The organism is Pseudomonas sp. 22072 (genome assembly GCF_052046095.1).
In the GTDB taxonomy this organism is placed as follows: Bacteria; Pseudomonadota; Gammaproteobacteria; order Pseudomonadales; family Pseudomonadaceae; genus Aquipseudomonas; species Aquipseudomonas paracarnis.
In genome coordinates, this window is record NZ_JBQEQE010000004.1 from 170,244 (window position 1) to 218,742 (window position 48,499).

The following is a 48,499-nucleotide window of genomic DNA, read 5'->3' on the forward strand; positions in this document are numbered from 1 at the left end:
CATCCTGTGTTCTGACTTGCAGGCCTTTATCTTGCCTGTATCCAGGCCTCACCGAAACACCGGAAGTGGAATGCTTTGATAGGTGGGAGCTGGCTTGCCTGCGATAGCGGTCNCCACATAATTGCTGGCTGGACCACCGCTATCGCAGGCAAGCCAGCTCCCACATTTGACTGTGTTTATTCAGAGGGATTGTGGGGTTGAGCGGGCGACAATAGCTTGCACATCCACCCCACGCGGCAAGGTGCCATATACCCGCCCCGACGACTCACCCAACCGACTGGCGATAAACCCGTCGCTCACCGCCGCATTACCCGCCTCCAACAACAACTTGGCCTGCAACGCCAGGGCAATGTCCTCGGTCAGCTGCCGTGCCCGATACTGGATATCCTGGGTGTCCATGAACGCCGCCTTCAACTGCTCGATATGCCGCGCCAGCTGTTTGTCGCCATGGCCATCCCCCAGCTCCACAAACAACACCTCCAGCACACCCGGCTCTTTGGACAACGCACGCAGCACGTCCAGGCATTGCACATTGCCAGAGCCTTCCCACGTGGAGTTAACCGGTGCCTCACGGTAAAGACGCGGCAGGATGCTGTCTTCCACGTACCCGGCGCCGCCCATGCATTCGGCGGCTTCGTTGATCATCGCCGGCGCTCGCTTGCAGATCCAATACTTGCCCACCGCCGTGACCAGCCGGGCGAACTTGGCTTCATGTTCATCATCAAGCTGATCCAGGGCGCGCCCCATGCGCAGGCTCAAGGCCAGGGCCGCTTCGCTTTCCAGGGCCAGGTCGGCCAGCACGTTCTGCATCAGCGGCTGCTCGCTGAGCACGCGGCCACCCACTTGGCGATGGGCGCAGTGATGGCTGGCCTGGGTCAGCGCCTGGCGCATCAAGGCGCTGGAGCCGACCATGCAATCGAAGCGCGTCATGGCAACCATTTCGATAATGGTTGGAACGCCGCGGCCTTCTTCACCGACCATCCAGGCCAGGGCGCCGCGAAACTCCACTTCGCTGGACGCGTTGGAGCAGTTGCCGAGTTTGTTCTTCAAGCGCTGGATGTAGAACTCGTTGCGCGTGTCGTCCGGTCGGTGCCGGGGCAGCAGGAAACAGGTCAGGCCCTTGTCGGTCTGGGCCAGGGTCAGGAAGCCATCGCACATCGGTGCCGAGCAGAACCATTTATGCCCCACCAGTTCGTAGGCTTGGCCGGGGCCACCCGCGCCTACGGGGTAAGCGCGAGTGGTGTTGGCGCGTACGTCGGTGCCGCCCTGCTTCTCGGTCATGGCCATCCCGATAGTGGCGCCGGCCTTGTGGGCTATGCCGACATTGCGTGGGTCGTAGTGGGTATTGAGTACTTTAGGCAGCCAGAGGTCCGCCAGCTCCGGTTGCAGGCGTAGGGCCGGGACGCAGGCGAAGGTCATGGTCAGCGGGCAGCCGCTGCCGGCTTCGGCCTGGCTATGCAGGTAGGTCATCGCCGCACGCGCCACATGGGCGCCAGGCTGCGGATGGGCCCACGGCAACGACGGCAGGCCATGCTCGACGGCGGTGCGCATCAACTCGTGATAAGCCGGGTGAAACTCCACCAGGTCGATACGATGGCCGTAACGGTCATGGCTACTGAACACCGGTTTGTTCTGGTTGGCCAGGAACCCGGCTGCCATCAACGGCCCACCGGCCAGCGCACCGTAGGCATCAATGCGCGCTTGTGCCCAACCGGCGCCGAAGCGGCGTGACCATTCCTGCAAAGGCAAGTCGATGCGATACAGGTTAGTGCCGTCCAGGGACGGTGGCTGGTTGGTGACGTCGTGGGTTTCGGCAAACTGATGCAGGTTCATGACGGGCCTCCTGGAAAAAGGCCGCATCGATCTCAGGCTGCCTGTAGGAGCGAGCTTGCTCGCGAAAAACCTGAGAGCAACGCGCTAACCCAGGCGGGGCGCGTTATCGTTGACGTTCTTCGCGAGCAAGCTCGCTTCTACAAAAAACACGGATCGATTGAGGCCGGTTTTTTCAGTTAAGCATCGCCACCGCGCTTAAAAAAGTGGCATACGTGCCGAATGCTCGGCGCTTTCACCCTCATCCGCACACAGCACGCTGCGCTCAAGCGCCGCCTGCAAGGCGTCGAAACGCACCGGTTTGGCCAGTCGGTCCGTCATGCCAATACCATGGCAGCGCTCACGCTCCGGCCCATTGGGCGAAGTGCTCAGGGCGATCACCGGCAATTCACCGCAGCCGGGCAATGCGCGAATCTGGCAGCACAACGAAAAGCAACCCTCTGGCACATCCAGCAGCACGGCGTCGAAACTGTGCCCCTGCAATGCAGCGAGCGCCGCCGGGCCGCTGTCCACGGTTTTGACCCGGTAACCGAGCTTGAGCAACATGCCACGCACCGCCAACTGGCCCACGCTGTTGTCGTCCACCAACAGCACCGTGCATTCCTGAGGCGCACGCTGTGCAGGCAAAGCCTGCGCGGCCGGCGTCACCTGCTGCGGCACGGCGCTGACGTCCATTTCCAACTGGAAGCGGCTGCCTTTACGGGGCTCCGAATGATGGGTCAGGCGCCCGCCCAGCAGTTCGATCAACTGCCGGCAAATCGCCAGGCCAATGCCCAGGCCGCCGTATTCACGCGTCATCGAGCCGTCCAACTGAAAGAAACGCTGATACAACGTGGCCTCATCGAGAAAGGCAAAGCCGATACCGGTGTCGGTGACGATAAAGCTCAAGTGCAAGGCGCCATCCCCTTGCGGCACGCCCACCACACGCAAACGCACCGCGCCGACGTGGGTGAATTTGAACGCATTGTCGAGCAGGCAATCCAGGCACTGACGCAACTTTTGGGCATCGCCGATGAGCCGGTCTGGCAGCTCATCCGCGACGTCAATGGAGAACGCCAGACCCTTGGCCTGGGCGCTGCCGGTGAACTGCTGGCGCAAGGTATCGAGCTCGCCGCGCAGGCTGAACACTTGCGGCTGGGCCACCAGGCGACCGGCCTGCAACTCGGTGAGGGTGAGGATGCCGTTGACCATGCGCATCATGTCCCGCGCCGAGCCGGCGGCGGTTTGCTGGTACTGCGTCAGGTCATCGTCCAAAGGCACGGTTTGCATCAGTTCCAAAGAGCCGATCACACCGTTCATCGGCGTGCGCAATTCGTGGGTCAGGGTGGCGAGAAATTCGTCTTTGAGGCGATTGCTGCGGGCCAGTTGCTGGTTGAGCGCTTCCAGCTTCTGGCTGGCATCGAGGAGAATCTGCGCCTGCTGTTCGCGCATGCCATTGATGCGGTCAGCCAGGGCCAGGGACAACAGCGCCACTTCAATGGCTGAGCCGAGCTGGCTGGCGTACATGGTCAGGAACACGTTAGGCAGATAACCCAGCACCATCAGGGTATTGATCACCCCGCCGAGCAGGAAGGCCGACCAGGCGATGATGAAATAACGCGCCATGCGCTGCCCGCAATACCAGGCCTTGATGGCCGCCACGAAGATGGTCACGGTAAACACCAGCGCCAGCGCAGTGGCCAGGCGCAGAGCCACGGCGTAACTGGTCAACAGCGCCAGTGCCATCACCAACCCGCCACAGGCCGCCAGCGCCAGCAGGATGCGGTTGAGCCAGCGGCTGTGCTGCGCGGTGTGCAGGAAACTGCGCGCGAAAAGGCTGCCGAACAAGGCCGCCGAGCCGATCAGGAAGGGAACCGCCGCATTCGCCCACCAGGGGTTGTTCGGCCAGAAATACTCCACCGCAACGCCGTTGACCGACAGCTGATACAAACCGAACGAAGCGATATAGAAAATGTAATAGAGGTAGCTGGTGTCGCGTACACTCAGGTAGATGAACAGGTTGTAGATCAGCATGCCCAGCAACACACCGTAGATGGCGCCGAGCACGTACAAACGCAGCGGTTGCTCTTCCATATAGGCAGTGCCCGCCCACAACGTCAGCGGTGCCTGGATCGAGCCTTGGCTTTGCAAGCGCAGGTAGACGGTTTGTTGCTGGTCGGGCAAGAAGCTGAGCTTGAACAGGTAGTTGCTCTGGCTCACCTCACGGCTGGAAAACGGCAATGCGCTGCCGGTGCGGGCGGTGAGGCGGTAGTGGCCGGTGCCGTCGTTCTGGTAGAGGTCCAGGCGATTGAGCGGCGGGTAGGCCAGTTCCAGAAACCAGGTGCGTGGTGCGCGGGGATCTTTGGCGGTGTAGTGCAGGTTGACCTTCAGCCAGAACACCGAGCGTGAATAGCCGGCATTGAGCGTGTCTTTGTCGTGGGTCTTGAATTGGGCGGCATAGGCGGGGGAACTGACATCGGCGATGGTGAGGGCATCGGTTGGGTCTTCGAGCACTTGCATGACCCGGCCCAACGGGAGGCTGCGCGTGTCCTGGTTGAACTCGACAGCGCCGGCGAGCATCGGTAGCCCGCACAATATAAACATCAGCAAATAGCGCATAGAGCCCCAGCGTAGCCTGGTCCGGTTGTGTCAAAAGCCCCCCATTCCTTTTGAGAAGACGTACACCGGCGATACAGTAAGTTATTGGGATGCACTTTAGCATAGCCAGTAAAAGCCATTAGCCACTGCCGGAACTTTTTTTAGAACAGCTCTAGCGCAATGCTTTCAGACCGCTGCGTTGCAGCGTTCGGCCACGCAAAGCGACGCTGCAGCAGCAAACTTCTGCCATCGCCAGGCAGCCACGCAAAAAGCGTTTGGTGGTAAGCTCGCGCACCATGAATATCTACAGTTCTCGCCCCGTTGTCCTCTGTCTCTCCGGCCACGACCCCAGTGGTGGCGCCGGCCTGCAGGCAGATATCGAAGCCCTGCTCGCCCAGGGTTGCCACGCGGCCCCGGCCGTCACCGCGCTGACCGTGCAGAACACCGTCAATGTCAGTGATTTCCGCGTGCTTGACCGTGAGTGGGTACTGGCCCAGGCCAATGCCGTGCTCGGCGACTCTGAAGTCGCGGCGGTCAAGCTGGGCATGCTCGGCTCCACTGCGATGGTCGACACCGTGGTCGAACTGCTGCAGGCGCACCCGCATTTGCCGGTGGTCTGCGACCCGGTGCTGCGCGCCGGCGGCGGCGGTAGCCTGGGCAAGGACGAGGTCGGTTATGCGATGCGCGAGCGGCTGCTGCCCCTGTCATTGATCGCCACCCCCAACCTGCCAGAAGCGCGCATCCTCGCGGAACTGCCCGACGGCAGCGCCGAAGACTGCGCCGAGAAGCTGCTGCCGTACATCAAGCACCTGCTCATCACCGGCGGCCATGGCGATGAGCACGAAGTGCACAATCGCCTGTACAGCCGCGACGGCACGCGCCAGACCTTTACCTGCCAGCGCTTGCCCGGCAGTTATCACGGCTCGGGTTGCACCTTGGCCAGTGCGCTGGCCGGGCGCATTGCCCAGGGTGAAGGCCTGGCCAGCGCCGTGCAATCGGCCCTCAACTACACGTGGCGTACCCTGCGTGATGCCGAACAACTCGGCCAGGGCCAGTTCGTGCCGCGCCGATTGCCGCTGGATTTCTGCTCGTAACTTATCGCTCGTCAGCAAGGGGTTTGCCCGATGAAACTACGCGGCCTTTACGCCATTACCGACAGCCAGCTGTTGGCCGGCAAATTCCTCGCCTACGTCGAGGCGGCGCTGGACGGTGGCGTCACCCTGTTGCAGTACCGCGACAAAAGCAGCGACGAGGCACGGCGCCTGCGTGAAGCCGAAAAGCTGTACGAACTGTGCTCACGCTACAAGACCCAATTGATCATCAACGACGATGCCGAACTGGCCGCGCGCCTGGGCGTCGGCGTGCACCTGGGCCAGACCGACGGCCCGCTGACCTCGGCCCGGGCATTGCTCGGCGCCAAGGCGATCATCGGCGCCACCTGTCACAGCCAGATCGAACTGGCCGAACAGGCCGCCAAAGAAGGCGCCAGCTACGTCGCCTTCGGCCGCTTCTTCAATTCCACGACCAAACCCGGCGCACCCGCCGCCACCGTTGACATGCTGGCCCAGGCCCGCAAGCGCCTGCACCTGCCGATCTGCGTGATCGGCGGCGTCACCCTGGAAAACGCCGAGCCGCTGGTGGCCCACGGGGCCGACCTGCTCGCCGTGGTCCATGGCCTGTTCGGTGCCGACAGCACCCAGGAAGTCACTCGCCGCGCCCGTGCGTTCAACCATCTTCTTAAATCTTCAGTTTAGAGAGCCCGATCATGTCCCGTTCCGAAACCCTGTTTGCCAACGCCCAGAAACACATCCCCGGCGGTGTGAACTCCCCCGTGCGTGCGTTCAAGAGCGTGGGCGGCACGCCGTTGTTCTTCAAGCATGCCGAAGGCGCCTACGTCACCGATGAAGACGACAAGCGCTATGTCGACTATGTCGGCTCCTGGGGCCCGATGATCCTCGGCCACAGCCATCCGGACGTGCTGGACGCGGTGCGCCAGCAACTGCAGCACGGCTTGTCCTACGGCGCCCCGACCGCGATGGAAACCGAGATGGCCGACCTGGTCTGCTCGATCGTGCCGTCGATGGAAATGGTGCGCATGGTCAGCTCCGGCACCGAAGCCACCATGAGCGCGATCCGCCTGGCCCGTGGTTTCACCGGCCGCGACAACATCATCAAGTTCGAAGGCTGCTACCACGGTCACTCCGACAGCCTGCTGGTAAAAGCCGGCTCCGGCGCGCTGACCCAAGGCGTACCCAATTCCGCTGGCGTACCTGCGGCGTTCGCCAAGCACACCCTGACCTTGCCGTTCAACGACATCGCGGCCGTCGAGCAGATGCTCAGCGAAGTCGGCCAGGACGTTGCCTGCATCATCGTAGAGCCGGTTGCCGGTAACATGAACTGCGTTCCACCGGCCCCGGGTTTTCTTGAGGGCCTGCGCGAGCAGTGCGACAAGCATGGCGTGGTGCTGATTTTTGACGAAGTGATGACCGGTTTCCGGGTCGCCCTCGGTGGCGCCCAGGCTTACTACGGCGTCACGCCAGACCTGAGCACCTTCGGCAAGATCATCGGCGGCGGCATGCCGGTAGGCTGCTTCGGCGGCAAGCGCGAGATCATGCAACACATCGCCCCGCTCGGCCCGGTCTACCAGGCAGGCACCTTGTCGGGTAACCCGCTGGCAATGGCCGCCGGCCTGACCACCCTGCGCCTGATCAGCCGCCCGGGCTTCCACGCCGAGCTGACCGACTACACCACACGCCTGCTCGACGGCCTGCAACAGCGCGCCGATGCCGCCGGCATCCCGTTTGTGACCACCCAGGCCGGTGGCATGTTCGGCCTGTACTTCAGCGGCGCCGACGATATCGTCACCTTCGATGACGTGATGGGCAGCGATGCCGAGCTGTTCAAGCGCTTCTTCCACCTGATGCTCGAAGGCGGCGTGTACCTGGCACCGAGCGCCTTTGAAGCTGGCTTCACTTCGATCGCCCATGGCGAAGCCGAACTGAAATTGACCCTGGATGCTGCCGAGCGCGCGTTCGCGGCCCTGAAATAAGTGACGGCAACCTCTGACGTTGCCCCTGGCAGCGTCAGATTTGCTACTTTGCTTACAGAGAATTCCTGGTTTTTTCGAGAATTGCCCTGCAATCCGGCAGATAACTTGCCCAAGCAGCAGAAAAACGAGTAAAGACTTTGTAAGCAGAGGCCTGCTTATTTCATAATGCGCGCTTATTGGACTCCCTCGAGGGTCCGCGCGCCCCGTCAGAGGTAAGTCGATTCCCATGAAACGCACCGGCCGCACCCTGGTTCTGGGCTGCCTGTTGCTCCTTCAACCGCTACTGGCACATGCCCAGGCCGGCGGCAACTCGTTGTTAATCCCAGCGATGGGTCGTTGCACCCTCAATACCCAGCCAGAGAGCCAGGCCGAAGCTCTGAGCGCGTGCCAGAAACAGGCCGAGGAAGGGGATGCGCAAGCACAATACGAGTTGGGCGAGTACTACCACGACAGCAAGAACCCGGCCGTTGACCTCAACAAAGCGTTGAGCTACTTCGAGAAAGCCTCGTTGCAGGGCCACGCCCAGGCGCAATACCAGTTGGGCAACATGTTCTTCAAAGGCGAAGGCGTGCCGGCCAACAACGTTCAGGCGTACATCGTGCTGAAAATGGCCGCGGTCAATGGCGCCGAAGACGCACTGGACACCGCCGACGAAGTCGCCGAGCACATGCAGCGCGATGAACTGGAAGTGGCGACCCAGGTGCTAGGGCAGATTTTCCGCAACTACCTGCAGGAATTGCAGAGTGCTGATGGGCGTTCGCCGTTCTCACCCCTTCCCTGATTTTTTGTAGACCTTACATCGCTATCGCAGGCAAGCCAGCTCCCACAGTGACTGCATTCCAGCATTGAAACGCGGTCGAGTGTGGGAGCTGGCTTGCCTGCGATAGACCCCCCCTCGGTCTAAAGCCCTACTTCTCAGGCATCGGCATCGGAAACGGCATCACATTGCTCATGCCCCGAGCCTCACTGATCTTCGGCGTCCCCAGGCGCTCGACTTCATCGATGCGCACAATCGAATGCATCGGCACAAAGCTGCGTACCACACCTTCGAACTGGGCCTTGAGCTTTTCTTCGCCCGGATCGACCACCAACTGGGTGCGCTCGCCAAAGACGAACTCTTCCACCTCCAGGAAGCCCCACAGATCACTTTGATAGATCTGCTTGGCGTACATTTCGAACACCTGGCCCTGGTTGAGGAAAATCACCTTATAGATTGGAGCTTCACGTTTGGTCATGGTGGGCGAACAACACATGGGGATATAAAAGAGGGCGCGAACTATAGCATGGCACCCGATGCACAGCGCTAGGAACCAATGGGCATGCCCCCTATAATGCGCGGTTCTTTACCACCAGTTGACGATTCCCATGGCCAAGAAGCTTTACATCGAAACCCACGGTTGCCAGATGAACGAGTACGACAGCTCGCGCATGGTCGACTTGCTGGGCGAACACCAGGCCCTGGAAGTCACTGCCCGCGCCGAAGATGCCGACGTGATCCTGCTCAATACCTGCTCGATCCGCGAGCGGGCCCAGGACCGTGTGTATTCGCAGCTGGGCCGCTGGCGCGAATTGAAACTGGCCAACCCGGACATGGTGATCGCCGTCGGCGGGTGCGTGGCCAGCCAGGAAGGCGCTGCGATCCGCGACCGCGCGCCCTATGTCGATGTGGTGTTTGGCCCGCAAACCCTGCACCGTCTGCCAGAGATGATCGACGCCGCACGCATCACCAAGCTGCCGCAGGTCGACGTGTCGTTCCCCGAAATCGAAAAATTCGACCATCTGCCCGAACCGCGCATCGACGGGCCGAGCGCCTATGTGTCGGTGATGGAAGGCTGCAGCAAGTACTGCACCTTCTGCGTGGTGCCTTACACCCGTGGCGAAGAAGTCAGCCGGCCGTTTGACGATGTGCTGTCGGAAATCATCCACCTGGCTGAAAACGGCGTGCGCGAAGTGACCCTGCTGGGCCAGAACGTCAACGGCTACCGTGGCCAGACCGATGACGGCCGACTGGCCGACCTGGCGGAATTGATCCGCGTGGTCGCCGCCGTCGATGGCATTGAGCGCATCCGCTACACCACCTCGCACCCGCTGGAGTTTTCCGACAGCCTGATCCAGGCCCACGCCGAAGTACCAGAGCTGGTCAAGCACCTGCACTTGCCGGTGCAATCGGGTTCGGACCGCATTTTGTCGGCGATGAAGCGCAACCACACCGCGCTGGAATACAAATCCAAACTGCGCAAACTGCGCGCTGCCGTGCCGGGCATCTGCATCAGTTCGGACTTTATCGTCGGCTTCCCGGGCGAAACCGAGAAAGACTTCCAGCAGACCATGAAGCTGATTGAAGACGTCGGTTTCGACTTCTCCTACTCGTTCGTCTACAGCCAGCGCCCTGGCACCCCGGCTGCCGACCTGCTGGATGAAACCCCGGAGGCGTTGAAAAAAGAGCGTTTGAACGCGCTGCAACATCGCCTCAATCAGCAGGGCTTCGAAATCAGCCGACAAATGGTCGGTTCGATCCAGCGCATTCTGGTGACCGATTATTCGAAGAAAGACCCGGGTGAATTGCAGGGTCGTACCGAGAACAACCGAATCGTCAACTTCCGCTGCGACAATCCCACGCTGATCGGCCAGTTTGCCGATGTGCACATTGATGCGGCGCAGCCACACTCGTTGCGTGGCTCGTTGATCAACTGATCTCGCTGACCGGATGAAGATCAAAATGTGGGAGCTTGCTTGCCTGCGATAGCGATGTATCAGTGTCCAATGTGCCAACTGACCCACCGCTATCGCAGGCAAGCCAGCTCCCACAGGGGTTCTTCAGGGTTATCGAGAGTGGGGCCAGGCTATTTAAGTGCTTTCGCACACCAGCGCCTGGCGTTATTCTCTCTCTCACCTCATCAGCCAAAGGGCGGCTAAAAGCAACCTTGAACGCACCCATAGCAGAACCCCATCGTTTTATCCTCGAGCCTTTTGAGGCTCGCCGTTTCGCCAACCTGTGCGGACAGTTCGACGAGCACCTGCGCCTGATCGAACAACGCCTGAGCATCGAGATCCGCAACCGCGGCAATCAGTTCGAGCTCATTGGTGAACCCCAACACACCACGTCTGCAGAAAACCTGCTGCGCCGTCTTTACCGCGAAACCAAGGGTAGCGAGCTGTCGCCGGAGACCGTGCACCTGTACCTGCAGGAGTCGGCTGTGGAAGACCTGGCCAATAACCCGGTGGCCGAAGCCAGCGTGGCCTTGCGTACCAAAAAAGGCATGATTCGCCCACGCGGCTTGAATCAGCAGAAGTACGTCAAGGAAATCCTGGGCAACGACATCAACTTCGGCATCGGCCCGGCCGGTACCGGCAAGACCTACCTGGCGGTGGCCTGCGCCGTCGACGCCCTGGAGCGCGAGCAAGTGCGGCGCATCCTGCTGGTGCGTCCAGCGGTCGAGGCCGGCGAAAAGCTCGGTTTCCTGCCCGGCGACCTGGCCCAGAAGATCGACCCGTACCTGCGCCCGCTCTACGATGCGCTGTACGAGATGCTCGGTTTTGAATACGTGGCCAAGCTGATCGAGCGCCAGGTGATCGAGATCGCCCCGCTGGCCTACATGCGTGGCCGTACGCTCAACAACAGCTTCATCATTCTCGACGAAAGCCAGAACACCACCGTCGAGCAGATGAAGATGTTCCTCACCCGTATCGGTTTCGGCTCCACTGCCGTGATCACGGGCGACATCACCCAGGTCGACCTGCCCAAGGGCACCAAGTCGGGCCTGGGCCAGGTGATCGAGGTGCTCAAGGACGTGCCGGGTATCAGCTTCACGCACTTCATGCCCAAGGACGTGGTGCGCCACCCGCTGGTGCAGCGCATTGTCGAAGCTTATGAGCGTTTCGAACACCGCGACGACGCGCCCGCCAAGGACGCTCGCCACGATGCTTGAGCTAGACCTGCAGCTGGCCACCGACGCGCCCGCCCCCAGCGAAGCCCAGTTCCGCCAATGGTGTGAACTGGCTTTGCGCCAGCGCACCGCTGACTCGGAGCTGACCATTCGTCTGGTGGACGAGGCCGAAGGCCGTGAGCTGAACCACACCTGGCGCCAGAAAGACTACGCGACCAACGTGCTGTCCTTCCCCGCCGACGTGCCCGACGAATTGCTGGATATCCCGCTGCTGGGCGACCTGGTGATCTGCGTCGCGGTGGTCGAGCGAGAAGCGGCGGAACAAGGCAAGGAACTTGAGGCCCATTGGGCCCATCTAGTCATCCACGGCTGCTTGCATCTCTTGGGTTACGACCATATAGACGATGACGAAGCCGAGGAAATGGAAGCACTGGAACGAACGTTGCTTGCAGAACTGGGTCACCGCGACCCATATGCAGACGACGAAAGCTGATCAACACTCAACTGTCATATCAAAGGATTTAGAGTAATCGCTATGAGCGAAGACCGATCGAGCAACGGGCAGAAGTCATGGCTGGGTAAACTGACCCAGGCTTTTGCCCACGAGCCGAAAAACCGCCAGGAGCTCTTGGAGCTGCTGCGCGATGCACACCAGAACAAGTTGCTGGACAGCGAAGCGCTGGCCATCGTCGAGGGCGCCATCCAGGTGGCTGACCTGCAAGTACGTGACATCATGGTCCCGCGCTCGCAGATGATCAGCATCAAGGCGACCCAGACCCCACGGGAATTCCTCCCGGCCGTGATCGACTCGGCGCATTCGCGCTACCCGGTGATCGGTGAAAGCCATGACGACGTCATGGGTGTCCTGCTGGCCAAGGACCTGCTGCCGTTGATCCTCAAGGAGAATGGCGACAGCTTCAACATCAAGGACCTGCTGCGCCCGGCCACCTTCGTGCCCGAGTCCAAGCGCCTGAATGTGCTGCTGCGCGAGTTCCGCGCCAACCACAATCACATGGCCATTGTGATTGACGAATACGGCGGCGTGGCCGGCCTGGTCACCATCGAGGACGTGCTGGAGCAGATCGTCGGCGACATCGAAGACGAGCACGACGTCGAAGAAGACAGCTACATCAAGCCGCTGCCCAGCGGTGACTTCCTGATCAAGGCACTGACGCCCATCGAAAACTTCAACGAGTTCTTCGACAGCGAGTTTTCGGACGATGAGTTCGACACCGTCGGCGGCCTGGTGATGAGTGCGTTCGGGCACCTGCCCAAGCGTAATGAAACCACCGAGATCGGCGCCTATCGCTTCCGCATCCTCAATGCTGATAGCCGTCGTATCCATCTGATCCGTTTGACACCCATCGCCCGCTAAGGACTGACATGCGCCGTCTCACCTCACCCGGCTGGCCCGGTAACTTGCTGGCCGTGGTGGCCGGCGCCATCACAACCCTGGCGCTGGCGCCGTTCGATATCTGGCCGTTGGCGCTGGTAGCGGTCGGCCTGTTCTATATCGGCCTGCGGGAGCTGACACCCCGCCAGGCCCTGGGCCGTGGCTGGTGTTTCGGCTTCGGCCTGTTTGGTGCCGGCACCAGTTGGATCTACTACAGCATCCACCACTTCGGCGGCGCTTCGGTGCTGCTGGCGGGGTTCCTGATGCTGCTGTTCACCGCCGCCATCGCCTGGTTCTTTGCCCTGCCCGCCTGGCTATGGGCGCGCTGGTTGCGCCGTAACGAAGCACCACTGGCGGATGCATTGACGTTCGCCGCGTTGTGGGTCGGCCAGGAAGCCTTTCGTGGCTGGTTCCTTACCGGTTTCCCGTGGTTGTACTCCGGTTACAGTCAACTCGATGGGCCGTTGACCGGCCTCGCGCCATTGGGTGGGATGTGGCTGATTTCCTTCGCCCTCGCGCTCACTGCCGCATTGCTGTGCAACCTGCCGCGCCTGCTGGCCAGCAAGCGCAATGCCTCCATCGGCGCGGGCCTGTTATTGCTGGTTGCGCCCTGGGCGATTGGCCTGGCACTCAAGCATCACGCCTGGACATCGCCGTCTGGCGCGCCCCTGAGCGTGGCTGCGATTCAGGGCAACGTCGAGCAAAGCATGAAGTGGGACCCGGACCAGCTCAATGCACAGTTGGCGCTGTACCGCGACATGAGCCTGAGTTCCAAGCGCGTCGACCTGCTGGTCTGGCCGGAAACTGCCGTGCCGGTGCTCAAGGAGTCCGTGGAGGGCTACCTGGGCATGATGGGCAAGTTTGCCGCCGACCGGGACAGCGCGTTGATCACCGGGGTACCGATTCGCCAGGAAGTGCACCACCAGAAGCGCTACTTCAACGGCATCACCGTGGTCGGCGAAGGCGACGGCACCTACCTCAAGCAAAAACTGGTGCCGTTTGGCGAGTACGTTCCGCTGCAGGACATGCTGCGCGGGCTGATTGCCTTCTTCGACCTGCCCATGTCGGACTTCGCCCGCGGCCCTTCTGACCAGGCCATGCTGCAGGCCAAGGGTTATCAGATTGCGCCGTTCATTTGCTATGAAGTGGTGTACCCCGAATTCGCCGCCGGCCTGTCGGCCCAGAGCGACCTGCTGCTGACTATCAGCAACGACACCTGGTTCGGCCGCTCCATCGGCCCGCTGCAGCACCTGCAAATGGCGCAAATGCGTGCGCTGGAGGCTGGCCGCTGGATGATCCGCGCCACCAACAACGGCGTGACCGGGCTGATCAACCCGTTTGGGCAGATCACCGCGCAGATCCCGCAGTTCGAGCGCGGCATTCTCTATGGGGAGGTGGTGCCGATGCATAACCTCACGCCGTACCTGCAATGGCGTTCGTGGCCGTTGATCATTGTGTGTGTGCTGCTCTTTGGCTGGGCGCTGTTGGCGGCTCGGATGGCCAAAACGGTCTGACCTGTGGGAGCTGGCTTGCCTGCGATGGCGGTGTATCAGTGCCCTGAGTGCTCACTGACCCACCGCCATCGCAGGCAAGCCAGCTGCTACATTTGATCTCCTGTGTTGCACCTATCGGTAGAACAACCGATACCCCACCTGCCCCACCGCTTCATTTATCAACTGCCCGCTTTGCCACACCGCCTTGACCTCCGGCATCCAGCCACCCAGCGGTCGGCCATGGTCGACACCCAAAAAGCCCACCGGCCCCGGCACCACGGTGAAGCCGGCCTTTTCAAAACTCCATACCGAACGCGGCATGTGCCAGGCCTGGGTCACTACCACTACACGCTTGATGCCTTCCGGCAACAAAATCTCGGCGCTCATCTGGGCGTTTTCCCAGGTAGTGCGGCTGCGCTCTTCTTTCCAGCGCACGGTGACACCGAAGTCATCCTGCATCGACACGGCCATCAGCTCGGCCTCACTGGGCGGCGTGCCGTAGTGCAAGCCGCCGCTGGTCAGCACTGGCAAACCGGATGCCTTGGCCAGCCGCGCGGCAAAACGCTCACGTTCCAGGCCAATACCGGTGGGCTGGTCGCTGCCCCACGCAATGTCTCCACGCTCGCGCCCCGAGCCCAGCACCACAATCGCATCGGCACGCTGGGCCAGGGTAGCCCAGTCTTCCCGGGCCAAAGGCGGCTCTGTCTCCAGGGCACGGGCGCCCCATTGCACCATCACTGGCAGGCTGATCAACCACATTCCGCCCAGCCCGAGGGCAAAGCACAAGCCCGACAGGCGCGGACGGCTGCGGCGAAACCACCAGGCACACGCCAACAACAGCAGAAAAATACCGGGCGGCAACAACAGTTGTTTAATGAAATAACGAAAAGGCATCGGGCATCTCCAAAGATGCCCGAAGCCTAGATGCATCGGGGTTTTGCAACAATCCTTACCGACAACATTTTGATAACGCTAACGGATAACGCGGGGCTCACTTGCACCGCACGGAGCGGAAGTTCTCTGGCCCGCGGCCGGTCGCCAGGTCTTTGAGCCAGATGACCTTGGCCGAATGAGCGGGCGGGGAAGCCTGCCCATGGGAGGCGCGGTCGTGATTCAACGCCAGATAGTTCTTGATCAATTCAAGCTCCGCCAGGCTCAAGCCTCGCAACTCCAGCTCCAGAGGCCGTTCATCACGCAATCGGCCTGCGGTTCTTGCGGCGTCCAATGCCCGACCCAAACGGTCGATCAATCCTTCATACAACTGCGGTTTCGTTAAAGTTCGCTGCGATTCAACCATCCCCTCACCTCATTGAAGAAATACTTGCTCCCCACTAAACAGCGTAGCCCCCGTTGCTGCGCCTGCCCGGTGCCGCGACAGACGGCCCTTGGCGCGCAATCAGGGTTTCCCTCGATAGAGTGGGGTCATGTATGCTACGGCGCTTCCTGTAACTCCACTTCCCGCAGGGTTTGGGCACGGACGCGCCGCTTCTTGGTGTCGAACAACCCGGACAGTGCACCGAAGAGGATTAGGCCACCCTTATCCAGTTCAAAAGTAGCCATGCACGAACAATATCAGCCCCGTGAAATAGAAAATGCCGCCCAAACCTTCTGGGACGAGCAAAAGTCCTTTGAAGTCAGTGAACAGCCGGGCAAGGAGACTTACTACTGCCTATCGATGTTCCCTTACCCCAGCGGCAAGCTACACATGGGGCACGTGCGCAACTACACCATCGGCGACGTGATTTCGCGCTACCAGCGCATGCTCGGCAAGAACGTGTTGCAACCCATGGGTTGGGACGCCTTCGGCATGCCGGCAGAAAACGCCGCGATGAAAAACAACGTGGCGCCCGCCAAGTGGACCTACGAAAACATCGCCTACATGAAGACCCAGCTGCGCAGCCTGGGCCTGGCGGTGGACTGGTCCCGCGAGGTCACCACCTGCAAGCCGGATTACTACCGCTGGGAACAATGGCTGTTCACGCGCCTGTTCGAAAAAGGTGTGATCTACAAAAAAAGCGGCACCGTGAACTGGGACCCGATCGACCAGACCGTACTGGCCAACGAACAGGTCATCGACGGTCGCGGCTGGCGTTCCGGCGCGCTGATCGAAAAGCGCGAAATCCCGATGTACTACTTCAAGATCACCGCCTACGCGGATGAACTGTTGTCGAGCCTTGACGATCTGCCGGGCTGGCCTGAACAGGTCAAGACCATGCAGCGCAACTGGATCGGCAAATCCAAGGGCATGGAAGTGCAGTTCCCGTACAACGTCGACTCCATCGGCGAAGCCGGCGCACTCAAGGTGTTCACCACCCGCCCCGACACCCTGATGGGCGCGACCTACGTCGCCGTGGCCGCCGAACACCCGCTGGCCACCCAGGCCGCACAGAACAACCCTGAGCTGCAGGCGTTCATCGCTGAATGCAAAGGCGGCAGCGTGGCCGAAGCCGATGTCGCCACCCAGGAGAAAAAAGGCCTGCCGACCGGCCTGTTCGTCGAGCACCCGTTGACCGGCGAAAAACTGCCGGTTTGGGTCGCCAACTACGTATTGATGCACTACGGCGATGGCGCCGTCATGGCCGTGCCGGCCCACGACGAGCGCGATTTCGAATTCGCCACCAAGTACAGCCTGCCTATCAAGTCGGTCGTGCGCACCAGCTCGGGTGATACCAACCCCGCTCCGTGGCAAGACGCCTACGGCGAGCACGGCACGCTGATCAACTCCGGCGAATTCGACGGCCTGGACTTCCAGGGCGCGTTCGACGCCATGGAAGTAGCCCTGATCAAGAAAAACCTCGGTGCCTCGCGCACCCAGTTCCGTCTGCGTGACTGGGGCATCAGCCGCCAGCGCTACTGGGGTTGCCCGATCCCGATCATCCACTGCCAAGCCTGCGGTGACGTGCCGGTACCGGAAGACCAACTGCCGGTCGTGCTGCCAGAAGACGTGGTGCCGGATGGTGCTGGCTCGCCGTTGGCGCGCATGCCCGAGTTCTACGAGTGCAGCTGCCCTAAATGCGGCGCGCCGGCCAAGCGTGAAACCGACACCATGGACACCTTCGTCGAGTCCTCGTGGTATTACGCTCGTTATGCCTCGCCGCACTATGAAGGCGGCCTGGTGGAGAAATCCGCAGCCGACCATTGGTTGCCAGTGGATCAGTACATCGGTGGCATCGAACACGCCATCCTCCACCTGCTGTACGCGCGCTTCTTCCACAAGCTGATGCGTGACGAAGGCCTGGTGAGCTCCGATGAGCCATTCAAGAACCTGCTGACCCAGGGCATGGTAATCGCCGACACTTACTATCGCCGCGAAGCCAATGGCGCCTACACCTGGTTCAACCCGGCGGATGTCGAGCTTGAGCGTGACAGCAAGGCCAAGGTCATCAGCGCCAAGTTGAAAGCCGACGGCCTGCCGGTGGAAATCGGTGGCACCGAGAAGATGGCCAAGTCCAAGAACAACGGCGTCGACCCACAGTCGATGATCGATCAGTTCGGCGCCGACACCTGCCGCCTGTTCATGATGTTCGCCTCGCCGCCTGACATGAGCGCCGAATGGTCCGACTCGGGCGTCGAAGGCTCGCACCGTTTCCTCAAGCGTGTCTGGCGCCTGGCCCACGCTCATGTCAGCCAGGGTCTGCCGGGCAAGCTGGATATCGGCGCCTTGAACGACGAGCAGAAAGCCGTCCGCCGCAGCATCCACCTGGCTATCCGCCAGGCCAGCCAGGACGTTGGGCAGAACCACAAATTCAACACCGCCATCGCCCAGGTGATGACGCTGATGAACGTGTTGGAAAAAGCCTCGCAGGCGACCGAACAAGACCGTGCGCTGATCCAGGAAGGCCTGGAAACAGTTACCCTGTTGCTCGCGCCGATCACGCCGCACATCAGCCATGAACTGTGGAGCCGTCTGGGCCACAGCGGTGCCGTCATCGATGCCGCCTGGCCGGTGCAGGATGACAGCGCCCTGGTACAGGACACGCTGCAACTGGTCATCCAGGTTAACGGTAAACTGCGTGGCCAGATCGACATGCCGGCCAGCGCCAGCCGTGAAGAGGTTGAAGCAGCTGCACGTATCAATGAGAACGTGCTGCGCTTTACCGAAGGCCTGACCATCCGCAAGGTGATCGTGGTGCCTGGCAAACTGGTCAATATCGTCGCCAGCTAAATCGGATCAGGCGCGGGGCTTGGGCCCCACGCCGAACTAAACCTTTAGGGCCCGAGAAGGCCCACCTGGTTTCAAGGGGAGCAACAAAATGATCAAACGCAATCTGCTGGTTATGGGCCTTGCCGTGCTGTTGAGCGCTTGCGGCTTCCAGCTGCGCGGCACCGGCACCAATGAGCTGTCGCTCAAGGAACTCGACGTCAGCGCCCGCAACGCCTACGGCGAAACCGTCACCCAGCTGCGCCAGACCCTGGAAAACAGCGGTGTGCACGTGTACAACGGCGCGACCTACAAACTGATCCTGACGGATGAGCGAGAAACCCAGCGCAATATCAGCTACGCCAGCGCTGGCCGTGCGTCCGACGTCGAGCTGAACACAGCGCTGATGTTCGAAATACAAGGCCGTGATCAGTTGCCGTTGATGGGTGACAAGATCCAGGTGCAGAAAGTGGTGAGCCACGATGGCAACAACCTGGTGGGTTCAGACTCCGAGACCATCCAGGTGCGCAAGGAAATGCGTCGTGAGCTGATCCAGCGCATGATGACTCGCCTGCAAATGCTCACCCCGGAAAAACTGGCTGAGCTGCAGCAAGTGGCCGACAACAAGGCCAAGGCTGACGCCGACGCCCTGAAAGCCGCGCAGGAATATGAAGACAACACACCGAAACAGTCGCCTGTTGAAGTCCCTGTCGAGTAAGCCAGACGGGGCGCCCCTGGCGCCCCGTTCGCCCCGCCTATGAAACTTGCCCCCGCCCAACTCGCCAAGCACCTGCAAGGTGGCCTTGCGCCTGTGTACATCGTCAGCGGCGACGACCCGCTGCTGTGCCAGGAAGCGGCCGACGCTATCCGCACTGCCGCGCGCCAGCAAGGGTTCGATGAACGCCAGGTGTTCAGCGCCGACGCCAGTTTCGACTGGGGCACCCTGCTGCAAGCCGGCGCGAGCATGTCGCTGTTTGCCGAGAAACGCCTGCTGGAACTGCGCCTGCCCTCGGGCAAGCCGGGCGATAAAGGCGCGGCGGCCTTGATGGAATACTGCTCGCGCCCTGCCGAAGACACCGTGCTGTTGATCAGCCTGCCCAAGCTCGACGGCAGCGCGCAGAAAACCAAGTGGGGCAAGGCCCTGGTTGAAGGTCCACAGACTCAGTTCATTCAGATCTGGCCAGTGGACAGCAACCAGTTGCCGCAGTGGATTCGTCAGCGCCTGTCGCAATCAGGGCTCGCAGCGACACAGGATGCCGTGGAGCTGATCGCCGCTCGGGTCGAGGGCAACCTGCTTGCCGCCGCCCAGGAGATCGAAAAGCTCAAGCTGATGGCCGAAGACGGGCAGATCACCGTCGAAACCGTGCAAGGCGCAGTGGCCGATAGCGCGCGCTTTGATGTGTTCGGCCTGGTGGACGCCATCCTCAACGGCGAGCCCGCCCACGCCCTGCGCATGCTTGAAGGCCTGCGCGGCGAAGGGGTGGAACCCCCGGTGATTCTCTGGGCCCTGGCCCGTGAGCTGCGCGTGTTGGCGAACATTGCGCTGCAATACAGCCAGGGCACACCGCTGGACAAATGCTTCAGCCAGGCCCGGCCACCGGTGTGGGACAAGCGCAAACCCCTGATGAGCAAAGCCCTGCAACGGCACTCGGCGCAACGCTGGGCGCAACTGTTGCTGGAAGCGCAGCGCATCGATGCACAGATCAAAGGCCAGGCGGCCGGCTCGCCGTGGATGAGCCTGAGCCGTCTGTCGCTGTTGATGGCCGGCCAGCGCCTGGCGTTGCCTGCCGAATAAACCCTTCTGTACAACAGCACAAAACCCTGTGGGAGCTGGCTTGCCTGCGATGGCGGTGTATCAGTGCCCNCTGACCCACCGCCATCGCAGGCAAGCCAGCTCCCACATTGACTCTGCCCACTGCTTATTTGCGACATTTCCCACCTATCGACGGGCTTTACAGCCGGCCCACTTCGGCAGATGATTTGCACCGCTGCATTCCACCCCCAAGCGAGAGAATCCATCATGAGCAAAAAGCCATCCAAGCATGGCCCCAACAAAGCCAAATCCATCATCGCCCAGCCACTGTTCCGCAGCCGTCAGGAACGCGCCGGCAAGGGCAAAGGCAGCTACCGCCGCGAAGCCTTCCAGTCTAATAGCTGGGAGGCTTCTTACTTTCTGGCTGCCTGAAGGCAAGCGCCCCTCTGGCATGATAAGGTCTGTACCTGATTTGTAACCCCTGGACCTGTGCATGCCCTCTCGTCTTTCTCGTCATTGGCACCTGCGCCAATTGATCGCTGCCTCCAGCCTCATTCTGCTCGTCGCCTGCGCCGAAAAACCTACCGCTGCGGACGCTCAACCCCTGCCCAAGCTCCAGACGGCCCCGGCTATCGCGCCTGCCGTGGTGGCCCCGTTGGCGGTGGACAATCTCGATATCCAGCCGACCCAGACCTTTGCCGAATGGCAAGCTGGCTTCCGTGCGCAAGCGCTGCAGGCCGGGATCACTGCGGCCGTGTTCGATAACGCTTTTGCCGGCGTCACACCTGATATGGCGGTGATTCGCGCCGACCGCAGCCAACCGGAATTTTCCCGCCCGGTGTGGGAATACCTCGACGGAGCACTGTCGCCGGTGCGCGTGCGCAATGGCCAGGCACTGCTGGTCAAGTACGCCGATATTCTGCAAAGCATCGAGCAACGCTATGGCGTCGACCGCCAGGCGCTGGTCTCGGTGTGGGGCATGGAGAGTAACTTCGGCGCTTTCCAGGGCAATAACTCGGTGATCCGCTCCTTGGCCACCCTCGCCTATGAAGGACGTCGTCCGGCCTTTGCGCAAGCGCAGTTGCTGGCAGCGCTGCAGATCATCCAGCATGGCGATATTCAGGCCGACCAGATGAAAGGTTCCTGGGCCGGGGCGATGGGCCAGACCCAGTTCATCCCGACCACCTACAACACCCATGCCGTGGACTTCGACGGTGACGGTCGCCGCGATATCTGGAACAGCCCGTCCGACGCCCTCGCCTCCACCGCGCATTACCTGCAAAGCTCGGGGTGGCAGAAAGGCCAGCCGTGGGGCGTTGAGGTACAGCCGCTGCCGTCGGGCTTCGACTACAGCCTGGCCGATGGCGGCGTGCGCAAGACCGTGGCGCAATGGCTGCAACTGGGCATCCAACTGCCGCCTGGCGTGAGCCTGCCGGCCAATGTCGACCAGCTGTCCGCCGCCCTGCTGCTGCCGGCCGGCTACCGTGGCCCGGCGTTCCTGGTGCTGGATAACTTCCGCGCGATCCTCAAGTACAACAATTCGTCGTCTTATGCACTGGCGGTTGGCTTGCTGTCCGAGCGGTTTGGCGGTGGCGGTGTGATTCGGGGCAGTTGGCCAAAGGATGAGCTGCCGCTGAGCCGTTCGCAACGCATTGACCTGCAGACGGCGCTCAGCGCCAAAGGGTATGACGCGGGTAATGCCGACGGGATTATTGGCGCCAACACGCGCAAGGCGATTCGGGCTGCACAGCAGGCGTTGGGCTGGCCGGCGGATGGGTATCCGACGGTGAAGTTGCTGGAGTCGCTGCAGAACCGCTGAAGTGATCGCTCCCACGCTCTGCGTGGGAGCGCTGCCTTGGACGCTCCGCGTCGGCGACTGAAGAGGGTGACGCAGAGCGTCACTGGAGGAATTCCCACGCAGAGCGTGGGAACGATCAGGCCTTGAACACTACATCCTGCTCCAACACCACCCGCTGCTCCCCCGCATCCAGGCGCACCAAGGCGCCCATCGGCAATGTCAGGTTCGGGTCGCAATGCCCACTGCGCCAGCCTGCCAGCACTGGAATGCACAGCGGCTCAAAGGTCTGCTTCAGCAGATGCGCCAACGCCGCGCTATCCACACCGGCCACATCCCCTACCAGCACACCGGCGACCTGGGCCAGCTTGCCAGCCAATCGCAGGTGAGTCAGCAATCGGTCGATGCGATAGAGCGGTTCGTTGACGTCTTCGATAAACAGGATGATGCCGTCAGCGTCTATTTCGTACGGCGTGCCCATGACTGCGGCGATCATCGACAAGTTACCGCCCAGCAAGCGCCCACAAGCCACACCGGGCTCGATTGTGATCAACGGGTAGGCCATCGGGTGCGGCAGCACACTGCCGGCGCCCCGTTGGCCACGCAGCAGGCTGAACAAAGAGGATTCGGTGGGCGGCTGTTTGCCACCGAGCAGGTCGGCATTGAGCATCGGGCCATGGAACGTCACAAAGCCCGCATAGCGGTTGATGGCCAGGTGCAAGGCGGTGATATCGCTGTAGCCCACAAACGGCTTGGGGTTGGCGCGCAGCAGGTCAAAGTCCAGCGCATCGAGCAAACGGGGCGTGCCATAGCCGCCACGCAGGCAGAGGATGGCATCGATGTCGGGGTTGGCGAAGGCGGCATGCAAATCGCGCAGGCGCACTTCATCGCTACCGGCCAGGTAGCCGTCGCGCTCGTGCACACCAGGGAAAATGTGCAGGTCGTAGCCACGGGCACGCATCCATTGCCGGGCTTTTTCAACATCCAGCGCGGCGGGGCCGGCGGGGGCGATCAGGCCGAGGGTGCCTTCGGGGCGCAGTGCAGGTACGGCGGCGGTCATCCATGGTTCTCCCTATATGACGCAGAACGAAATGTGGGAGCTGGCTTGNCTCGGTGTATCAGTGACACCGAGGTGATGCTATCGCAGGCAAGCCAGCTCCCACACAAGCCCGCATTTCACATTGATTCTGGAGCGGCTTACGAAACCAGGCTCGCCTTGACCAGCTTGGCCTGCTCATCGGCGTGGTACGAAGACCGCACCAACGGGCCCGAGGCCACGTTCTTGAAGCCCATCTTGTAGCCTTCCTCGGCGAACCAGGCGAAGGTGTCCGGGTGCACGAAACGCTGCACCGGCAAGTGGCTGCGGGACGGTTGCAGGTACTGGCCCAGGGTCAGCATGTCGATGTCGTGTTCGCGCATGCGCTTCATGACTTCGATGACTTCTTCGTCGGTTTCACCCAGGCCCAGCATCAAGCCGGACTTGGTCGGGATGTGCGGCATCATCTGCTTGAATTTCTGCAGCAGGGTCAGCGACCACTGGTAGTCCGAACCCGGGCGCGCCGCCTTGTACAGGCGCGGCACGGTTTCCAGGTTGTGGTTGAACACATCCGGCGGCTCGGCAGCGGTGATGTCCAGGGCGACGTCCATCCGGCCACGGTAGTCCGGCACCAGGGTTTCGAGCATCACGTTCGGCGACAGCTTGCGGATCTCGCGGATGCAGTCGGCAAAGTGCTGGGCACCACCGTCACGCAGGTCGTCGCGGTCTACCGAGGTGATCACCACATACTTGAGCTTCAGGTCGGCGATGGCGATGGCCAGGCTTTCTGGCTCATTGACGTCCAACGGCTTCGGACGGCCGTGGCCGACGTCGCAGAACGGGCAGCGACGGGTGCAGATGTCACCCATGATCATGAACGTGGCGGTGCCGCCAGAGAAGCACTCGCCCAGGTTCGGGCAGGAGGCTTCTTCGCATACGCTGTGCAACTTGTGTTTGCGCAGCAGCGACTTGATACGGTCGACTTCCGGCGAAACCGGGATGCGCACGCGAATCCAGTCAGGTTTCTTCGGCAGTTCGGTGGTCGGGATGATCTTGACCGGGATGCGTGCAACCTTCTCGGCGCCGCGCAGCTTGACGCCGGCTTCCACCTTGGCACGCGGGGCCGGGGCTGGACGCTCAGTGATGTCCAGCGTCGGGATCATGGTTTGCACAACATCAGTAGTCATATCAATCGATTCCGCCCGTCAGGGTCGTCTGCTCTGCATAGTCGAGGTGTTTGACGAGCTGCGCGCGCAGCCGGGCACTTACCTCGGCAAATTCTATGGATGTTGCATGGTCACTCAACTGGGTCATCGCAAGCCCGGCGTAACCGCACGGGTTGATCCGTCGGAACGGCGCCAGGTCCATGTCCACATTCAAGGCCAGGCCATGAAAGGAACAACCGTGGCGAATGCGCAGCCCCAGGGAGGCGATTTTCGCGCCATCCACGTATACACCCGGTGCATCGGGCTTGGCCACGGCGGTCACGCCGTAACTGGCCAACAGCTCGATCAGGCACGTCTCCATGCGGCTGACCAGGTCGCGCACGCCAAACCCCAGCTTGCGCACGTCCAGCAGCAGGTAAGCCACCAGTTGACCGGGCCCATGGTAAGTCACTTGACCCCCTCGGTCGACCTGCACCACCGGAATATCACCCGGCAGCAGCAAGTGTTCGGCCTTGCCGGCCTGGCCCTGGGTGAATACCGGCGGGTGTTCTACCAGCCAGATTTCATCCGGGGCCAAAGTGCCGCGCTCATTGGTAAAGCGCTGCATGGCATGCCAGACCGGCTCGTATGCCATCCGGCCGAGCTCGCGAAAGCCCAGGACTTGCGACATCACAGCACCATATGCACGAAGCCGGTGGCTCGCAGTTCGCTGTTGATGTTGTAGAGCTGGTCTTGATCGGTCGCAACGATGTGCAACTGGATCGTGGTGTACTTGCCGGTGGAGCTTTGGCGCTCGTCCACGCGGTTGTCGTTGATCGTCGCGTGCTTCCTGACGATCTCGAGAATCTTGTCCTTGCGGCCGACACCGGTATCGCTGATCACCTTGACGGGATAATCCGTCACAGGAAATTCGATCTTTGGCGCCTTTACTTCTACGTCTTTATCGGTCATGGCAGAACAGCCTCGTAAGCGCTAAGCCGTGGCGACGGGCAAAGCCCCGCGTTGGATCAACGCGGGGCTTTGCAGGTGCACACAATCAGTTGAACAAGCCGTAGAAGAATAGACGGATGCTATCCCATACGCGGCGGAAGATACCACCTTCCTCGACAGCATCCAGCGCGATCAGGTCGGCGCTGTGCACCACCTTGTCGTCCAGCTTGACTTCGACCTTGCCGATCACATCACCCTTGGCGATTGGCGCAACCAATTGCGGGTTCAGGGTCATGCTGGCGGCGAGCTTTTTCAGCTGGCCTTTAGGCATGGTCAGGGTCAGGTCGTCGGCCAGGCCGGCCTTGACTTGCGACGTCGCGCCCTTCCACACCGGCGCGGTCGCCAGCTCAGCACCCTTCTGGTAGAAGGTCTGGGTTTCGAAGAAGCGGAAGCCGTAAGTCAGCAGTTTTTGCGTCTCGGCCGCACGGGCCTGCTCGCTGTTGGTGCCGAATACCACGGCGATCAGGCGCTGGCCATCACGTACGGCGGACGACACCATGCAGTAGCCGGCTTCGTCGGTGTGGCCGGTCTTCAGGCCATCGACGGTCTTGTCACGCCACAGCAACAGGTTGCGGTTAGGCTGCTTGATGTTGTTCCAGAAGAATTCCTTCTGGGAGTAGATCGCATAGTGCACCGGGTCAACGCGGATGATGGCGCGCGCCAGGATCGCCATGTCATGAGCCGACGAATAGTGCTCTGGGTTCGGCAGGCCGGTCGGGTTCATGAAGTGGCTGTTGGTCATGCCCAGCTCACCGGCGGTTTTGTTCATCATGTCGGCGAAGGCGTCTTCGCTGCCGGCGATGTGCTCGGCCAGGGCGACGCTGGCGTCGTTACCGGACTGGATGATAATGCCGTGCAGCAGGTCGCTCACGGTGACTTGCGAACCCACCTTGATGAACATCCGCGAACCACCGGTACGCCAGGCGTTTTCGCTGACGGTAACCGGGTCGTTTTCGCCGATCTGGCCGCGACGGATTTCCAGGGTCGCGATGTAGGCAGTCATCAGCTTGGTCAGGCTGGCAGGCGGCAGGCGTACATCACCGCCGTTTTCGACCAGCACGTTGCCACTGGCGGCGTCCATGAGGACCCACGACTTGGCGGCCAGTTGCGGGGAGGCCGGCACCATTTCAACCGCCCAGGCGGCTGGGGTGATGATCAGCGAGATAAGCAGGCACGTACGTTTGGCTAAGGTGGTGATGTTCATCCGTCTCTCGAAATTGCTTATGGAAACTTGCCCTCGCGGGCAAAACTATTCAGACAGCCCGCTTCCAGACTGTCACGTGTTCGGTTGCCCGCTCACCCCTTGCCCCTGGGTTTTTATTGTTCAACGAGCCAACAACCAGGGTTCAAGCGCGCATGCGCGTCTGAGCCATCAATCCGTTACTGCTTATTCTGCGGTGACCACGCTGGGTTGCCCCAGATTGGCCAGACGCACGCTGTTCTGCACTTGTGCCACTTCGCTCGGCGAGCCGATAGGGCCCATGCGTACACGGTGCAAGGTTTGCTGGTTACGCACGATGGAACTGATGAAGACCGGCGCGCTGACCATGCCGCTGAGCTTGGACCTTAACAGTTCTGCCGCATCCGGGTTGGCGAAAGCGCCGACCTGCAGGTATTGCCCACCGGCCATGGAGGCGCCCGCTGCCACGTGAGGTACCACCACGGTATCAGGCGCATGCTGGGCAGGTGGCGGGGTCCATTGCTCGATCTTGCCGGTGGAGGCCGTCACTTGCGGTTGCGGGGTTGGCGGTTCGTTGAGCATCAACGGCGCGGGTTTGCCACGCTGGGCCCAATACTGCGCCGGATCGATGCCTTCGACCTTGACCCGTGCGGTGCCGGTTTCGGCATAACCGAGTTTCTTGGCGGCCGCGTAGGACAAGTCGATGATCCGGTCCGAATAGAACGGCCCACGATCATTGACCCGCAGGATCACGGTGCGATTGTTGTCCAGGTTGGTCACGCGCACATAGCTGGGCAGCGGCAGGGTCTTGTGGGCCGCGCTCATGCCATACAGGTCATACACTTCGCCGTTGGCGGTGTTCTGGCCATGGAACTTGGTGCCGTACCAGGACGCGGTGCCTGACTGCACGTAAGTCTTGGATTCCTGCAGCGGGAAGTAATTCTTGCCCAGCACGGTATAGGGGTTGGCCTTGTACGGGCCGGTGTGCAGGGTCGGCGTGGCGTCCGGGATTTTCGACACATCCACATCCCACCACGGCGCGCCGTCTTTGTGCGCGCGGTTGATGTCCAGGCCCGGCTGGGCACGTACCACCGCACCGCCCGCCTTCTTGGCCGGCGCACGGTTAGGGGTGGTGGAGCAACTGGCTACCAACAAGGACAACGCGGCGAACGCCACCAGCTTGAGCGGTTTTTTGAACGGCGATACCCGCATTACTTGTTGCCCCGTGCTTGAACCAGCTCATCTGACAGCTGATGCACGGCCATGGCGTACATCACACTGCGGTTATAACGCGTGATTGCGTAGAAATTCTTCAGGCCCATCCAGTATTCAGGGCCATTTGCGCCTTCCAGGCGGAATGCCGTCACCGGCATGTCGTCGCGTGGCGCATTCTGACTCGACCAGCCCAGCGCTCGCAACTCCCCGACGGTCTTGACCGGTTCGATACCTTGGGTCAGGCCCTCGTCGGCGCGCTCGCCCGTGACATCGGCGCGGATAACCACCGGCTCGCCGGCGACCCAGCCGTGGCGCTTGAAGTAGCTGGCTACGCTGCCGATGGCATCGTCGGGGTTGCTCCAGATATTGATGTGCCCGTCACCGTCGAAATCCACCGCATAGGCGCGAAAGCTGCTCGGCATGAACTGCGGCAAGCCCATCGCCCCGGCGTAGGAGCCCTTGAGGCTCAGCGGGTCGACCTGCTCTTCGCGGGCCAGCAACAGGAATTCGCGCAGTTCCTTGCGGAAGAACTCGGCGCGGGGCGGGTAATCGAAGCCCAGTGTCGACAAGGCATCGATCACCCGGTAGCTGCCGGTGTTGCGCCCGTAGAAGGTTTCGATGCCGATGATCGAGACGATCACCTGCGCCGGCACGCCGTACTCCTGCTCGGCGCGGGCCAGTACCGCCTCGTGCTGGCGCCAGAAATCCACGCCGCGGGCGATGCGCGCATCAGTGAGGAACATCGGGCGATAGTCCTTCCACTGCTTGACGCGTTCGGCGGGCCGGGAGATGGCGTCGAGGATCGCCTGCTTTTTCTGGGCTTCGCGAAACACGCCCATCAGTTGCTCACCGGCAAAACCGTAGTCGCGGGTCAGCTCACCGACAAATTCGGCAACCTGGGGAGAGCCATCGTAGTCACCGGCCTGCGCCTCTTGCGTTGCACCCAGCAGCCCGATCAGGCCCATCCAGGTCGCATGCCGAGTCGCCCAGCCGCGCATTACTTGCATTGACATCTTCACCTTATTCAAACCTGTGCGATCCACTTGCGATGCGTATGAATCGACATCAAAACCCCAAACGCTGACAGCAATGTCACCAGCGAAGTTCCGCCGTAGCTAATGAATGGCAACGGCACCCCAACCACCGGCAGCAGGCCACTGACCATACCGATGTTGACGAAAACATAAACAAAAAAAGTCATGGTCAGGCTGCCGGCGAGCAATTTGCCGAACAGCGTCTGCGCCTGGGCAGTGATCACCAGGCCGCGACCAATCAACAGCAGATAAATCAGCAACAACGCGCAAATGCCCACCAGGCCGAACTCTTCGCCCATCACCGCGATGATGAAGTCGGTGTGGCTCTCGGGCAAGAAGTCCAGGTGAGACTGGGTGCCCAGCAACCATCCCTTGCCAAATACCCCGCCGGAACCGATGGCCGCCTTGGATTGGATGATGTTCCAGCCAGTACCCAGCGGGTCGCTCTCCGGGTCGAGGAACGTCAGGATCCGTTGCTTCTGGTAGTCGTGCATGAAGAAGAACCACATGGCCACGGCCACGGGCACGGCGGCTGCCAGCACGCTGAGGATCCAGCGCCAGCGCAGGCCGCCCATGAACAATACGAACGCGCCACCGGCGAGGATCAATAACGAGGTGCCAAGGTCCGGCTGGCGCACGATCAACACAAAGGGCACACCGATCAGGATCAGGCTGATCGCCACGTGCTTGAGCTGCGGCGGCAAGGTGCGCTTGGACAGGTACCAGGCAATGGTGGCGGGCATCAGGATCTTCATGAATTCCGACGGCTGGAAGCGAATCACCCCGGGGATGTTGATCCAGCGTGTGGCCCCCATGGCGTTGTGGCCCATGACGTCCACCACCACCAGCAACAACACGCCGGCGACATACCCCAAGGGCACCCAGCGCGCCATGAAACGCGGCTCCAACTGGGCGATCACCACCATCGACAGCAGGCCCAGGCCAAACGAGGACGCCTGCTTGATCAGCAGGTCCCAGTTCTTGCCGCTGGCCGAATACAGTACAAAAAGGCTGCCGGCCGCCAGGGTCAGCAGCAGGATCAGAAGGGGGCCATCAATGTGCATGCGTTGCAGCAACGTCGCACGGCGACGCATCACATCTTCGCTGGAGAGGATGCGGTCAAAATTACTCTTCACGGGCCGTAACCTCGGGGCTTGAAGGGGGGCCGCCATACTCGGGCTTGAGCCGGCCATCGTCGGCCAGCAGCCAGGCGTCCATCACCTGGCGTACCACTGGGGCCGCGACGCCGGAGCCGGACTCGCCGTTCTCGACCATCACTGCCACCACGATTTTTGGGTCTTCCGCCGGGGCAAAGCCGACAAACAAGGCGTGGTCGCGGTGGCGCTCCTGCACCTTGGAGCGGTCATACTTTTCGCCTTGTTTGATCGCGACCACTTGGGCGGTACCACTTTTGCCGGCAATGCGGTATTGAGCGCCAATTGCCGCTTTGCGCGCAGTGCCGCGAGCGCCGTGCATCACCTGCTGCATGCCGTGGTTGACCTTGGCCCAATCGGACGGGTCACGCAGCACAATGTCAGGAATCGGATTGTCGTCCACCGGCTTTTCGCCTTCGATGGTCCTGGCCAGATGCGGTCGGTTCCACACGCCTTTGTTCGCCACCAGCGCCGTGGCCTGGGCCAGTTGCAGCGGAGTGGCCTGCATATAGCCCTGGCCGATACCCAGGATCAGGGTTTCGCCGGGGAACCACGCCTGGCGGCGGGTCGCACGCTTCCACTCCCGCGACGGCATCAGGCCGGGGGATTCTTCGAACATGTCCAGGGAGACTTTCTGACCGAGGCCGAACTTGCCCATGTAGGCAGACAGCCGATCAATTCCCAGTTTATGGGCCAGGTCGTAAAAATAGGTGTCGTTGGAGCGCATGATCGCGGTGTCCAGGTCGACATAGCCGTCACCGGAGCGGTTCCAGTTACGGTACTTGTGGTCGTAGTTGGGCAGCATGTAGTAGCCAGGGTCGTACACCCGGCTTGAGGCCGTGACCACGCCAGCATCCAGGCCGGCAATCGCCACCGCCGGCTTGATGGTCGAGCCCGGCGGGTACAGGCCGCGCAACACACGGTTGAACAGTGGCCGGTCGATGGAATCACGCAGCTCGGCGTAGGCCTTGAAGCTGATGCCAGTCACAAAGGGGTTGGGGTCGAAGCTGGGCTGGCTGACCATCGCCAGCACTTCGCCAGTCTTCGGGTCCAGCGCCACTACGGCACCCCGCCGACCGCCCAGAGCCATCTCGGCAGCTTCCTGCAACTTAATGTCCAGGCTCAGGACAATGTCCTTGCCCGGCACCGGATCGGTGCGCTTGAGCACGCGCAATACGCGACCACGCGCATTGGTCTCGACTTCCTCGTTACCTACCTGGCCATGCAACTCGGCCTCGTAGAAGCGCTCGATACCGGTTTTGCCGATGTGATGGGTGCCGCTGTAGTTGATCGGGTCGAGGGTTTTCAGCTCTTTCTCGTTGATCCGCCCCATGTAGCCAACGGAGTGGGCAAAGTGCGGCCCTTGCGGGTAATGCCGCACCAACTGCGCCACCACTTCCACACCCGGCAGGCGGAACTGGTTCACCGCAATACGGGCGATCTGCTCTTCGGTCAGCTCGAACAGGATCGGCACCGGCTCGAACGGCCGGCGCCCCTGCCGCATGCGCTTCTCGAAGACGGCCCGGTCTTCCGGCGTCAGTTGCAGCACCTCGACGATGACATCCAGGACCTGCTTCCAGTCGCCGGAGCGTTCACGGGTCATGCTCAGGCTGAAGCTGGGCCGGTTATCGGCAACCACTACGCCATTGCGGTCGAAAATCAGCCCACGGGTCGGGGGAATCGGCTGCACATGCACCCGGTTGTTTTCCGACAGCGTGGAGTGATAGTCGTACTGGATCACCTGGAGGAAATACAGCCGCGCAATCAGCACGCACATCAGCACCACCACCAAGACAGCACCGAACACCACCCGCGCGCGTACCAGACGTGCGTCTTTCTCGTGGTCCTTGATGCGGATCGGCTGGGTCATCGGGGGCGGCGCAGACTATTTGTGGTAAGGGTGCCCGGACAGGACTGTCCAGGCGCGATACAGCTGTTCACCGATCAGAATCCTTACCAACGGGTGTGGCAATGTCAGCGCCGACAGCGACCAACGCTGATCGGCCCGCGCACAGACTTCCGGCGCCAGCCCTTCCGGGCCGCCGACCATGAAATTGACCGTGCGCGAATCCAGGCGCCAGCGATCCAGTTCCACCGCCAGTTGCTCGGTGCTCCAGGGCTTGCCGTGCACTTCAAGGGTGACGATGCGCTCATTGGGGCCGACTTTGGCCAGCATGGCTTCGCCTTCCTGACGGATAAAGCGCGCCACGTCGGCGTTCTTGCCCCGGGTATTGAGCGGTATTTCCACCAGCTCAAGCGACAGCTCAGCGGGCAGACGCTTGGCATATTCGTGCCAGCCTTCTTCCACCCACTTGGGCATGCGTGAACCGACAGCGATCAGACGCAGGCGCACAGCCGTTCCTTATTCCTGGTCTTTGTTGAGCTTGTCGAAGTGCGCGTGGCCCACTTCCGGGCTGTGGTGCTTGCCATCGGCGGCACGGCTCTGCTCGGCGCCTTTCCACAGACGTTCCAGGTCGTAGAACTGGCGAGCATTGGAGGTCATCATGTGAACGATCACATCGTCCATGTCCAGTAGCACCCAGTCGCTGTCGCCCTTGCCTTCTTCACCCAGTGGCTTGACGCCCTGGGCTTTGACGGCTTCGCGAACCTTGTCCAGCATCGCGCCGATCTGGCGGTTGGAGGTACCGGTGGCGATGATCATGAAGTCGGTGATGCTCTGCTTGTCGCGCACGTCCAGCACCTGGATGTCCTGGGCTTTAACGTCTTCCAGGGCAGCCACGGCGACTTTCACCAGCTCTTCGCCAGCCAATTCCGGGCCGACATGGGCTTCAACCGGCAGCGGCGCGCTTTTGAAGGTGCCTTTGCGCTTAACTTTGCTTACGTCTTTGTTCGTCATATAAAACTCGTTTTGCTCGTATGTTCGGGCGCTTGCTGCACGATTCGTGCGTTCAAGCGCGCCTTTTCAGTTCGACGCACGGTAAAGCCCGTGCGCATCGATGTAGGCCAGGACCGCGTCAGGCACCAGGAAACGTACCGACTTCCCGCTGGCCAGCAGTTGACGGATCTGGGTGGCGGACACCGCAAGCGGGGTCTGCCAGACGAATGCAATATTCCCGTTCGGCCCGGTCAGGGCCAAGGGGTCACTTACCGACCGCGCGGCCAGCAGGTTGCGCAAGGCATCCGGCGGTTCGCTGTCGGCATCCGGGCGTTGCAAAACCAGGATGTGGCAATGCTGGAGGAGTTCCTCCCAGCGGTGCCAAGAGGGCAGGCCGCAAAATGCGTCCCAGCCCAAAAGCAGAAACAGTGGGTCATCCGCGGCCAATTCGGCGCGCATCAGCTCCAGGGTGTCGATAGTGTAGGACGGTTTATCGCGCTTGAGTTCGCGATCGTCCACCACCAGCGGCGATATACCTTCCACGGCAACACGCACCATTTCCAGGCGTTGCTCGGCGGCCACCTGCGGCGTGTCGCGATGGGGCGGCCGGAAATTGGGCAGCAGGCGCAGCTCATCCAGCGCAAGGGCATCCGCGACTTCGAGGGCACTGCGCAAATGGCCGATGTGCACGGGGTCGAAAGTACCGCCGAGCAGCCCGATGCGTTTAGTCATCAAGTGCGCACATGACCGTCGCCAAACACCACGTACTTCTCACTGGTCAGCCCTTCGAGGCCCACCGGGCCGCGTGCGTGGAGCTTGTCGGTGGAAATACCGATCTCAGCCCCCAGGCCGTACTCGAAGCCGTCGGCAAAACGCGTCGAGGCGTTGACCATCACCGAAGCGGAATCCACTTCGTTGAGGAAACGCCGGGCATCGCTGAAATGCTCGGAAACGATGGCGTCGGTGTGCTTGGAGCCATAGGTATTGATGTGTTCGATGGCCTGGTCCAGATCGTCGACGATGCGGATCGACAGGATCGGGGCCGTGTACTCGGTGTACCAGTCCTGCTCGGTCGCCTCGATGACGTCCGCACCCAGCAGCGCACGGGTGCGCTCGCAACCGCGCAGCTCTACCGATTTGTCACGGTAGATGGCGGCCAGCGGCGGCAGCACGCGCTCGGCAATGCCAGCGTGCACCAGCAGGGTTTCCATGGTGTTGCACGGCGCGTAGCGGTGGGTCTTGGCGTTGTCGGCAATGCGAATCGCCTTGTCGAGGTCGGCGGCGATGTCGATGAACACATGGCAGACGCCGTCCAGGTGCTTGATAACTGGCACCTTGGCATCGCGGCTGACGCGCTCGATCAGGCTCTTGCCACCCCGCGGCACGATCACGTCGACGAATTCCGGCATGGTGATCAGCGCGCCCACGGCAGCACGGTCGGTGGTTTCCACTACTTGCACCACTTCAGCCGGCAACTCGGCCACGGCCAGGCCCTGCTGGATGCAGGCGGCGATGGCGCGGTTGGAATTGATCGCTTCGGAACCGCCACGCAGGATAGTGGCGTTGCCAGACTTGAGGCACAGGCTCGCGGCGTCGATGGTCACGTTCGGACGCGACTCATAGATGATGCCGATCACGCCCAGGGGCACGCGCATCTTGCCCACCTGGATGCCGGACGGCAGGTAGCGCATGTCGCGAATTTCACCGATGGGGTCAGGCAGCTTGGCCACCTGACGCAGGCCTTCGATCATGTCGTCGATACGTGCCGGGGTCAGCGCCAGGCGGTCCAGCAGGGCTGGCTCCAGGCCGTTAGCGCGCCCATTGGCCAGGTCCAGCTCGTTGGCGGCGGTCAACTCGGAGCGCGAAGCATCCAGAGCATCCGCAGCCGCCAGCAGCGCACGGTTCTTCTGCGCGGTGCTCGCACGGGCGATCAACCGCGAGGCCTGCCGGGCAGCGCGACCCAGGCGGGTCATGTAGTCAAGAACGGACTCAGTCATGGTCAGGGAGTCTTGGCAAAGAGGAAAGCGGCAGATTATAGCTGTGACGCCGCCCGACTGACAGCGGTGAGGGGCGGATGGTCGAAATGAACTGTAAAAACCCCAGGTTCAGCCGTAATTAAGGTGAGAGTTGTTATGATTCGGTCACATTTAGCCGTATCAACCCTTGACCGCCATGCCCGACTTTCCCCCGCTGCTCCCCGCCAGCCCGCTGCCCGATAGCTTCTTCGACCGCGATGCCCAACTGCTTGCGCGTGAATTACTCGGAAAAGTCATTCGTCATCGTGTGGGCGATCTCTGGCTTTCGGCGCGAATTATTGAAACCGAAGCCTATTACGTGGCCGAAAAAGGCAGCCACGCCTCACTCGGCTACACAGAAAAGCGTAAGGCTTTGTTTCTGGATGGTGGCCATATCTACATGTACTACGCCCGTGGCGGTGATTCGTTGAACTTCAGCGCCCACGGCCCGGGCAATGCCGTGCTGATCAAATCGGCCTATCCCTGGGTCGACGAAATTTCCGGGGCGGCGAGCCTGGCGCAGATGCTGTTGAACAACCCCAATCCCGACGGCAGCCCACGCCCCTCGCAGAAGCTGTGTGCAGGCCAGACGCTGCTGTGCAAGGCACTGGGCCTGAAAGTGCCGATGTGGGATGCCAAGCGCTTCGATCAGGAACTGCTGTATGTCGAAGACGTGGGCCAGGTGCCCACGCAGATTATCCAGACCACGCGCCTGGGCATTCCCAGCGGGCGCGATGAGCACTTGATGTACCGTTTCGTCGATGCTGGCTATGCGCCTTATTGCACGCGGAACCCGCTGCGTCGGGGGCAGGTCGAAGGCCGGGATTATTTTTTGATTTAACGCGCGACACATCCCATGTGGCAGCTGGCTTGCCTGCGATAGCGGTGTGTCAGGCAACTTCAATGCTGGCCATGCCGCAGCCATCGCCGGCAAGCCAGCTCCCACAGTTGAATTTCACCGTCTCAAATTCTGTTTTGTATGCATGGAGTGGATTGTATGGGCCAATGGCTCGATAGCATCACCGGCTGGTTGACCCTCAACCCACAATGGCTGGCAGCGGCGGTGTTTATTGTCGCGTGTGTGGAATGCCTGGCGATTGCCGGGTTGATCGTGCCAGGCACGGTATTGCTGTTTGCAATCGCCGCGTTGGCTGGCAGCGGTGCGCTGCCTTTGAGTGAAACCCTGCTGCTGGGCTTCCTCGGCGGCTTATTGGGCGACGGCGTTTCCTATTACCTGGGCCGCCATTTCCATCAGAACATCCGGCGCCTGCCCGGCCTGCGCCAGCATCCTGAATGGATGAACGGCGCAGAAACCTACTTCCACAAGTACGGAATCGCCAGCTTGTTGGTCGGGCGCTTCATCGGCCCATTGCGTCCCATGCTGCCCATGGTCGCCGGCATGTGCGACATGCCCTTCCCGCGCTTTGCCGCTGTGAGCATCATTGCCGCAGCGGGTTGGACCGTGGCCTATCTGCTGCCGGGCTGGGCTGCCGGCGCCGCGTTCCGTCTGCCCTTGCCGGAAGGCTTCTGGCCGGAAGCGGCGATTATCGCGGCGTGCCTGGCGGTACTGCTGGGGATGAGTTTGAACAGCAGTTGGCGCGGGCATCGGCGCACCACCTTGTGGATTGGTTGCGCCAGCCTGGTGTTGTTGATCGCGCTGTTTATCGGCTACCCCCATCTCAATGACTTCGACCAGGGCCTGAGCGCACTGGTGCAGGAACATCGCAGCCCGTGGCTGGACGAGGTGATGGTGCGGGTCACCCAACTGGGTGAGTTCAAGAAGATGTTTTTCGCCAGCGCCGTGTTCACTGGCCTGTTGCTGTTGGCACGGCAGTGGCGCCACGCCGTATTTGTCGGCGCCACCCTCGCTGGCGCGGCAGTGATTAACACCGGCACCAAGCTGTTTTTCGCCCGTGGCCGCCCGGAAATCCTAACGGACCCGCTGACCAGCTTCAGCATGCCCAGCGGCCATGCCTCCGGGGCCTTTGCCTTCTTCCTGGCGCTCGCGGTATTGGCCGGTCGCGGCCAACCTACGCGGCTGCGCCTGACCTGGATGCTGCTGGGCTGCATTCCCGCGGCGTTCATTGCCTTGTCGCGGGTGTACCTGGGCGCCCATTGGCCCACGGACATCCTGGCCGGCACCTTGCTGGCAATGACCGTGTGTGCGTTCAGCCTGACGGCAATCGAGCACCGCAGCCCATTGCCAGCCATGTCGCAAAAAGCCTGGTGGCTGGTGCTGCCCGCCGTGGTCGCCGTGCTCGGTTTCATCGCCTTTACCGGCACGCCCCACGCCCTGCTCAGGTACGCCTATTGACCCTTGGCCGGGCCGATCCAGTCCACGGAGGCGCTGCGCCGTTCAACGCAACGTTCGCGGCGCTCCAGCAGCATCTCATCGGCCACTTCGGCGGCGCGCTCGGCGATGTACTCCGCGCCCCGCGTGGCTTCCTGCTGGAGTAATTGCGTGGTCACGCTGACAAAATAAGCGTCCCACGCGACTTGTTCCGAGGGGGTCAGCCGAATCATGGTTATCTCCGATCATTGTTGCGCGATCGGAAAATAGTGCAGGCGGCGCAGTGGAGGCGACCGAGCAAAGTCTGAAAGCTCTGTCAGGCAAATCCGAATCTCAGGTGAACAGCTCGCCCTGCAATTCATCGAGCAACAGCTGGATCGCATCCAGGCGTTGCCCTGGGTCGTCCAGTTGCAGCAAGTCGATCTTGTCGGCCTCGTTAAATGGAAGCAGATAGGCCAACTGATTGCTCAGGGCTTGCTGGCCTTCGGCCTGGCCGCCCATGTCCAGCGAGGCAACCATCGGGTGTTCGGCCAAGGCCTCAAGCAACGCCAGCAAGTCCGCGTCCTCTTCGCCCAGCGGCTGGTCCGGCAATTCTTGCAGCCATTGCACATCGGCCACCAGCAACTGGTCTTTCTGCACGCCGGCCTCACGCACGCGGAAACGACGGCCACCTTCGACGCGAATGCCCAGCAGGCCGTTGTCCTGCTGTTTGAAGTCACGAATCAGCGCCTCACAACCGACAAGCGCATAACCGTCAGGGGCCGTGCCCACTTCCGAGCCATCCAGGATGCACACCACACCAAAGCCTTCGCCCTTTTTCATGCAACGGCCGATCATGTCCAGGTAGCGCGCCTCAAATATCTGCAAGTCGAGGGTGCAGCCCGGGAACAGCACAGTGTTGAGGGGGAATAGCGCCAGACTCATAACGGCTTCCTTAAAACCTGGGTTAAACAATGACCGACACCGCCAACGGCAGGAACACCGCCGTGGCCACGCCCATCAAACTCATGGCCAGCGCCGCGAAGGCGCCGCATTCTTCGCTTTCCTGCAGGGCCACCGAGGTGCCGACAGCGTGGGCGGTCATGCCCAGGGCCATGCCGCGCGCTTCGGGGCTGCGTACACCCAGGCGCGACAAGAGCGCTGGACCGATCATCGCGCCGACCACCCCAGTGATCAATACAAACACCGCCGCCAAGGCCGCCACGCCGCCGATCTGTTCGGCCACCAGCATGGCAATCGGCGAGGTGACCGACTTGGGCGCCATGGTCATCAGCACCCTGTGCTCGGCCCCGAACCACCATCCCAACGCCACACAAAGGCCGGTAGCCAATACTCCGCCTACCACCAGCGTAGTAAATATCGGCCAGAACAATTGGCGAATCCGTCGCAGGTTCAGATAAAGCGGCACCGCCAGGGCCACGGTCGCAGGCCCCAGCAGGATGCCCATGATCTCGGTGCTCTTGCGGTATTCGGCGTAGCTCAGCCCGCAGGTGAGCAGCACGCCGATCACCAGCAACATCGACACCAGCACCGGCTGCAGGAAGATCCAGCGGGTTTTCTCGAACCCCGCCAGCACCAGCTGATAGGCACCCAGGGTGATACCGATACCGAACAGCGGGTGATGAATGACCGCCGTCCAGGCGCCCTGCCAGTCGAGGATCATTGGTCCTTCTCCTTGCGCTTGACCATCTGCTGCATCAGCACACCGACAAAGCCCATGGCGATCACCAGCGACAACACCAACGCCCCGACGATGGCCCAGAAATCCGCCACGATGTCCTTGGCATACACCATCACTCCCACGGCCGGCGGCACCAGCAGCAGTGGCAGGTAACGCAACAGGCTGCCGGCCGCCAGGCTCAGGGGCTCGCCGACTTCACCGCGCCAGACCAGAAAGCCCAGCATCAGCAACAAGCCGATGATCGGCCCCGGCAGTACCGGCACCAGTAAATGATTGATCGCCGTGCCGATCAGTTGAAACAGCACCAGCCAGGTCAGGCCACGTAACAGCATCCCGCTCTCCCCCTCAAAACTCGCGCGCATTATAAGCATGCCCGCCCTATGCTCCGGCATTCGCCAAAAGCATGTTGGGTTGACCAGGCTGATTGCCCATGATGATCTACATTGGTTCTCTGTAACCCATAAAAACGCCCCTTATCAACGGGCACATAAGTGATGAACCAAGGAGAGACGCAATGCCCTATGTACCCGTAGCGCAGCTCAAAGATTACGTCGGCAAGGAACTGGGACGTTCCGAATGGCTCACCATCGACCAGGCGCGTATCAACCTGTTCGCGGAAGCCACCGGCGATCATCAGTTCATCCACGTCGACCCGGTCAAGGCGGCGCAAACCCCGTTCGGCAGCACCATCGCCCACGGGTTCCTGTCACTGTCGCTGATGCCCAAGCTGATGGAAGACATCCTGATCATGCCCGAAGGCTTGAAGATGGCCGTCAACTACGGCCTGGACAGCGTGCGCTTTATCCAGCCGGTGAAAGTAAACTCCAAGGTGCGGCTGAACGTCACCCTCACTGACGTCACCGAGAAAAAACCGGGCCAATGGCTGTTCAAGGCCACCGCCACCCTGGAAATCGAAGGTCAGGAGAAGCCGGCCTATATTGCCGAGTCGCTGTCACTCTGCTTCGTATGATCGCCACACCCCCACTGTAGGAGCGAGCTTGCTCGCGAAGGTCGTCAGCGATAACGCGTGCTTGCTGAACAAATGCGGCGCCTGTGAGTTTTCGCGGGCAAGCCCGCTCCTACAGGTGATGGATCCTGCGCATAGACCACTAGGTTCGGCACCCCGGCTACGGCATACTCGGCGCTCAATTATCCGGATCCCGCTATGCGCCCACTCGCTCCCCTTGCCCTTGCCCTGTTGCTCACCGCTTGCGGAGACGGCGAATCGCTGTTGCCGCCCGATGCGCGCTTGCCCGATGGCGGCCGCTACCGTGGCGATGTGGTCAACGGTTTGCTGCAAGGCCAAGGCCGTGTGGACTACCCCAATGGCAGTTGGTACGCCGGCCAGTTCGACAAAGGCCAGTGGCACGGCCAGGGCGAATGGCATGGCAGCAATGGCGAAGTCTATAAAGGTGAATTCAAGCAGGGCCTGTTTGACGGCCAGGGTAGCCTGACCACCTCGGGCAGCAGCTACGTGGGCGGTTTCAAGAACGGCCGACGCAACGGCGAAGGCACCCTCAAAGAAGGGCAGATGACTTATCGCGGCGAATTCCAGGACGACCAGTACTCAGGCCTCGGCCGCCTGGAACTGGCCGACGGCAGTCAGTACCAGGGCCAGTTCGCCCACGGCAAGCCCAATGGCGAAGGCCAGCGCAATGACGACAGCGGCAACCAGTTCAGCGGCCGCTTTGTCGATGGACAACTGGAAGGCAATGGCACTTTCAATAGCGCCGAAGGCGATATCTATGTCGGCCAATTCAAGCAGAACCAGCTCAACGGTAAAGGCCGCTACGAGAACGCCGACGGTGATGTGTGGATCGGCCAGTTCAAGGAAGGCGCGCTGACCGGCAAAGGCGAATTGATCGGGGTCGATGGCAGCCACTATGTCGGCCAGTTCAGTGACTGGCGCTTTACCGGCGAAGGGCGCCTGAACCTCACCGATGGCAGTTTCTATATCGGTGGCTTCGACAGCGACAACTATCAAGGCCGTGGCACCCTGGTACTCACCGACGGCACCGTGCAGTCCGGCACCTGGGTCAACGGCCTGCGCGTGCGCGACGCCGAGGGCAAGCTGCTGCCGGACCCTCTGGAGACCGGCATACTGGCTCAAGGCCGCTTGCTCGATGACGCCCTGGCGACAGTGCCCGCGTCCACTCCGGCCGTCGAGCTATACACGTTGGTGCTGGCGGGCGACGGCAAGCAAAGCGTGTTCCTGCGCGAGGCCGATTACGTCAGCAACCTGCTCGCCACCCGCTTCGGCGCGCGCGGGCAGGTGCGCCTGGTCAACCACCGCGACCATATCGCCGACCGCCCCCTGGCCACCCGCGAAAGCCTGCGCCGCTCGGTGCAAACCCTGGCCGAACGGACCGGACCGGAAGACCTGGTGTTCATTTACATGACCAGCCATGGCACCCATGAGCATGAGCTGGTGCTCGACCAACCGCGCATGGAACTGGCCGACCTGCCCGCCGACGAGCTGGCCGCCGTGCTCGCACCGCTGAAAAACCGCGACAAGGTCATCGTGATCTCCGCGTGTTACTCCGGCGGTTTCATACCGGCGCTCAAAGATGAGCGCACCCTGATCATGACCGCCTCCCGTGCAGACCGCGTGTCATTCGGCTGCTCGGAAGAAGCAGACTTCACCTACTTCGGTGATGCCCTTTTCGCACAAGCTTTCAACCAGACGGATGATTTGCAACACGCCTTCAAACTGGCGCAACTGCACGTGGCCGAACGCGAACAGGCGGACAACTTCGAAGCCTCCGAACCGCAGATCTGGGCCCCTAAAGGCGTGATCGCCCATTGGCAATTATTACGTAAACAGCAGGCACGAAAGGCGCTCGAAAGCGTCTCAATGAATAGCAAGGAAGCCAAAGGCAACTAAGCTGTAACGTGTAACAAGGGGGAAACACCATGTACCTGACACCGCAGCATATCTTGCTGGCCGGGGCTTCCGGCCTCACTGGCGAACACCTGCTCGACCGCCTGCTCAACGAACCCACCGTGACCCGCGTGCTGGCACCGAGCCGCAAACCATTGGCTGAACATCCACGCCTGGAAAACCCGGTGGGCGACCCGGCGGTGTTCCTGCCGCAACTGAGCGGCCGCGTGGATATTGCCTTCTGCTGCCTGGGCACCACGATCAAAAAGGCCGGCTCGGAAGCGGCGTTCCGTGCGGTCGACCTGGACATGGTGGTGGCCTTCGCCAAGCGCGCACGGGAACTGGGCGCGCGGCATCTGATCGTGATTAGTGCGATTGGCGCCGACCCGAAATCCTCGGTGTTCTACAACCGGGTCAAGGGGGAAATGGAACTGGCGCTGAGAGCGCAAGACTGGCCGCAGTTGACCATCGTACGTCCATCGCTGCTGCTGGGGGAGCGGTTGGAACCGCGCCTGGCCGAGCAGTTGGCCGGGCCGCTGTCACGGCTGATTCCCGGTAAGTACCACGGTATTGAAGTCTGCGAACTGGCCCGCGCCATGTGGCGCCTGGCGCTGGAAGAACAGGATGGCGTGCGGGTGGTGGAATCGGACGAGTTGCGCAAGCTCGGTAAGTAATGCTGCAGCGCTTGTACTGATCGCTCCCACGCTCTGCGTGGGAACGCCGGTTATGACGCTCTGCGTCATGCTTGGGACGCGGAGCGTCCCCGACTGCATTCCCACGCGGAGCGTGGGAACGATCCAATCCAACGCGCGTGGGAACGATCCACATCCTATCTACAGGCCGCCCGTGGCGTTGAAGCCAACCCCCAGCACCGTCAACACCGACAGTGGCAACAATAAGGTATCGAGCAACGCGCTGGCCGGCAGGTCGAGATGGGGATAGCTCGGGGCCTCGGCACCAAAGCGGTCCTTGGCGCAGCAGCCGCCATTGATCGCGTACAGATCCAGGCGTGTGCCGGCATACACCACCGGGGCGCCCGGTTGCGCGGCATCCAGAGTACGCGCGGTGGCACAGCCGGTGAGTTGCAGCGCCATCAATAGCAGCAGTGCTTTATTCATCGCCGCCCAGATGGTGCTCGCCCCAACGCGGCAGCATGTCCTGGGGAATGTTCAACAGGTTGAGAATGCGCGCCACCACAAAGTCCACCAGGTCATCGATGGTCTGTGGCTGGTGATAGAAACCAGGCGACGCGGGCAGGATGGTCACGCCCATGTTCGACAACTTGAGCATGTGCTCCAGGTGAATGCTCGAATACGGCGCTTCGCGCGGCACCAGGATCAACTGGCGGCGCTCCTTCAAGGTCACGTCCGCCGCCCTTTCGATCAGGTTGTTGCAGGCGCCTGTGGCAATCGCCGACAAGGTGCCGGTGGAACACGGCACCACCACCATCGCCGCTGGCGCACCGGAGCCTGAGGCTACCGGCGACATCCAGTCCTCTTTGCCGTAAACCTTGATCTGCCCCGCCGCTGCGCCGGTGTACTCGGTGAGGAATGCCTGCATCATCTGCACCTTGGAAGGGAGCGCGACATCGGTCTCAGTCGCCAGCACCAATTGCGCCGCCTTGGAGATCAGAAAATGCACCTCACGGTCTTCACGCACCAGGCAGTCGAGCAGGCGCAAGCCGTAGGGCGCACCGGATGCGCCGGTCATCGCCAGTGTGATGCGTTCCGGCCCGCTCATTTCAGTGCCTCGGCCAGCTTGCCGTGCAGGCCGCCAAAGCCACCGTTGCTCATGACCACCACGTGGGTGCCGGGCTGGGCCAAGGATTTCACATGCTCAATGATGCCTTCCAACGAATCGCAGACTGTGGAGGGCACGGTGCATAGCGCAGCAATCGCGGGCAAATCCCAGCCGAGGTTGGCCGGCGCATACCACACCACCTGGTCGGCATCGTTGACGCTCTCGGGCAGGCCATCACGGTGCGCGCCCAGCTTCATGGAGTTGGAGCGCGGCTCGACGATGGCAATGATCTGCGCATCGCCGACGCGCTTGCGCAGGCCATCCAGGGTTGTGGCAATTGCGGTCGGGTGGTGGGCAAAGTCGTCGTAGATGGTAATTCCATTTACTTCAGCGACTTTCTCCATGCGCCGCTTCACACTCTTGAACGCGCTCAAGGCGGCAATGCCCATGGCTGGCACCACGCCAACATGCCGAGCGGCAGCCAGGCTCACCAAAGCGTTGGCCACGTTGTGTTGGCCGGTCATGCCCCAATCGACGATGCCTTGGGGCTGGCCTTCGAACAGCACTTCAAACCGCGAACCGTCTTCGCTGAGCAACCTCGCCTGCCACTGCCCGTCCGCGCCGGTAGTTTGCACCGGGGTCCAGCAGCCCATGTCGATCACACGCTGCAACGCAGGCTCGGTGGTGGGATGAATAACAAGGCCCTCACTTGGGATAGTGCGCACCAAGTGGTGGAACTGGCGCTCAATCGCCGGCAGATCGGGGAAGATATCCGCGTGATCGAACTCAAGGTTATTCAGGATCGCTGTGCGTGGGCGGTAATGGACGAACTTGGAGCGCTTGTCGAAAAAGGCGCTGTCGTATTCATCGGCCTCGATCACAAAAAACGGGGTCTGGCCCAGGCGCGCCGATACCGAGAAGTTCTGCGGCACACCGCCAATCAGGAAACCCGGGCTCATGCCTGCATGCTCCAGCACCCAGGCCAGCATGCTGCTGGTGGTGGTCTTGCCGTGAGTGCCCGCCACTGCCAGGACCCAACGGCCCTGCAGCACATGGTCCGCCAGCCACTGGGGGCCGGAGACGTAAGGCAAGCCTTTGTTCAGTACGTATTCCACCGCCGGGTTGCCGCGAGACATGGCGTTGCCGATGACGACCAGGTCCGGCACCGGGTCGAATTGCGAAGGGTCGTAACCTTGGGTCAGCTCAATCCCTTGCGCCTGTAGCTGCGTGCTCATGGGTGGATAAACATTGGCATCGGAGCCTGTTACGTGATGGCCCAGCTCTTTGGCCAGAACCGCCATCGAACCCATGAACGTACCGCAGATACCCAGAATATGAATGTGCATAGTCGACCTCGTAAACATCGAGGCAGGTTAGCGTAGGGTGGGAAAGTTCGCACGCTTTAGCTGAGCACGAAACGCTCGCCGGTAGGATCCGGCACAAGGAAGGTCTTAAACCGCGCTGCCGGCGTTTTTAAGCTCAGCGGCTTTCAAGGTAGAGCGTGAGACAAAAAACGAGCGGTTCGCAATAACCAGGTTACTCCGACAGCGCCCCTTACTGCATGGCGTCCCGTGAAATGCCATGTTTGCGTAACTTGCGGTACAGCGTATTGCGACTGACCCCCAACTGTTCAGCCACATGGCTCATATGCCAGCGCTGCTGCGCCAACGCGTTGAGCAATGCCTGGCGCTCGGCGTTCTCCAGCGGCGAGACGCATGGCGCATCCACCCTCGCCCCTTGCGGCTGCGCTTGGCGAATCAGTGCCGGCAAGTCTTCAAGACCGACTCGCCCGCCCTCACAGAGCGCCACTACCGTGCGCAACACCGTACGCAACTGCCGCAGGTTGCCGGGCCAGTGGAATGCCAACAGAGCCTGGCGCGCAGGCTCGTCCAGCATCACCTGCTCGGTGCCCGCTTCCTGGGCCAGGAGGAAGTCCAACAGTTGCGACTTGTCACTGCGTTCGCGCAACGGCGGCAGGGCCACTTCCAAGCCGTTCAAGCGGTAATACAGGTCTTCGCGAAAGCTGCCATCGGCCACGCGCTCCAGCAAATTTCGGTGCGTGGCGCTGATGATGCGCACGTTCACCGCTTGAGGTTCGCCGCCGATAGGCACCACCAGGCGATCCTCCAGCACCCGTAACAGGCGGGTTTGCAACGCCAGTGGCATGTCGCCGATTTCGTCGAGAAACAGCGTGCCGCCGTCGGCCTGTTGCAGTTTGCCGCGCATGCCTTCTTTAAGGGCGCCGGTGAAACTGCCGGCGCGATAGCCAAACAGTTCGCTCTCGATCAGGTTTTCTGGAATCGCCGCACAGTTCAGCGCAACAAAGGCCTTATCGCCCCGCTGGCTGCCCTGATGCACGGCCTTGGCGAAAGCTTCTTTACCGCAGCCGGTTTCGCCGTTGATCAGCAAGGGCACGTCGCGCTCGAACACTCGCGAGGCTTTGCGTAGCTCATTTTGCAACGCCGGGTCGCCCACGCAGATACCCAAAGGCCGTGGCGCCTGCGGCTTGATGATGGGTACAGGCACACTGCGCGGCTGGCCTCGCAGCGCTGCAAACAAAGGCCGGCCATCGCGGGTGCACAGCGGCCAACTGGCCGTGGCATTCGCGCTGGCCCGCCCCAGCAACTGATCCAGGGAGCAGTCGAAAAATGCTTCCACCGGCTGGCCCACCAAGCCGCCGCGTAGCTGCCCCAACAGGTTCAGAGCGCTCTGGTTGACCGCACAAATGCGCCCTTCACCATCGAACGCCAGCAAGCCTTCGCTGAATAACCCGACCGACTCGGCCTGCAGGTGAAAACGCAGCAGCCAGTGGTGTTCGAAGTGGCGCAGGAAGTAGCAACTTTCGATCATCTTGGCCGACAGGTTCACCAGCGCCATGGTGTGGAACTGGCTCTGGCGCGACACGGCTTCGCGGGCCGAGGACACATCCAGCACCGCCAGCAATTCACCATGAGGGTCGAACACCGGGCTGGCCGAACAGGTCAGCCCGGTATGACGGCCGCGAAAATGCTCGTCACGGTGGATCGTCAACGACTGCCGTTCCACCAGGCAGGTGCCGATACCGTTGGTGCCTTCGCAGGCTTCGCTCCAGTCAGCGCCCAGCCATAAGCCGGCGCGCTCGAAGATCTTGCGCTCGGACGGCGCGGTGACACAGTTGAGGATCACCCCACGCGCATCGGTGAGCAGCACCGCATGACCGGCGCCGGAGAGTTGCTGGTGCAGGCTGTTCATTTCGCTGCCGGCGATGTGCAGCACTTGGCGCAGGCGTTCGCGACTTTCCAGCAGGCGCCCGTGCTCGAGCACGGTGGGCGCGATGGTCAGCGCCGGGTCGAGGTGGTAATCCTCCACGCAGCGCAGCCAGGAACGGGCGATGGACGGGTCGCTGCCAGGCCCTTGGGAAAGCTCTTGGCCACGGGTGACGGTCAAGACTTGCTGGGCATGGCGACTGAAATGATCGTTATGCATATTCTTATTATTCTCCCTGCGTGAGAACGCCCAGCATCCCCCAGCCATCCGGCCATTGCAATCCCGGCCCGACCCACCGGTCACAGGCTGTATCGTTTATGGCACAAACTGTCACCTTGCCTGTATCACTCCCGTCACGGCAAAGCCTTGCAACAAAGCCCAACCTCTTGATTCTGCTGGCCCGCACGGCGATGGCCCGACCTTTGCTCTACGCTTTATAACGCGCTCGCAGCGCTGTACTCCAATAAACATAAAAGCAGGAGATGCCCACCATGCGTTATGCACACCCCGGTACCGAAGGCGCCATCGTTTCGTTCAAGGCCAAATACGGCAACTACATCGGCGGCGAATTCGTGGCGCCGGTCGATGGCAACTATTTCTCCAACACCTCGCCGGTCAACGGCAAGCCCATCGCCGACTTCCCGCGCTCCACTGCCAAAGACATCGACAAAGCACTGGACGCCGCCCACGCAGCCGCAGACGCCTGGGGCAAAACCAGCGCCCAGGACCGCTCGCTGGTACTGCTGAAAATCGCCGACCGTATCGAGCAAAACCTCGAACTGCTGGCCATCACCGAAACCTGGGACAACGGCAAGGCCGTGCGTGAAACCCTCAACGCCGACATCCCCCTGGCCGCCGACCACTTCCGCTACTTCGCTGGCTGCATCCGCGCCCAGGAAGGCAGCAGCGCGGAAATCAACGAACTCACCGCCGCCTACCACTTCCACGAACCGCTGGGTGTGGTTGGCCAGATCATCCCGTGGAACTTCCCGCTGCTGATGGCCGCGTGGAAACTCGCACCGGCCCTGGCCGCCGGTAACTGCGTGGTGCTCAAGCCAGCCGAGCAAACGCCGCTGGGCATCAGCGTGCTGATGGAGCTGATCGGCGACTTGCTGCCACCGGGCGTGCTGAACGTGGTGCACGGTTTCGGCAAGGAAGCTGGCGAAGCCCTTGCCACCAGCAAGCGCATCGCCAAGATCGCCTTTACCGGTTCAACGCCTGTGGGCTCGCACATCATGCATGCCGCGGCCGAGAACATCATTCCGTCCACGGTCGAGCTGGGCGGCAAGTCGCCGAACGTCTTCTTCGCCGACATCATGAAAGCGGAACCTGCATTTATCGAAAAAGCCGCCGAAGGCCTGGTGCTGGCGTTCTTCAACCAGGGCGAAGTGTGCACCTGCCCTTCCCGCGCTCTGGTGGAAGAGTCGATCTACGACGACTTCATGAAAGTGGTGATGAAGAAGGTCGAGTCGATCAAGCGTGGTGACCCGCTGGACACCGACACCATGGTCGGCGCCCAAGCGTCCGAGCAGCAGTTCGACAAGATCCTGTCCTACCTGGAAATCGCCAAGGGCGAAGGCGCGCAATTGCTCACCGGCGGCAAGGTCGAGAAGCTCACGGGCGACCTGGCCACCGGCTATTACATCCAGCCGACCCTGCTCAAGGGCACCAACGACATGCGTGTGTTCCAGGAAGAAATCTTCGGCCCGGTGGTAAGCATCACCACTTTCAAGGATGAAGCCGAAGCCCTGGCGATTGCCAACGACACCGAGTTCGGCCTGGGCGCCGGCCTGTGGACCCGCGACATCAACCGCGCCTACCGCATGGGCCGGGCGATCAAGGCCGGCCGCGTGTGGACCAACTGCTACCACCTGTACCCGGCGCATGCCGCGTTTGGCGGTTACAAGAAGTCTGGCGTGGGCCGTGAAACCCACAAGATGATGTTGGATCACTACCAGCAGACCAAGAACTTGCTGGTGAGCTACGACATTAATCCGTTGGGTTTTTTCTAACCCCACTGAAGCAACAACCGTCACTGTAGGAGCGAGCTTGCTCGCGAAGAACGTTAACGATAACGCGAGCAGCCTGACTCCCCGAGGCGCTCGCAAGTTTTTCGC

The 48,499-nt window shown here is 61.6% G+C and carries 48 protein-coding genes (1 of these 48 running past the window's edge); 20 read left to right on the plus strand and 28 right to left on the minus strand.

What is annotated here, in order from left to right; genetic code table 11:
• The 3 genes from amn to ACTJLA_RS05915 form a co-directional block, all read right to left on the minus strand.
• Positions 1-3, minus strand: the 5' portion of a protein-coding gene (gene amn, locus ACTJLA_RS05905) for an AMP nucleosidase (RefSeq protein ID WP_153475217.1). It extends 1,470 nt beyond the left edge of the window; 3 of the gene's 1,473 nt are visible here — the first part of the coding sequence; the start codon lies at positions 1-3; its stop codon lies off the left edge, out of view.
• Positions 4-180: 177 nt separating this feature from the next.
• Positions 181-1,833 (minus strand): acyl-CoA dehydrogenase family protein, encoded by a 1,653-nt coding sequence (locus ACTJLA_RS05910; protein ID WP_034126919.1) that lies wholly within the window; start codon positions 1,831-1,833, stop codon positions 181-183.
• A 195-nt stretch (positions 1,834-2,028) separates the two neighbouring features.
• Positions 2,029-4,428 carry a 7TM diverse intracellular signaling domain-containing protein gene (locus ACTJLA_RS05915; RefSeq protein WP_440840807.1) on the minus strand — a complete coding sequence of 800 codons (2,400 nt, stop codon included), beginning with the start codon at positions 4,426-4,428 and terminating at the stop codon, positions 2,029-2,031.
• 275 nt (positions 4,429-4,703) lie between these two features.
• Here ACTJLA_RS05915 and ACTJLA_RS05920 point away from each other — a divergent pair, with 275 nt between their 5' ends.
• The 4 genes from ACTJLA_RS05920 (at position 4,704) to ACTJLA_RS05935 (ending at position 8,237) form a co-directional block, all read left to right on the plus strand.
• The gene (locus ACTJLA_RS05920) at positions 4,704-5,501 is read left to right on the plus strand and encodes a hydroxymethylpyrimidine/phosphomethylpyrimidine kinase (RefSeq protein WP_440840809.1); all 798 of its coding nucleotides are present in this window, start codon (positions 4,704-4,706) and stop codon (positions 5,499-5,501) included.
• 30 nt (positions 5,502-5,531) lie between these two features.
• On the plus strand, positions 5,532-6,161 hold the full coding sequence (gene thiE, locus ACTJLA_RS05925; protein WP_034126916.1) for a thiamine phosphate synthase: 630 nt from the start codon (positions 5,532-5,534) through the stop codon (positions 6,159-6,161).
• A gap of 11 nt (positions 6,162-6,172) precedes the next feature.
• A complete protein-coding gene (gene hemL / locus ACTJLA_RS05930) occupies positions 6,173-7,456 on the plus strand; it encodes a glutamate-1-semialdehyde 2,1-aminomutase (RefSeq protein ID WP_032895176.1) in 1,284 nt (427 codons plus the stop codon).
• Positions 7,457-7,682: 226 nt separating this feature from the next.
• Positions 7,683-8,237, plus strand: a complete 555-nt coding sequence (locus tag ACTJLA_RS05935; RefSeq protein ID WP_034126914.1) for a tetratricopeptide repeat protein — start codon at positions 7,683-7,685, stop codon at positions 8,235-8,237.
• 127 nt (positions 8,238-8,364) lie between these two features.
• Here ACTJLA_RS05935 and ACTJLA_RS05940 read toward each other — a convergent pair whose 3' ends face one another.
• Positions 8,365-8,691: a DUF1820 family protein gene (locus ACTJLA_RS05940; protein WP_003215457.1), complete on the minus strand. Its 327-nt coding sequence runs from the start codon at positions 8,689-8,691 to the stop codon at positions 8,365-8,367.
• Between the two features lie 130 nt (positions 8,692-8,821).
• On the opposite strand from ACTJLA_RS05940, the gene miaB reads away from it, so the two are divergent.
• From miaB to lnt, 5 genes are all read left to right on the plus strand, one after another.
• On the plus strand, positions 8,822-10,150 hold the full coding sequence (gene miaB, locus ACTJLA_RS05945) for a tRNA (N6-isopentenyl adenosine(37)-C2)-methylthiotransferase MiaB (RefSeq protein WP_014720071.1): 1,329 nt from the start codon (positions 8,822-8,824) through the stop codon (positions 10,148-10,150).
• Between the two features lie 230 nt (positions 10,151-10,380).
• Positions 10,381-11,385 carry a PhoH family protein gene (locus ACTJLA_RS05950; RefSeq protein ID WP_019818064.1) on the plus strand — a complete coding sequence of 335 codons (1,005 nt, stop codon included), beginning with the start codon at positions 10,381-10,383 and terminating at the stop codon, positions 11,383-11,385.
• Positions 11,378-11,836 (plus strand): rRNA maturation RNase YbeY, encoded by a 459-nt coding sequence (gene ybeY / locus ACTJLA_RS05955; protein WP_003194442.1) that lies wholly within the window; start codon positions 11,378-11,380, stop codon positions 11,834-11,836. The genes ACTJLA_RS05950 and ybeY overlap by 8 nt, the downstream gene beginning before the upstream one ends.
• A 42-nt stretch (positions 11,837-11,878) precedes the next feature.
• Complete coding sequence (locus ACTJLA_RS05960) at positions 11,879-12,718, plus strand: HlyC/CorC family transporter (RefSeq protein WP_003194444.1); 840 nt, start codon at positions 11,879-11,881, stop codon at positions 12,716-12,718.
• Positions 12,719-12,726: 8 nt separating this feature from the next.
• The gene (gene lnt, locus ACTJLA_RS05965; protein ID WP_314550251.1) at positions 12,727-14,250 is read left to right on the plus strand and encodes an apolipoprotein N-acyltransferase; all 1,524 of its coding nucleotides are present in this window, start codon (positions 12,727-12,729) and stop codon (positions 14,248-14,250) included.
• 111 nt (positions 14,251-14,361) lie between these two features.
• Here lnt and ACTJLA_RS05970 read toward each other — a convergent pair whose 3' ends face one another.
• The 3 genes from ACTJLA_RS05970 to ACTJLA_RS05980 all read right to left on the minus strand — a co-directional run bounded on the left by ACTJLA_RS05970 (position 14,362) and on the right by ACTJLA_RS05980 (position 15,789).
• Positions 14,362-15,123, minus strand: a complete 762-nt coding sequence (locus ACTJLA_RS05970; RefSeq protein WP_314550250.1) for a YdcF family protein — start codon at positions 15,121-15,123, stop codon at positions 14,362-14,364.
• Between the two features lie 97 nt (positions 15,124-15,220).
• Positions 15,221-15,526 carry a hypothetical protein gene (locus tag ACTJLA_RS05975; RefSeq protein ID WP_034126911.1) on the minus strand — a complete coding sequence of 102 codons (306 nt, stop codon included), beginning with the start codon at positions 15,524-15,526 and terminating at the stop codon, positions 15,221-15,223.
• Positions 15,527-15,660: 134 nt separating this feature from the next.
• Positions 15,661-15,789, minus strand: coding sequence for a hypothetical protein (locus tag ACTJLA_RS05980; protein ID WP_258191622.1), 129 nt, complete (start codon positions 15,787-15,789; stop codon positions 15,661-15,663).
• On the opposite strand from ACTJLA_RS05980, the gene leuS reads away from it, so the two are divergent.
• The 5 genes from leuS (at position 15,788) to ACTJLA_RS06005 (ending at position 21,942) form a co-directional block, all read left to right on the plus strand.
• Positions 15,788-18,394, plus strand: a complete 2,607-nt coding sequence (gene leuS / locus ACTJLA_RS05985) for a leucine--tRNA ligase (protein ID WP_034126910.1) — start codon at positions 15,788-15,790, stop codon at positions 18,392-18,394. The genes ACTJLA_RS05980 and leuS overlap by 2 nt on opposite strands.
• Before the next feature lie 88 nt (positions 18,395-18,482).
• Positions 18,483-19,088, plus strand: coding sequence for an LPS-assembly lipoprotein LptE (locus ACTJLA_RS05990; protein WP_014720078.1), 606 nt, complete (start codon positions 18,483-18,485; stop codon positions 19,086-19,088).
• Positions 19,089-19,127: 39 nt separating this feature from the next.
• Positions 19,128-20,165 carry a DNA polymerase III subunit delta gene (gene holA / locus ACTJLA_RS05995; RefSeq protein WP_032895162.1) on the plus strand — a complete coding sequence of 346 codons (1,038 nt, stop codon included), beginning with the start codon at positions 19,128-19,130 and terminating at the stop codon, positions 20,163-20,165.
• 225 nt (positions 20,166-20,390) lie between these two features.
• A complete protein-coding gene (arfA, locus tag ACTJLA_RS06000) occupies positions 20,391-20,555 on the plus strand; it encodes an alternative ribosome rescue factor ArfA (RefSeq protein ID WP_003176285.1) in 165 nt (54 codons plus the stop codon).
• 61 nt (positions 20,556-20,616) lie between these two features.
• On the plus strand, positions 20,617-21,942 hold the full coding sequence (locus ACTJLA_RS06005; protein WP_003194458.1) for a lytic murein transglycosylase: 1,326 nt from the start codon (positions 20,617-20,619) through the stop codon (positions 21,940-21,942).
• Positions 21,943-22,057: 115 nt separating this feature from the next.
• Here the strand turns inward: ACTJLA_RS06005 and ACTJLA_RS06010 are convergent, their stop codons facing one another.
• The 13 genes from ACTJLA_RS06010 to ACTJLA_RS06070 all read right to left on the minus strand — a co-directional run bounded on the left by ACTJLA_RS06010 (position 22,058) and on the right by ACTJLA_RS06070 (position 34,526).
• Positions 22,058-22,978, minus strand: coding sequence for a S66 peptidase family protein (locus ACTJLA_RS06010; RefSeq protein ID WP_057975549.1), 921 nt, complete (start codon positions 22,976-22,978; stop codon positions 22,058-22,060).
• A 137-nt stretch (positions 22,979-23,115) separates the two neighbouring features.
• Positions 23,116-24,117 carry a lipoyl synthase gene (lipA, locus tag ACTJLA_RS06015; protein WP_161793230.1) on the minus strand — a complete coding sequence of 334 codons (1,002 nt, stop codon included), beginning with the start codon at positions 24,115-24,117 and terminating at the stop codon, positions 23,116-23,118.
• Positions 24,118-24,142: 25 nt separating this feature from the next.
• Positions 24,143-24,790 carry a lipoyl(octanoyl) transferase LipB gene (gene lipB / locus ACTJLA_RS06020; protein ID WP_314550237.1) on the minus strand — a complete coding sequence of 216 codons (648 nt, stop codon included), beginning with the start codon at positions 24,788-24,790 and terminating at the stop codon, positions 24,143-24,145.
• Positions 24,790-25,071 carry a DUF493 domain-containing protein gene (locus tag ACTJLA_RS06025; protein ID WP_005791752.1) on the minus strand — a complete coding sequence of 94 codons (282 nt, stop codon included), beginning with the start codon at positions 25,069-25,071 and terminating at the stop codon, positions 24,790-24,792. Before ACTJLA_RS06025 ends, lipB begins: the two co-directional genes overlap by 1 nt.
• 85 nt (positions 25,072-25,156) lie before the next feature.
• Positions 25,157-26,314, minus strand: a complete 1,158-nt coding sequence (locus tag ACTJLA_RS06030) for a D-alanyl-D-alanine carboxypeptidase family protein (RefSeq protein ID WP_003194468.1) — start codon at positions 26,312-26,314, stop codon at positions 25,157-25,159.
• Positions 26,315-26,497: 183 nt separating this feature from the next.
• Positions 26,498-27,502, minus strand: coding sequence for a septal ring lytic transglycosylase RlpA family protein (locus ACTJLA_RS06035; RefSeq protein ID WP_054918115.1), 1,005 nt, complete (start codon positions 27,500-27,502; stop codon positions 26,498-26,500).
• Positions 27,502-28,512 carry a lytic murein transglycosylase B gene (gene mltB, locus ACTJLA_RS06040; protein ID WP_054896188.1) on the minus strand — a complete coding sequence of 337 codons (1,011 nt, stop codon included), beginning with the start codon at positions 28,510-28,512 and terminating at the stop codon, positions 27,502-27,504. Before mltB ends, ACTJLA_RS06035 begins: the two co-directional genes overlap by 1 nt.
• A 17-nt stretch (positions 28,513-28,529) precedes the next feature.
• Positions 28,530-29,633, minus strand: a complete 1,104-nt coding sequence (rodA, locus tag ACTJLA_RS06045) for a rod shape-determining protein RodA (RefSeq protein ID WP_044268991.1) — start codon at positions 29,631-29,633, stop codon at positions 28,530-28,532.
• Positions 29,634-29,664: 31 nt separating this feature from the next.
• On the minus strand, positions 29,665-31,563 hold the full coding sequence (gene mrdA / locus ACTJLA_RS06050; RefSeq protein WP_034126905.1) for a penicillin-binding protein 2: 1,899 nt from the start codon (positions 31,561-31,563) through the stop codon (positions 29,665-29,667).
• A 15-nt stretch (positions 31,564-31,578) separates the two neighbouring features.
• Complete coding sequence (rlmH, locus tag ACTJLA_RS06055) at positions 31,579-32,046, minus strand: 23S rRNA (pseudouridine(1915)-N(3))-methyltransferase RlmH (RefSeq protein WP_003176297.1); 468 nt, start codon at positions 32,044-32,046, stop codon at positions 31,579-31,581.
• Positions 32,047-32,055: 9 nt separating this feature from the next.
• A complete protein-coding gene (gene rsfS, locus ACTJLA_RS06060) occupies positions 32,056-32,550 on the minus strand; it encodes a ribosome silencing factor (protein WP_003176298.1) in 495 nt (164 codons plus the stop codon).
• Between the two features lie 66 nt (positions 32,551-32,616).
• Positions 32,617-33,261, minus strand: a complete 645-nt coding sequence (nadD, locus tag ACTJLA_RS06065; protein ID WP_003194480.1) for a nicotinate-nucleotide adenylyltransferase — start codon at positions 33,259-33,261, stop codon at positions 32,617-32,619.
• Entirely contained in the window at positions 33,261-34,526 is a 1,266-nt protein-coding gene (locus ACTJLA_RS06070) for a glutamate-5-semialdehyde dehydrogenase (protein ID WP_034126904.1), read from the minus strand. Before ACTJLA_RS06070 ends, nadD begins: the two co-directional genes overlap by 1 nt.
• A gap of 175 nt (positions 34,527-34,701) precedes the next feature.
• On the opposite strand from ACTJLA_RS06070, the gene ACTJLA_RS06075 reads away from it, so the two are divergent.
• Positions 34,702-35,385, plus strand: coding sequence for a DNA-3-methyladenine glycosylase (locus tag ACTJLA_RS06075; protein WP_054918120.1), 684 nt, complete (start codon positions 34,702-34,704; stop codon positions 35,383-35,385).
• 156 nt (positions 35,386-35,541) lie between these two features.
• Positions 35,542-36,858 carry a bifunctional DedA family/phosphatase PAP2 family protein gene (locus ACTJLA_RS06080; RefSeq protein WP_054918122.1) on the plus strand — a complete coding sequence of 439 codons (1,317 nt, stop codon included), beginning with the start codon at positions 35,542-35,544 and terminating at the stop codon, positions 36,856-36,858.
• Here the strand turns inward: ACTJLA_RS06080 and ACTJLA_RS06085 are convergent.
• The 4 genes from ACTJLA_RS06085 to ACTJLA_RS06100 all read right to left on the minus strand — a co-directional run bounded on the left by ACTJLA_RS06085 (position 36,852) and on the right by ACTJLA_RS06100 (position 38,847).
• The gene (locus ACTJLA_RS06085) at positions 36,852-37,067 is read right to left on the minus strand and encodes a hypothetical protein (RefSeq protein ID WP_003194488.1); all 216 of its coding nucleotides are present in this window, start codon (positions 37,065-37,067) and stop codon (positions 36,852-36,854) included. The two genes, ACTJLA_RS06080 and ACTJLA_RS06085, sit on opposite strands and share 7 nt — an antisense overlap.
• Before the next feature lie 100 nt (positions 37,068-37,167).
• Positions 37,168-37,758 (minus strand): LON peptidase substrate-binding domain-containing protein, encoded by a 591-nt coding sequence (locus tag ACTJLA_RS06090; protein ID WP_054896191.1) that lies wholly within the window; start codon positions 37,756-37,758, stop codon positions 37,168-37,170.
• Between the two features lie 22 nt (positions 37,759-37,780).
• Entirely contained in the window at positions 37,781-38,497 is a 717-nt protein-coding gene (locus ACTJLA_RS06095; RefSeq protein ID WP_034126899.1) for an LrgB family protein, read from the minus strand.
• On the minus strand, positions 38,494-38,847 hold the full coding sequence (locus ACTJLA_RS06100; RefSeq protein WP_003194494.1) for a CidA/LrgA family protein: 354 nt from the start codon (positions 38,845-38,847) through the stop codon (positions 38,494-38,496). Before ACTJLA_RS06100 ends, ACTJLA_RS06095 begins: the two co-directional genes overlap by 4 nt.
• 182 nt (positions 38,848-39,029) lie before the next feature.
• Here ACTJLA_RS06100 and ACTJLA_RS06105 point away from each other — a divergent pair, with 182 nt between their 5' ends.
• The 3 genes from ACTJLA_RS06105 (at position 39,030) to ACTJLA_RS06115 (ending at position 42,070) form a co-directional block, all read left to right on the plus strand.
• Complete coding sequence (locus ACTJLA_RS06105; RefSeq protein WP_003194496.1) at positions 39,030-39,485, plus strand: MaoC family dehydratase; 456 nt, start codon at positions 39,030-39,032, stop codon at positions 39,483-39,485.
• Between the two features lie 195 nt (positions 39,486-39,680).
• Positions 39,681-41,399 carry a C13 family peptidase gene (locus ACTJLA_RS06110; protein ID WP_054896193.1) on the plus strand — a complete coding sequence of 573 codons (1,719 nt, stop codon included), beginning with the start codon at positions 39,681-39,683 and terminating at the stop codon, positions 41,397-41,399.
• 29 nt (positions 41,400-41,428) lie between these two features.
• Positions 41,429-42,070, plus strand: coding sequence for an oxidoreductase (locus ACTJLA_RS06115; protein WP_014720096.1), 642 nt, complete (start codon positions 41,429-41,431; stop codon positions 42,068-42,070).
• Positions 42,071-42,229: 159 nt separating this feature from the next.
• Here the strand turns inward: ACTJLA_RS06115 and ACTJLA_RS06120 are convergent, their stop codons facing one another.
• The 4 genes from ACTJLA_RS06120 to ACTJLA_RS06135 form a co-directional block, all read right to left on the minus strand.
• A complete protein-coding gene (locus tag ACTJLA_RS06120; RefSeq protein WP_003194502.1) occupies positions 42,230-42,514 on the minus strand; it encodes a YceK/YidQ family lipoprotein in 285 nt (94 codons plus the stop codon).
• Entirely contained in the window at positions 42,507-43,136 is a 630-nt protein-coding gene (ubiX, locus tag ACTJLA_RS06125; protein WP_032895136.1) for a flavin prenyltransferase UbiX, read from the minus strand. The genes ACTJLA_RS06120 and ubiX overlap by 8 nt, the downstream gene beginning before the upstream one ends.
• The gene (gene mpl, locus ACTJLA_RS06130) at positions 43,133-44,482 is read right to left on the minus strand and encodes a UDP-N-acetylmuramate:L-alanyl-gamma-D-glutamyl-meso-diaminopimelate ligase (RefSeq protein ID WP_060764042.1); all 1,350 of its coding nucleotides are present in this window, start codon (positions 44,480-44,482) and stop codon (positions 43,133-43,135) included. The genes ubiX and mpl overlap by 4 nt, the downstream gene beginning before the upstream one ends.
• A 208-nt stretch (positions 44,483-44,690) precedes the next feature.
• Positions 44,691-46,601 carry a sigma-54-dependent Fis family transcriptional regulator gene (locus ACTJLA_RS06135; protein ID WP_440840821.1) on the minus strand — a complete coding sequence of 637 codons (1,911 nt, stop codon included), beginning with the start codon at positions 46,599-46,601 and terminating at the stop codon, positions 44,691-44,693.
• Between the two features lie 272 nt (positions 46,602-46,873).
• Between ACTJLA_RS06135 and exaC the strand changes: the two genes are divergently transcribed.
• Positions 46,874-48,394, plus strand: coding sequence for an acetaldehyde dehydrogenase ExaC (exaC, locus tag ACTJLA_RS06140; protein ID WP_440840823.1), 1,521 nt, complete (start codon positions 46,874-46,876; stop codon positions 48,392-48,394).
• Positions 48,395-48,499 lie beyond the last annotated feature (105 nt).

What these genes read in the sequence shown, in the direction of transcription:
- ACTJLA_RS06070 (WP_034126904.1), bottom strand. Translation starts at nt 34,526, where the DNA reads ATGACTGAGTCCGTTCTTGACTACATGACCCGCCTGGGTCGCGCTGCC.
- leuS (WP_034126910.1), top strand. Translation starts at nt 15,788, where the DNA reads ATGCACGAACAATATCAGCCCCGTGAAATAGAAAATGCCGCCCAAACC.
- ACTJLA_RS06110 (WP_054896193.1), top strand. Translation starts at nt 39,681, where the DNA reads ATGCGCCCACTCGCTCCCCTTGCCCTTGCCCTGTTGCTCACCGCTTGC.
- mltB (WP_054896188.1), bottom strand. Translation starts at nt 28,512, where the DNA reads ATGCAAGTAATGCGCGGCTGGGCGACTCGGCATGCGACCTGGATGGGC.
- exaC (WP_440840823.1), top strand. Translation starts at nt 46,874, where the DNA reads ATGCGTTATGCACACCCCGGTACCGAAGGCGCCATCGTTTCGTTCAAG.
- lipB (WP_314550237.1), bottom strand. Translation starts at nt 24,790, where the DNA reads ATGTCGCAAGTCCTGGGCTTTCGCGAGCTCGGCCGGATGGCATACGAG.
- ACTJLA_RS06090 (WP_054896191.1), bottom strand. Translation starts at nt 37,758, where the DNA reads ATGAGTCTGGCGCTATTCCCCCTCAACACTGTGCTGTTCCCGGGCTGC.
- ACTJLA_RS06030 (WP_003194468.1), bottom strand. Translation starts at nt 26,314, where the DNA reads ATGAACATCACCACCTTAGCCAAACGTACGTGCCTGCTTATCTCGCTG.
- ACTJLA_RS05940 (WP_003215457.1), bottom strand. Translation starts at nt 8,691, where the DNA reads ATGACCAAACGTGAAGCTCCAATCTATAAGGTGATTTTCCTCAACCAG.
- rodA (WP_044268991.1), bottom strand. Translation starts at nt 29,633, where the DNA reads ATGCGTCGCCGTGCGACGTTGCTGCAACGCATGCACATTGATGGCCCC.
- ACTJLA_RS06035 (WP_054918115.1), bottom strand. Translation starts at nt 27,502, where the DNA reads ATGCGGGTATCGCCGTTCAAAAAACCGCTCAAGCTGGTGGCGTTCGCC.
- lipA (WP_161793230.1), bottom strand. Translation starts at nt 24,117, where the DNA reads ATGATCCCGACGCTGGACATCACTGAGCGTCCAGCCCCGGCCCCGCGT.
- ACTJLA_RS05960 (WP_003194444.1), top strand. Translation starts at nt 11,879, where the DNA reads ATGAGCGAAGACCGATCGAGCAACGGGCAGAAGTCATGGCTGGGTAAA.
- ACTJLA_RS06115 (WP_014720096.1), top strand. Translation starts at nt 41,429, where the DNA reads ATGTACCTGACACCGCAGCATATCTTGCTGGCCGGGGCTTCCGGCCTC.
- holA (WP_032895162.1), top strand. Translation starts at nt 19,128, where the DNA reads ATGAAACTTGCCCCCGCCCAACTCGCCAAGCACCTGCAAGGTGGCCTT.
- ACTJLA_RS06005 (WP_003194458.1), top strand. Translation starts at nt 20,617, where the DNA reads ATGCCCTCTCGTCTTTCTCGTCATTGGCACCTGCGCCAATTGATCGCT.
- miaB (WP_014720071.1), top strand. Translation starts at nt 8,822, where the DNA reads ATGGCCAAGAAGCTTTACATCGAAACCCACGGTTGCCAGATGAACGAG.
- ACTJLA_RS05910 (WP_034126919.1), bottom strand. Translation starts at nt 1,833, where the DNA reads ATGAACCTGCATCAGTTTGCCGAAACCCACGACGTCACCAACCAGCCA.
- ACTJLA_RS05915 (WP_440840807.1), bottom strand. Translation starts at nt 4,428, where the DNA reads ATGCGCTATTTGCTGATGTTTATATTGTGCGGGCTACCGATGCTCGCC.
- ACTJLA_RS05920 (WP_440840809.1), top strand. Translation starts at nt 4,704, where the DNA reads ATGAATATCTACAGTTCTCGCCCCGTTGTCCTCTGTCTCTCCGGCCAC.
- hemL (WP_032895176.1), top strand. Translation starts at nt 6,173, where the DNA reads ATGTCCCGTTCCGAAACCCTGTTTGCCAACGCCCAGAAACACATCCCC.
- lnt (WP_314550251.1), top strand. Translation starts at nt 12,727, where the DNA reads ATGCGCCGTCTCACCTCACCCGGCTGGCCCGGTAACTTGCTGGCCGTG.
- nadD (WP_003194480.1), bottom strand. Translation starts at nt 33,261, where the DNA reads ATGACTAAACGCATCGGGCTGCTCGGCGGTACTTTCGACCCCGTGCAC.
- mpl (WP_060764042.1), bottom strand. Translation starts at nt 44,482, where the DNA reads ATGCACATTCATATTCTGGGTATCTGCGGTACGTTCATGGGTTCGATG.
- rsfS (WP_003176298.1), bottom strand. Translation starts at nt 32,550, where the DNA reads ATGACGAACAAAGACGTAAGCAAAGTTAAGCGCAAAGGCACCTTCAAA.
- ACTJLA_RS05980 (WP_258191622.1), bottom strand. Translation starts at nt 15,789, where the DNA reads ATGGCTACTTTTGAACTGGATAAGGGTGGCCTAATCCTCTTCGGTGCA.
- ACTJLA_RS06120 (WP_003194502.1), bottom strand. Translation starts at nt 42,514, where the DNA reads ATGAATAAAGCACTGCTGCTATTGATGGCGCTGCAACTCACCGGCTGT.
- ybeY (WP_003194442.1), top strand. Translation starts at nt 11,378, where the DNA reads ATGCTTGAGCTAGACCTGCAGCTGGCCACCGACGCGCCCGCCCCCAGC.
- ACTJLA_RS06075 (WP_054918120.1), top strand. Translation starts at nt 34,702, where the DNA reads ATGCCCGACTTTCCCCCGCTGCTCCCCGCCAGCCCGCTGCCCGATAGC.
- ACTJLA_RS06080 (WP_054918122.1), top strand. Translation starts at nt 35,542, where the DNA reads ATGGGCCAATGGCTCGATAGCATCACCGGCTGGTTGACCCTCAACCCA.
- ACTJLA_RS05975 (WP_034126911.1), bottom strand. Translation starts at nt 15,526, where the DNA reads ATGGTTGAATCGCAGCGAACTTTAACGAAACCGCAGTTGTATGAAGGA.
- ACTJLA_RS06135 (WP_440840821.1), bottom strand. Translation starts at nt 46,601, where the DNA reads ATGCATAACGATCATTTCAGTCGCCATGCCCAGCAAGTCTTGACCGTC.
- ACTJLA_RS05990 (WP_014720078.1), top strand. Translation starts at nt 18,483, where the DNA reads ATGATCAAACGCAATCTGCTGGTTATGGGCCTTGCCGTGCTGTTGAGC.
- ACTJLA_RS05935 (WP_034126914.1), top strand. Translation starts at nt 7,683, where the DNA reads ATGAAACGCACCGGCCGCACCCTGGTTCTGGGCTGCCTGTTGCTCCTT.
- arfA (WP_003176285.1), top strand. Translation starts at nt 20,391, where the DNA reads ATGAGCAAAAAGCCATCCAAGCATGGCCCCAACAAAGCCAAATCCATC.
- ACTJLA_RS06085 (WP_003194488.1), bottom strand. Translation starts at nt 37,067, where the DNA reads ATGATTCGGCTGACCCCCTCGGAACAAGTCGCGTGGGACGCTTATTTT.
- mrdA (WP_034126905.1), bottom strand. Translation starts at nt 31,563, where the DNA reads ATGACCCAGCCGATCCGCATCAAGGACCACGAGAAAGACGCACGTCTG.
- thiE (WP_034126916.1), top strand. Translation starts at nt 5,532, where the DNA reads ATGAAACTACGCGGCCTTTACGCCATTACCGACAGCCAGCTGTTGGCC.
- ACTJLA_RS05970 (WP_314550250.1), bottom strand. Translation starts at nt 15,123, where the DNA reads ATGCCTTTTCGTTATTTCATTAAACAACTGTTGTTGCCGCCCGGTATT.
- ubiX (WP_032895136.1), bottom strand. Translation starts at nt 43,136, where the DNA reads ATGAGCGGGCCGGAACGCATCACACTGGCGATGACCGGCGCATCCGGT.
- ACTJLA_RS06105 (WP_003194496.1), top strand. Translation starts at nt 39,030, where the DNA reads ATGCCCTATGTACCCGTAGCGCAGCTCAAAGATTACGTCGGCAAGGAA.
- ACTJLA_RS06010 (WP_057975549.1), bottom strand. Translation starts at nt 22,978, where the DNA reads ATGACCGCCGCCGTACCTGCACTGCGCCCCGAAGGCACCCTCGGCCTG.
- ACTJLA_RS06095 (WP_034126899.1), bottom strand. Translation starts at nt 38,497, where the DNA reads ATGATCCTCGACTGGCAGGGCGCCTGGACGGCGGTCATTCATCACCCG.
- ACTJLA_RS06025 (WP_005791752.1), bottom strand. Translation starts at nt 25,071, where the DNA reads ATGACCGATAAAGACGTAGAAGTAAAGGCGCCAAAGATCGAATTTCCT.
- ACTJLA_RS06100 (WP_003194494.1), bottom strand. Translation starts at nt 38,847, where the DNA reads ATGCTGTTACGTGGCCTGACCTGGCTGGTGCTGTTTCAACTGATCGGC.